Annotated in this window: 49 protein-coding genes, 1 tRNA gene, 2 rRNA genes and 2 pseudogenes (1 of these 54 running past the window's edge); 22 read left to right on the top strand and 32 right to left on the bottom strand. The window is 41.7% G+C overall.

Features of this window, described 5'->3' with window-relative positions:
• From G4P69_RS02405 to G4P69_RS02370, 8 genes are all read right to left on the bottom strand, one after another.
• Nucleotides 1-2,273 carry the beginning of a putative baseplate assembly protein gene (locus tag G4P69_RS02405; RefSeq protein WP_208339741.1) on the bottom strand. The gene continues 2,656 nt to the left of window position 1, outside the view, so only the first 2,273 of its 4,929 coding nucleotides appear in the window; it begins with the start codon at nucleotides 2,271-2,273; its stop codon lies off the left edge, out of view.
• A complete protein-coding gene (locus tag G4P69_RS02400; protein WP_208339740.1) occupies nucleotides 2,270-4,690 on the bottom strand; it encodes a putative baseplate assembly protein in 2,421 nt (806 codons plus the stop codon). The genes G4P69_RS02405 and G4P69_RS02400 overlap by 4 nt, the downstream gene beginning before the upstream one ends.
• 1 nt (nucleotide 4,691) lies before the next feature.
• Nucleotides 4,692-5,048, bottom strand: a complete 357-nt coding sequence (locus G4P69_RS02395) for a GPW/gp25 family protein (protein WP_208339739.1) — start codon at nucleotides 5,046-5,048, stop codon at nucleotides 4,692-4,694.
• 245 nt (nucleotides 5,049-5,293) lie between these two features.
• Complete coding sequence (locus G4P69_RS02390; protein WP_208339738.1) at nucleotides 5,294-5,617, bottom strand: hypothetical protein; 324 nt, start codon at nucleotides 5,615-5,617, stop codon at nucleotides 5,294-5,296.
• On the bottom strand, nucleotides 5,618-6,370 hold the full coding sequence (locus tag G4P69_RS02385; RefSeq protein ID WP_208339737.1) for a phage baseplate assembly protein V: 753 nt from the start codon (nucleotides 6,368-6,370) through the stop codon (nucleotides 5,618-5,620).
• Nucleotides 6,371-6,415: 45 nt separating this feature from the next.
• Nucleotides 6,416-7,552: a hypothetical protein gene (locus G4P69_RS02380; RefSeq protein WP_208339735.1), complete on the bottom strand. Its 1,137-nt coding sequence runs from the start codon at nucleotides 7,550-7,552 to the stop codon at nucleotides 6,416-6,418.
• Nucleotides 7,553-7,582: 30 nt separating this feature from the next.
• Entirely contained in the window at nucleotides 7,583-7,879 is a 297-nt protein-coding gene (locus tag G4P69_RS02375; RefSeq protein ID WP_208339733.1) for a hypothetical protein, read from the bottom strand.
• A gap of 47 nt (nucleotides 7,880-7,926) precedes the next feature.
• Nucleotides 7,927-8,580: a CIS tube protein gene (locus tag G4P69_RS02370; RefSeq protein ID WP_208339731.1), complete on the bottom strand. Its 654-nt coding sequence runs from the start codon at nucleotides 8,578-8,580 to the stop codon at nucleotides 7,927-7,929.
• 718 nt (nucleotides 8,581-9,298) lie between these two features.
• On the opposite strand from G4P69_RS02370, the gene G4P69_RS02365 reads away from it, so the two are divergent.
• Nucleotides 9,299-9,745 carry a hypothetical protein gene (locus G4P69_RS02365; protein ID WP_208339729.1) on the top strand — a complete coding sequence of 149 codons (447 nt, stop codon included), beginning with the start codon at nucleotides 9,299-9,301 and terminating at the stop codon, nucleotides 9,743-9,745.
• A 1,123-nt stretch (nucleotides 9,746-10,868) separates the two neighbouring features.
• Here G4P69_RS02365 and G4P69_RS02360 read toward each other — a convergent pair.
• The 3 genes and pseudogenes from G4P69_RS02360 to G4P69_RS38935 form a co-directional block, all read right to left on the bottom strand.
• Nucleotides 10,869-11,138, bottom strand: coding sequence for a hypothetical protein (locus tag G4P69_RS02360; protein ID WP_208339727.1), 270 nt, complete (start codon nucleotides 11,136-11,138; stop codon nucleotides 10,869-10,871).
• A 12-nt stretch (nucleotides 11,139-11,150) separates the two neighbouring features.
• Nucleotides 11,151-11,571 (bottom strand): annotated as a pseudogene (locus G4P69_RS40380) (AAA family ATPase); the annotation flags it as partial.
• A gap of 158 nt (nucleotides 11,572-11,729) precedes the next feature.
• Nucleotides 11,730-11,840, bottom strand: a pseudogene (locus tag G4P69_RS38935) (HNH endonuclease); the annotation flags it as partial.
• A gap of 205 nt (nucleotides 11,841-12,045) precedes the next feature.
• Here G4P69_RS38935 and G4P69_RS02350 point away from each other — a divergent pair.
• The 5 genes from G4P69_RS02350 to G4P69_RS02330 are packed head-to-tail and all read left to right on the top strand — an operon-like array spanning nucleotide 12,046 to nucleotide 13,256.
• Nucleotides 12,046-12,315: a hypothetical protein gene (locus G4P69_RS02350; RefSeq protein ID WP_208339726.1), complete on the top strand. Its 270-nt coding sequence runs from the start codon at nucleotides 12,046-12,048 to the stop codon at nucleotides 12,313-12,315.
• Nucleotides 12,316-12,333: 18 nt separating this feature from the next.
• Nucleotides 12,334-12,603, top strand: a complete 270-nt coding sequence (locus G4P69_RS02345) for a type II toxin-antitoxin system ParD family antitoxin (protein WP_208339724.1) — start codon at nucleotides 12,334-12,336, stop codon at nucleotides 12,601-12,603.
• Nucleotides 12,600-12,911, top strand: a complete 312-nt coding sequence (locus G4P69_RS02340; protein ID WP_208339722.1) for a type II toxin-antitoxin system RelE/ParE family toxin — start codon at nucleotides 12,600-12,602, stop codon at nucleotides 12,909-12,911. Before G4P69_RS02345 ends, G4P69_RS02340 begins: the two co-directional genes overlap by 4 nt.
• On the top strand, nucleotides 12,898-13,107 hold the full coding sequence (locus G4P69_RS02335; protein ID WP_208339720.1) for a hypothetical protein: 210 nt from the start codon (nucleotides 12,898-12,900) through the stop codon (nucleotides 13,105-13,107). The genes G4P69_RS02340 and G4P69_RS02335 overlap by 14 nt, the downstream gene beginning before the upstream one ends.
• Entirely contained in the window at nucleotides 13,089-13,256 is a 168-nt protein-coding gene (locus tag G4P69_RS02330) for a hypothetical protein (RefSeq protein ID WP_208339718.1), read from the top strand. Before G4P69_RS02335 ends, G4P69_RS02330 begins: the two co-directional genes overlap by 19 nt.
• A gap of 301 nt (nucleotides 13,257-13,557) precedes the next feature.
• Here the strand turns inward: G4P69_RS02330 and G4P69_RS02325 are convergent, their stop codons facing one another.
• Genes G4P69_RS02325 through G4P69_RS02315 form a run of 3 tightly spaced genes read right to left on the bottom strand, consistent with a single transcriptional unit; the run spans nucleotide 13,558 to nucleotide 18,322 of the window.
• Nucleotides 13,558-15,072 carry an eCIS core domain-containing protein gene (locus G4P69_RS02325; RefSeq protein ID WP_208339716.1) on the bottom strand — a complete coding sequence of 505 codons (1,515 nt, stop codon included), beginning with the start codon at nucleotides 15,070-15,072 and terminating at the stop codon, nucleotides 13,558-13,560.
• Complete coding sequence (locus tag G4P69_RS02320) at nucleotides 15,069-17,036, bottom strand: ATP-binding protein (protein WP_208339715.1); 1,968 nt, start codon at nucleotides 17,034-17,036, stop codon at nucleotides 15,069-15,071. Before G4P69_RS02320 ends, G4P69_RS02325 begins: the two co-directional genes overlap by 4 nt.
• Nucleotides 17,033-18,322: a DUF4255 domain-containing protein gene (locus tag G4P69_RS02315; RefSeq protein ID WP_208339713.1), complete on the bottom strand. Its 1,290-nt coding sequence runs from the start codon at nucleotides 18,320-18,322 to the stop codon at nucleotides 17,033-17,035. Before G4P69_RS02315 ends, G4P69_RS02320 begins: the two co-directional genes overlap by 4 nt.
• A 120-nt stretch (nucleotides 18,323-18,442) precedes the next feature.
• Here G4P69_RS02315 and G4P69_RS02310 point away from each other — a divergent pair, with 120 nt between their 5' ends.
• The 5 genes from G4P69_RS02310 (at nucleotide 18,443) to G4P69_RS02290 (ending at nucleotide 24,334) form a co-directional block, all read left to right on the top strand.
• Nucleotides 18,443-18,616, top strand: coding sequence for a hypothetical protein (locus G4P69_RS02310; RefSeq protein WP_208339712.1), 174 nt, complete (start codon nucleotides 18,443-18,445; stop codon nucleotides 18,614-18,616).
• Between the two features lie 1,068 nt (nucleotides 18,617-19,684).
• Nucleotides 19,685-21,232, top strand: coding sequence for a phage tail sheath family protein (locus G4P69_RS02305; protein ID WP_208348206.1), 1,548 nt, complete (start codon nucleotides 19,685-19,687; stop codon nucleotides 21,230-21,232).
• A 69-nt stretch (nucleotides 21,233-21,301) separates the two neighbouring features.
• Nucleotides 21,302-21,826, top strand: coding sequence for a phage tail protein (locus tag G4P69_RS02300; protein WP_208339708.1), 525 nt, complete (start codon nucleotides 21,302-21,304; stop codon nucleotides 21,824-21,826).
• 76 nt (nucleotides 21,827-21,902) lie between these two features.
• Entirely contained in the window at nucleotides 21,903-22,640 is a 738-nt protein-coding gene (locus G4P69_RS02295; protein ID WP_208339706.1) for a T4 family baseplate hub assembly chaperone, read from the top strand.
• Nucleotides 22,637-24,334: a hypothetical protein gene (locus G4P69_RS02290; protein WP_208348204.1), complete on the top strand. Its 1,698-nt coding sequence runs from the start codon at nucleotides 22,637-22,639 to the stop codon at nucleotides 24,332-24,334. The genes G4P69_RS02295 and G4P69_RS02290 overlap by 4 nt, the downstream gene beginning before the upstream one ends.
• Nucleotides 24,335-24,478: 144 nt before the next feature.
• Here the strand turns inward: G4P69_RS02290 and G4P69_RS02285 are convergent, their stop codons facing one another.
• Both G4P69_RS02285 and G4P69_RS02280 read right to left on the bottom strand, forming a co-directional pair.
• Nucleotides 24,479-25,822 (bottom strand): GH39 family glycosyl hydrolase, encoded by a 1,344-nt coding sequence (locus tag G4P69_RS02285; RefSeq protein ID WP_208339771.1) that lies wholly within the window; start codon nucleotides 25,820-25,822, stop codon nucleotides 24,479-24,481.
• Nucleotides 25,823-25,825: 3 nt separating this feature from the next.
• Nucleotides 25,826-27,865: a GumC family protein gene (locus tag G4P69_RS02280; protein WP_208339702.1), complete on the bottom strand. Its 2,040-nt coding sequence runs from the start codon at nucleotides 27,863-27,865 to the stop codon at nucleotides 25,826-25,828.
• Between the two features lie 149 nt (nucleotides 27,866-28,014).
• Between G4P69_RS02280 and G4P69_RS02275 the strand changes: the two genes are divergently transcribed.
• The gene (locus G4P69_RS02275; RefSeq protein WP_208339700.1) at nucleotides 28,015-29,349 is read left to right on the top strand and encodes an O-antigen ligase family protein; all 1,335 of its coding nucleotides are present in this window, start codon (nucleotides 28,015-28,017) and stop codon (nucleotides 29,347-29,349) included.
• Between the two features lie 78 nt (nucleotides 29,350-29,427).
• On the opposite strand, the gene G4P69_RS02270 is transcribed toward G4P69_RS02275, so the two are convergent.
• The 7 genes from G4P69_RS02270 to G4P69_RS02240 form a co-directional block, all read right to left on the bottom strand.
• Complete coding sequence (locus tag G4P69_RS02270) at nucleotides 29,428-30,585, bottom strand: glycosyltransferase (RefSeq protein ID WP_208339698.1); 1,158 nt, start codon at nucleotides 30,583-30,585, stop codon at nucleotides 29,428-29,430.
• A complete protein-coding gene (locus G4P69_RS02265; RefSeq protein ID WP_208339696.1) occupies nucleotides 30,572-31,726 on the bottom strand; it encodes a glycosyltransferase family 4 protein in 1,155 nt (384 codons plus the stop codon). Before G4P69_RS02265 ends, G4P69_RS02270 begins: the two co-directional genes overlap by 14 nt.
• Nucleotides 31,727-31,737: 11 nt before the next feature.
• Complete coding sequence (locus G4P69_RS02260) at nucleotides 31,738-32,733, bottom strand: glycosyltransferase (RefSeq protein ID WP_208339694.1); 996 nt, start codon at nucleotides 32,731-32,733, stop codon at nucleotides 31,738-31,740.
• Nucleotides 32,734-32,876: 143 nt separating this feature from the next.
• Nucleotides 32,877-34,310, bottom strand: coding sequence for a lipopolysaccharide biosynthesis protein (locus tag G4P69_RS02255; RefSeq protein WP_208339693.1), 1,434 nt, complete (start codon nucleotides 34,308-34,310; stop codon nucleotides 32,877-32,879).
• A 29-nt stretch (nucleotides 34,311-34,339) separates the two neighbouring features.
• Nucleotides 34,340-35,293 (bottom strand): glycosyltransferase family 2 protein, encoded by a 954-nt coding sequence (locus tag G4P69_RS02250; RefSeq protein ID WP_208348202.1) that lies wholly within the window; start codon nucleotides 35,291-35,293, stop codon nucleotides 34,340-34,342.
• Between the two features lie 53 nt (nucleotides 35,294-35,346).
• Nucleotides 35,347-36,279, bottom strand: coding sequence for a beta-1,6-N-acetylglucosaminyltransferase (locus G4P69_RS02245; RefSeq protein WP_208348200.1), 933 nt, complete (start codon nucleotides 36,277-36,279; stop codon nucleotides 35,347-35,349).
• Between the two features lie 197 nt (nucleotides 36,280-36,476).
• The gene (locus tag G4P69_RS02240; RefSeq protein WP_310833736.1) at nucleotides 36,477-37,685 is read right to left on the bottom strand and encodes a WecB/TagA/CpsF family glycosyltransferase; all 1,209 of its coding nucleotides are present in this window, start codon (nucleotides 37,683-37,685) and stop codon (nucleotides 36,477-36,479) included.
• A 553-nt stretch (nucleotides 37,686-38,238) separates the two neighbouring features.
• Between G4P69_RS02240 and G4P69_RS02235 the strand changes: the two genes are divergently transcribed.
• Nucleotides 38,239-39,957, top strand: coding sequence for a diflavin flavoprotein (locus G4P69_RS02235; protein ID WP_208348198.1), 1,719 nt, complete (start codon nucleotides 38,239-38,241; stop codon nucleotides 39,955-39,957).
• A 154-nt stretch (nucleotides 39,958-40,111) separates the two neighbouring features.
• Entirely contained in the window at nucleotides 40,112-41,845 is a 1,734-nt protein-coding gene (locus G4P69_RS02230) for a diflavin flavoprotein (protein ID WP_208348196.1), read from the top strand.
• A gap of 427 nt (nucleotides 41,846-42,272) precedes the next feature.
• On the opposite strand, the gene G4P69_RS02225 is transcribed toward G4P69_RS02230, so the two are convergent.
• Nucleotides 42,273-42,836, bottom strand: coding sequence for a response regulator (locus G4P69_RS02225; protein WP_208348194.1), 564 nt, complete (start codon nucleotides 42,834-42,836; stop codon nucleotides 42,273-42,275).
• Between the two features lie 681 nt (nucleotides 42,837-43,517).
• Complete coding sequence (locus G4P69_RS02220; RefSeq protein ID WP_208346092.1) at nucleotides 43,518-45,038, bottom strand: transposase; 1,521 nt, start codon at nucleotides 45,036-45,038, stop codon at nucleotides 43,518-43,520.
• Between the two features lie 749 nt (nucleotides 45,039-45,787).
• Here G4P69_RS02220 and G4P69_RS02215 point away from each other — a divergent pair.
• The 4 genes from G4P69_RS02215 (at nucleotide 45,788) to psaX (ending at nucleotide 47,927) form a co-directional block, all read left to right on the top strand.
• A complete protein-coding gene (locus G4P69_RS02215) occupies nucleotides 45,788-46,117 on the top strand; it encodes a hypothetical protein (protein WP_208348191.1) in 330 nt (109 codons plus the stop codon).
• 167 nt (nucleotides 46,118-46,284) lie between these two features.
• Nucleotides 46,285-46,488, top strand: coding sequence for a hypothetical protein (locus G4P69_RS02210; RefSeq protein WP_208348315.1), 204 nt, complete (start codon nucleotides 46,285-46,287; stop codon nucleotides 46,486-46,488).
• Between the two features lie 99 nt (nucleotides 46,489-46,587).
• A complete protein-coding gene (gene lipA, locus G4P69_RS02205; protein ID WP_208346386.1) occupies nucleotides 46,588-47,502 on the top strand; it encodes a lipoyl synthase in 915 nt (304 codons plus the stop codon).
• Nucleotides 47,503-47,756: 254 nt separating this feature from the next.
• Complete coding sequence (gene psaX / locus G4P69_RS02200; protein ID WP_208346378.1) at nucleotides 47,757-47,927, top strand: photosystem I protein PsaX; 171 nt, start codon at nucleotides 47,757-47,759, stop codon at nucleotides 47,925-47,927.
• A gap of 65 nt (nucleotides 47,928-47,992) precedes the next feature.
• On the opposite strand, the gene G4P69_RS02195 is transcribed toward psaX, so the two are convergent.
• Nucleotides 47,993-48,859, bottom strand: a complete 867-nt coding sequence (locus G4P69_RS02195) for a branched-chain amino acid ABC transporter permease (protein ID WP_208345439.1) — start codon at nucleotides 48,857-48,859, stop codon at nucleotides 47,993-47,995.
• 160 nt (nucleotides 48,860-49,019) lie between these two features.
• Between G4P69_RS02195 and hrmK the strand changes: the two genes are divergently transcribed.
• Together hrmK and larE are read left to right on the top strand one after the other, a co-directional pair.
• On the top strand, nucleotides 49,020-50,828 hold the full coding sequence (hrmK, locus tag G4P69_RS02190) for a hybrid histidine kinase/response regulator HrmK (RefSeq protein ID WP_208345441.1): 1,809 nt from the start codon (nucleotides 49,020-49,022) through the stop codon (nucleotides 50,826-50,828).
• A gap of 104 nt (nucleotides 50,829-50,932) precedes the next feature.
• A complete protein-coding gene (gene larE / locus G4P69_RS02185; protein ID WP_208345443.1) occupies nucleotides 50,933-51,799 on the top strand; it encodes an ATP-dependent sacrificial sulfur transferase LarE in 867 nt (288 codons plus the stop codon).
• A gap of 249 nt (nucleotides 51,800-52,048) precedes the next feature.
• Here the strand turns inward: larE and G4P69_RS02180 are convergent.
• Nucleotides 52,049-52,133: transfer RNA gene (locus G4P69_RS02180), tRNA-Ser, on the bottom strand.
• A gap of 51 nt (nucleotides 52,134-52,184) precedes the next feature.
• The gene (locus G4P69_RS02175) at nucleotides 52,185-53,114 is read right to left on the bottom strand and encodes a TIGR04168 family protein (RefSeq protein WP_243902684.1); all 930 of its coding nucleotides are present in this window, start codon (nucleotides 53,112-53,114) and stop codon (nucleotides 52,185-52,187) included.
• A 150-nt stretch (nucleotides 53,115-53,264) separates the two neighbouring features.
• Between G4P69_RS02175 and nadA the strand changes: the two genes are divergently transcribed.
• Entirely contained in the window at nucleotides 53,265-54,239 is a 975-nt protein-coding gene (gene nadA / locus G4P69_RS02170) for a quinolinate synthase NadA (protein ID WP_208345262.1), read from the top strand.
• Here nadA and G4P69_RS02165 read toward each other — a convergent pair.
• A complete protein-coding gene (locus G4P69_RS02165) occupies nucleotides 54,199-55,077 on the bottom strand; it encodes a hypothetical protein (protein WP_208345263.1) in 879 nt (292 codons plus the stop codon). The two genes, nadA and G4P69_RS02165, sit on opposite strands and share 41 nt — an antisense overlap.
• Before the next feature lie 543 nt (nucleotides 55,078-55,620).
• Here G4P69_RS02165 and G4P69_RS02160 point away from each other — a divergent pair.
• Nucleotides 55,621-56,379, top strand: coding sequence for an iron-containing redox enzyme family protein (locus tag G4P69_RS02160; protein ID WP_243902685.1), 759 nt, complete (start codon nucleotides 55,621-55,623; stop codon nucleotides 56,377-56,379).
• 116 nt (nucleotides 56,380-56,495) lie between these two features.
• On the opposite strand, the gene G4P69_RS02155 is transcribed toward G4P69_RS02160, so the two are convergent.
• From G4P69_RS02155 to G4P69_RS02145, 3 genes are all read right to left on the bottom strand, one after another.
• Nucleotides 56,496-57,071 (bottom strand): TetR/AcrR family transcriptional regulator, encoded by a 576-nt coding sequence (locus G4P69_RS02155; RefSeq protein ID WP_208345264.1) that lies wholly within the window; start codon nucleotides 57,069-57,071, stop codon nucleotides 56,496-56,498.
• Between the two features lie 154 nt (nucleotides 57,072-57,225).
• Nucleotides 57,226-57,343, bottom strand: a 5S ribosomal RNA gene (gene rrf / locus G4P69_RS02150).
• A 138-nt stretch (nucleotides 57,344-57,481) separates the two neighbouring features.
• Nucleotides 57,482-57,671: ribosomal RNA gene (locus G4P69_RS02145) — 23S ribosomal RNA — on the bottom strand; the annotation flags it as partial.

Here is a 57,671-nt window from a genome sequence, read left to right as displayed (position 1 = left end):
TGAAAATTCTTCCATTCACCATCTGCATCTTCCACAAAACCAGCAAATACATTCCCCGCAAATACATTGTTGGCTGTACCAGAAACACTCCCCGTACCAGTTTTAACACCAACAGCCAGGGAAGTTACATCTACATTTTGAGGATTTGTTGTCACATCTTGCCAACTATTCCCATGATCTGTAGAAACAAAAACCCCGCCTTTTGTCCCCGCGAATATATATCGTAAACCATCATGCTCGTAAGTTGTCAAACTCCGAACTATCGGTTTAGTTGTAAAGACTTGATCCCAATTATCCCCTAAATTTGGCGACCGATATACACCACCATTTGTTGCCACAAAAATATATGTACCACCGAGAGAAAATGCCGTGTTAGGAGCAAAGTTGCTGCTAAACTGAGCATCAATTACAAATTGAGTATCACTATTTATTTTAACTACTGTCCGCGCTTCATTGCCAACAGTAATAATATCGCCTGGGTGGAGATTAGCAGTGGAGAAAGGTACATCAAAATTAACAGTTATCTCATTACTAGAAATTGTGCCGATACCAACTCGACGGGGAATTGTATAAGTAATGATAGAGTAAACAGACTTGGTTGTTAAATTTTTGGGGTTCCAAGTTTCCCCTAAATCGTCTGAACGATAAACACCATTATCAGTCCCAGCGAAAATGAAATTACGATCCATGAAAAAGGCAGTACCAGCAGATAAATCTGGACTGAAAGCTTTATCTACTGTTAATTCATTCTTACTCTTAATACTCGTTATCTTTTTCGTTTGATTCGCTGCTGTGATAAAATTACCTACTGCAAACTGTTGCTGAAAATCTGTGTCTGAATTACCTGTGACTGTAGTATCTTTACTCGAAATTGTTCCTTTTGCTGGAGCTAGTTTCGTGTAAACTAATAAAGAACGCACAACTTGATTTTCTAATTTATTTAAATCCCAATTCTTCCCCTGATCTTGGGAACGATATACACCCTTATCTGTGCCAATAAAAATATAGTTATTATAAGTCGCCAACGATCGCACAACTGTATTCGGCAACCCAGTATTACTCGACTCCCAACTATTAGTACCTGTAGATTTGATACCGATAGTTCCCACACTCAAATTAGACCAATTTTCGCCATCATCTTTAGAAGAAAACACCCCACCATTAGGAGTTCCAGCAAAAATATAACCATCTGTATTGATATAAAGTTGCTGAATATTTAAGTTTGTTAAATTAATATTGACAGGCTGCCAGTTTTGACCATTATCTTGAGAGCGAAAAATTCCATTACCCGCCGTACCAGCGAAAATACTACCGCTTTTTTGATTAAAAGCCAGACAGCGAATATCTAAATTAGCTAACCCATCATTACTTGGTGTCCAACTCGCGCCATTGTTAGCAGTACAAAAAACACCACCCTTAATTGTCCCAGCAAAAGCACGCTTAATTTCGTTCGGCATATCCCCCCATTTAGGAGCATTCGCACCAAACAACGCCGCTTTCTGGCGGAAGGCGAAAACTAAAGGTTTACGCAGTGGTTTATCAATTGTTGATAATAATCCTTGATTCCAAGTAACTGCTGTATAACCCGCCTCTGGAATAACTATAACCGTTGCCAAGGTGAGCAAATACCAACACTCATGGGGGCGTTCTTCATCAATGAGCAGCAGGCGATCGCCCGCTTGTAATTGTGTATTTATACCTTGTAAATAAATTATCTCTGTGTTAACACTAATATCCTGCTGCCGAGTCAACCTGGGCTTTAAAGCGTTCCACTCAACACGGGCAATCATTTCCGCGCTAGTTTCAAAAGTCTGGGGTAATTCTCCCTCCCCAGGCAAACTATCAACTGGTGTACCTTTAACTACGGTTGCTACCCCAGGGCTACTTGGAGTGTCCTCCACGGTAAACGCCAACCAAGTGCTAGCAGCCACACCAGGATCAAGCTCATAACCAATACTCCGCACTAATTCGACCACAGATAATTCTTCTGTAGCCGTTTTCAGAAAGCCTTCATTAGCAATCCGTTCTTGATAAAAAGTTAGCACATCAGCCACAACAGCCCAAGCATCCAAAATGGCGATCGCTGGATCATCATCAGCACGGGTATTTAATTTTGCTAGGGGTCGATCTTTTGCATCTTCTGGATTACCCTGAGCCTTAGGTAAATTCGCTAACATCCGTCGGCGAAAACTTGCCCAGTCACCAATGCGATAATTGATAGCAGGTAAACCGGGACGATTATTTAAAGACAAAGGCTGATGGTTACTATTCATAATCCACCCTCCATCTCAAATTCAATTTTGCCATTCTGCGGTGTCCTGAGATCATTATCCACACGGGCAATTTCCAAGCGATTCAAACTAATCTTACCAGCTTTGATATTATCGGCTGTAGACTGCCCCCAGCGTTGAAAACGTTGTATAGTTACCGAAACCACACCCGCTACTTCCATCGCCCTGGTAATCACCTGACTTAAATACACAGGTTGAGCAAAACCCAAGTTATCGGGGTGAAAAAAACCTAATTGTCGGTTGGGTAAAATCCGGTTACTAAAGGTGTTCTGCAATGCTTCCTTGACTTGAGAGTTAAAATAATCAGGAGCAACTTGAATTTTCAACCCAATATCCAAACCCACAAATATCGGACTATCAATTTTCACATCCTGCCCAATTAAACGATAGGCTTCTAAAAAATCAGTTAATTTTTGCTTAAACTTCCCATCTATTGGTTGTCCACCTTCCCGATCTACAGTGATAAACACAGTGTACCAACTACCAGTCCAGCGTCGAGTGGCTACAGCTTCCCGCACAGTCGGAAAACGTTTAGTGATCGCCCCATAATCATCTTCCGTCACCGCCCGCTTGAGCGTACGAAACGCTTGCGGGGCATACAACCGCACTTGTGCGATCGCTTCTGGATCTGTGCCACCCTGAGCAGGTATGGGATTATCTACTTTAGTAATCCATGTCTGAAACTGAGGTTCAATCTGTTGAATAGCCGCAGATCCCACATTACCACTACTACCATTACCAATCCGGTAAGTAACTCTAAACTGCGTCTGTGGTGCTGGTTGCTTACCCGATTCATTGTCCCCAAACCGGAGAAAAGCCGATCCATCGTCTTCTGTCTCAACAACGAACTCACGAGCAAAGCTATCACTGTTAAGCAAGTCTCGTTGGGGAAGCCAGTGGGAGTTAGGGTCTAATTCTTTTAGGTAAATTTGGGGGAGGATGTGGCGCATATCCCAAATTAGTGCTTCCTTGGCGGTTGCTTTGGGGTTGAAGGGTTGTCTGCGGTACTGTACGTAACCCTGTTGGGTCACTGGGCCAAACTGCAACTGTGGTCGATAGCGCCCGGTTTCTGGGACTAGGGGTAATTCTGCGGTGATGGTGCAGCCATGATCGGCTAAAACTACGTTGCCTTGTGCCACACTGATGTTTTTAATAACAGTATCATTTACTACATTGGTAATCCACAGATGGAAAGGTAGGGCATCACCAGCCGCCCAGGAAATTTCTAGCAAATCCTTTTGATATAAAGGATCTTGGTAGGGTTTCACTTTCGTCAACCGCACGACGTGGCGCTGAGTCAAATCGGCTTCAGCGGGTTCTCCGCTATCAAAACCTAAGACTTGGGTAAATATTAACACATCCCCTACTTGGAGATTGAGGTCATTATTTTCGTTATTTAATGTTGCGTGGATTGCCCCTGCCTCTAAGTAAAATATCTCAGCATCCCAAGTATAAAAATAAATTTGATTATGACTTTTATATAAGGTGATATCGTGCATCGTTTCAAATATCTGCACCCCTTTGTTCAACAGACCTGCATATTCTTCGCCCGTCGGTTGCTTGGGTAATTTATCCTCTCGTTTAGTAAATAATTTAGCCCCCGGTCGCAAATCTTTTTTAGATGCACCCAGCAACTTTTGTCCATCCCCGGCTTGGCTAACTTCCAGTCGCACCCACACACGCGCATTACAACCATCGTGCATAGGATAATCCAACAACCGAGCATGACGGCGAATCGAAGTGCGTTGTCTTGCCTTCCCTAGATAAGCTTCCGTAGCTACAGCATCTTGATAATAACTCAGGCGATCGCCTGCATACGCTAATAATTCTACCAACATCACCCCCACATCGGCAGGGTTACGTTCCCGCCAATTGGGCATAGTGATGTTGAGTCTATCCAGCATCAGTTGGCGGAAACTGGCATAATCTTTGGCTAGGTAGTCAATCGGGGGAATTTGCGCCTGTAATCCCGTATCTGTAGCGGTGGTGAGACAGTCAAACTCGCTTAACTCATCAGCCCGGAAAGAAAACTCAACTGTGGAAAGCTGGGGATCAAAACCCTCTGGTGGTGGAGACTCATTTTGCAAACTAATCAACCTCAGCTTATAGTTACCGACCTTATCGCCTGGATGATTAATTCTCAGCGTCAAGATATTAGCAAAACTGCTCGTAGAAGTTATAGAAATATCCGCAGCTTGATCATTTCTCAGGATTACCCAATTCTCCTCAGTCAAAGATGGTGTAGACAAATTATGGATAAAATGCAGTTTCAGGGTTTTTTGATCGGGAGAAACTTCTAAATAATCAATACCATTGAGTAGGGGTTGACCATTTGCCCCTTTGCTAGTGCGAATTAACTCCCGTCGCTGATTATTGCGACAATGGTAATGAGTAACCATTTCAAACCTCCCGAGAGAATGAATCAATCTGACGTTGTTGGGTCCGTCGCACTAAATAGGCGATCGTCACTTGTAAACTAGAGTCAATGGCAGTAACATCCACCGCTTCTGGTTGGATGACATCTCCTAACCACTGCTCCAAAGCTCCTTTAACAATAAATTCCGTAGCCGCAGCTAGTTCCTCACTGTTGGGTGCAAAGATTAACTGCAACAAACCACAACCAAAATCAGGGCGATTAACTCGTTCACCAGGATTAGTAAACAACACCTGCTCAATCATTTGCCGGATGTGTTCGTTTTCCGTCGTCTCAGCTATACGTCCGCGGCCATCAATACGAAAGGGGTAGGCAATTTCCATAAGGTGAGGGATTAGGGGTGAAGAAGATTGTTATGCCTTTGAATGTCTGGTTTAAAAGCACTTGAGCTAAGAATAGTAGACCCTCCTCTAGCTTTAACGCCATCAAGTATGGCATAAGCGAGGCCTAACTCATCATCAAATATTTGCCCACATAGTTGGTCTTTTTTAAGGTGCTGCCACTCCAATTCAATTCGGTTCTCGTAACATAATTGGGTTTTTTCCCGCCCACCTACTTAGCCCCTTCTTCACATAGCTTTAACTCGCATTTGAGTCAGGACAACTGTCAGGGGTGTACCAGTGGGTACACAGATGGCTTGACTATCCATCAACAAAACAGGCATACCCATTGATTTGACTCTGACAGCAGCTACAATCCAGTTACCCAGGATGCAGGGTCCAACGTTGACTGGTGGCGGTGGATTGACGCACCCAGCAATGACATAAGGGAAAGGTTGGGTAGCTGTAGGTAAACCCATCGCCCGTAACCGTACATTTGGAACGGTTGGTTTAGCCTGTCCTCCATGAGCGCAAATCACCATACTACTAAGATTGAGTAGAAATCCTGGCATTTAAATCACCTCCAAAGCTCCATTGTTGACATTGACACTGATTGGTGAAACTTTGACGTTAGCTGCACCCAAGCTTAAATCAATGCTAGTAGGTGTCAGCTTGGTTGAGGCAGGAGTAGTAGTTAACTCTATACCTGTTGATGCTGTTAATTTGATATTTCCAGTTGGACTTTTTAATTCAATACTGCTAGCTGTTAAATCAATTTCTACGGAACTTTCTTTAATTTGAATACTATCCGCAGTCATAGTTACAGTAGATGTAGTCCGATTTTTCAGTTCAATAATATCTGTTGTTAATTTAATAGTTAATTCGTTATTATTATTAATTTCAATTCCCTCAGAATTAAACACCATTTTTAGTGGTCTATTAACTACAGGATCTTTAACTTCAATAAATAAACCTTTATTATCTAAATTATTCCAAGTAAAAGTAATTCCATTAGTTTTGAATACCTGAACCTTATCTGGTTCCCCTACCCTAGCTGCCTGTGGTAGTTGATTGTCACCCCAAAAACAACCAGCCCATATAGGATAATCTGTGTCGCCACCTTCAAATTCCACCCACACATTTGTCCCCACAGGGGGAACAGTAAAAAAACCAATATCAACCCCAGCATAAGGTGTACAAGGCATAGCCCAACTTTGACGACCATCACCATAAATAGCTGGCACTTCTACTTGAATGCGCCCTAAATTTAAAGGGTCTTGATTACTGGTAACTTTGCCTCGATACTTTCCAAAAAATTTAGTCATTAATCAACCTCTGTCCTCTTCCTCATCTCCCCTACTCCCCTCTATTCAAATTTGCAAAAACATCTCCTTGCTCCCTAACCCTTCACGGGTGATAGTAAAGCTCTGTTTGTATTCGCCTTCTCGTAATTTATGAGTGACTGATTTAACGTAATAAACTCCGTCGTGACTTAAGCCCACACCGCGCAAGCCTACTAATCCTCGTAGTTCTAAAATTGTGCCGTAGCGGGTGACATCTAATTCACCGCTTGCTGTAACTACTTGCTCTGTAGAATTATCAATTATCGCTTGAGCGCGACTCAAGGATTGTGCTGTTAATCTGCCGGTTTCTCGGAATATGGTTGTCCGTCGATGACTTTGAGTAGTCAGTGCTGGATGTGCCGATAAATTGGGGCGATCGCTCGTAAACATTTGCAATACTCTAGTTTGTTGGTTACTATTCCGGTCTTGAACGTAACCATCTACAGTAGCGGGAGCTAAAGCACTGTACTGAAAATTAATAGATTCTACATTGCTGTAAGAACCCATATTGACGGTAAGCGCTTTTTGAATTTTAGTTTTCCGCTTCGGTGGACCCCAGTAGGCTTTATTTCTCCCCTGTGTTGGTCCTGCTGTAATATGGAAAACATGGTCAAAGCGACTTGCCATCTCTTGGATATATTTCAAGTCAGTACCCTGCTGTACTGGTGTACGTCTCGTCTTTTCCGGCGTATCTTGAAATTCTGGTGGCACTACTTCTAAATCAAAACCATATTTAGAGTATTTCGAGACAATATGCCTAACTATCTTGGTTTCATCTTGTTGTGGATGTTCAATAGACTTTTCTTCCAAATCCATCATCACGCTGACATCTTCACCTGTGATATTTAAGGTAGAGCGTCCCAATTCTCCAGGAGAAAATTGTTTCAGAGTAATTATCCCATCCATCAATATTTTGGCTGTAGCATTGATGTTCACAATAATCATTACTCTGTTAAAAGGTGCAAGTAACGGACTTTTCAATAAATTGAAGTCCTGCTGATCTTTAACACCAGAACGCCCCACACGAAAACTAATCTGAAACCCTGATCGCCCCTGCTCATTATGGGTAACTTCCACACTATCTAGTGCTTCCATCAATTCTCTAGGAGCTTTCGTCGGTTTCACCTTACCAATCAATAAACTTAAGCTAATACCAACAGACATAATAAATTCAAAATTCAAAATTCAAAGTCTCTACCCCCCCGGCTGTGGAATAGGAATACGCAACCTCTTACCCGGTTCAGATGTCAATTCGGCGGGGTTCATGGCGTTGTTCGCATCGCAGATCTGCCAGAATTGCTCGGATACACCCAAGGTACTATCGGCAATTAAATCGAGGCGATCGCTATCTTTAACAATCACCTCCATTAACAGTGGCATTTCCCGACCCTGGGGTAAAAAACGGCGACGTTTATAACCGATCCTGCGACCGTCAGTCGTCGTTAAATAGGTTGTTTCTAAGTTGTAGTAGCGACTAGTAGGTTCAAACATAAACTAGTGGGGGAGAAATAAATTGCTGTTTGTCTCCGTTGTCCTCTCTAATTAATTCTGATTCCTGTCACTGCGGCTAGGTTGATTGCGTTACCCACTCTTGCTAGTTGTTCTTTGACTCTGTGGTGAGCAAAAAACGTTTGTGAACCAAGATGATCCCAAGGCAAATCTTCGTAGCTGAGGACACGCAAACCTAAAGAAATTTTGGCGCGAATTGGATTGAGATTTACGTCATAAGCTTCTTCTGTGATACTGAACTCGGTCAAGCGCACTGGTAGTATCCGCGTTTTCCCCCAATACAAAAGTGTGAGCAGTGATTCTAGAGGTAATATTTCTATTGTTCCTTGACCAGCCAGCCTCATATTCTCTTTGACCCGATCAGTGGTGGGGTAAATCAGTGTTTCCAGTGCCGCCAGTTGGGGGTAAATTCCTATTTTGACAGCAATTTTTTCTGCCTTTTCTAACTGATCAGTAGCATCTAGTTCTACATCTAGCTTCAGCGTTTCCACTGGAGGTCCTTTCAGACGTAGAGCCTCACTGCGAGCGTTCCCTTCACCTCCTACAGACTGTACTTGCAAAGAGCGTGTCACTGTCTCCGGGTTGTACTGAAAGGAAATGGTACTGATGACTCTTTTTTTTTGAGCATCCATCGCTACAATCGCGCCTTTGGTTAGGCGAGGGGGTCCAAGAAAGTTAGTCATAGTGTTTGAGGATATGGGATATTAGGCATGAGAAGGAATTGGTCAGGCGCTCACTATATCCATTGTTGTAAATTTTACAAAATCGTTACTAAATTTATGGTGTCATAATTTACGTTGGTACTCGGTTGATCAATTAAACATACTTTACCAATTACTACATTGATTTTTCGGAAACAAAATAGAGCTTAATGACATTTAATATACATCTTCCCAGCAAATAAGCATATATCTTTAAAGATTTTGTTCAGATACGTAATGATAGTTAATAAATGACAAAGTGATACTTAGTCTTTGAAAAAATGATAGAATAGGGTCTGTATTTAGGTATACTGGTCACAAGTTAAGGTTATTAATCAATCATTTGTCAATAAGCAATTGTGCTTAAAAACATGTTAAAAAATGGGGTTAGGAAACCCAATTTTTGAGTCAGTGATGCGGACGCCGCCGCTACGCGTACGCCTAATTTTGATACGCATGATTCATTCTTGCCCTATAATGTCCGTACAAAAGCTAACTTAATACCTTATTCTGTCCTAATATTTCAGCATAATTTCTAATTGACAAAATTAATGTCATTTTAACTTGTGACCAATGATTTAGGTATGTTTTGTAACTAGATAAGTCGGCACGATTAAACCAAATTGTCTAAAGAAAAGTAAACAACTCTCAAACCCTTTTTCCCCCCTACCTGACCCCACTCAACTACTGAAATTTAGCCATGAATCCCATTCAATATCAAACCGTTGCCTTGTGGCAAAATCTCACTAATCAAGAAACAACTTGGACTTATAAAGAAGCAATACACAAGACTTGGGAACTTTTACAGCAAATAGTTCAACTTATGTTGTCATTAGTTTTATTATTTGTCGCTATGATTATTTGGTGGTGGAGTGTCGGTTTCCACAGTGGTAGAAATTTTCGAGACTGGTTTGAAAATGATGTCAAAACACCCGATGAGTTTTTGCGAAGACTAGGAGGTTTTGTGGTGAACTTCTACAATTGGTTGGTAGATTGGTCACAAAGCGAACGCAAGAAATTGTTAACAAATCAAAGCCAGCCAGCCCTTGCATCTCGACAAGAACCCAAGCTACTAACAGCAGGGGGACAGAAGACTATAGATGCCAACAGTGAAGCTATCAGCGTCCCTAATTCTTCATCCAAATAATGAAATCAAATTACCGACTTCTTGAGAAGGCAGATGGCAGAAGGCATTTATGACAAAACAATTCAAAATTCAAAATTCAAAATTCAAAATTCAAACAGGTTAAATACTGAAAAAAACGTGACTTTGTGGGATACAAGCCCATTTAAAAGAAACATGCATTGCGCTCCGGCGTAAGGCACGAGAAATGCTGCGTCTTTGTCTCAAGCCTACGGCTTAAGCCGTAGGTAATAATTTTGAATTTTGAATTATTAATTTTGAATTGGAGCGAAGCGACTGACCCCTGCCTGAAGACAGAGGATTCAAATAAGGACGAGAAGAGTTTCTCTCGCCCTACGGGTGACGCTCCTGCGTCGCTAGCGCTGCGCTAACACCAGTCGCCTACGGAGGGAGACCCAATACTGCTCGGATAAGCAGGGGAGGCAGGGGAAGCTTCGGGAGCAGGGGAAGCCAAAATTCCCCCCCTGCCTCAATTTCTCCCCCTGCACCCCCTGCCTGTCTCGACCTAGAAATTCCTTAACCGAGCAGTATTGGAGGGAGACCCTCCTGCAGCGCTGGTTCACTGCGCGTCTCGCAACAGATTTTTTTGTTGTTCCGGATAAATCCGGGGGCTTGTACCCGTTTTGGGGAAGGCAGGGCAGAAGGCATCGCATTCTCGTATAAACTATCACATTAACATAAATGCCCTCTGCCTCCAGCATAGCTGCCTTGCCCGAAGGGCTGGTCATAAATTAAGCCTTTCCATCGGACTGAAATCGTCGGTAAATAATGTATCAAAAATTACGTATTCATTCAATCATGATGTAGTCTTAGAAATTGCTTTACTTGTATCTGTCGTTGAACCCGCGTTTGTTTGGGGAGATGATTTCTGCACAAAATCGTAGGTGAGAAACCCTAAAATAAAAGCCACGATAAATAGAAACACAAAGGTTTGTAGAGTAGATGACAAAATAGACAACATAAAAATTAATACCTGCTGTTAGTTTTTGGAAGAATTAGCGGGGTGGAGGTGATTCAAAGTCAAGCTTTAGAAGCTATTAAAACTTGTCCCAATGCTCAAGGGATAGAAGTCTTGGAGTCTTACATAACGGGTATGTTTGGTGATATTGATTTACTGTTAAAATAATCAACTTATTGTTGACACATTCATTCCTTGATAGACAGCTTGGGCGATTTGTTTTCCCATTTGCACGGATGTACTATTAGGAGGAAATTCCATTGCTGCTAACTTTACAGAAGGTACAGTACCACTTGATCGCCAATGAGGAGGTAAGCCTTGACTAGTCAATAACTGTGATAATTCTGCCTCTACTATCGCTTGCAATAATCGGCGCTCTTTGGGGTAAAGATTGACTCCCTCTACAATTAACTGTTCAATCTGGAGATTGATGTTCATCTGCTTAACTCCTCAGCGAAAATCGCTTTCATTTATTGGTCTGTCTAGTTTACGATACTCACTTCTTGCTGCTGTTAAGGGCATGGTGAGAGGAGTACCAGGCTTTGCTGCCATAAATGCTGCATTGAGAGCAATGTTGTGAATTTTTCCACCAGCCAAATTAAGTTGACTGAGGCGATCGCAATCCAAGCTTTCCGTTGGGTTTTCTGGGGAAAACGCCTTTAGCTAAACCTCGGTAGGCTTCAATACATTGTAATAAATAGTTAATTTCAATATTAGCATAGCGGTCATGACTGTTTTTAACTTCACCGCGTTTGCCAAATAAAGCATCCGCTTCATCAAGAAAGAGAATTGATCCACCGTCTTCGGCTGCGTCAAATAATCGTCGCAAATTCTTTTCTGTTTCCCCGATATACTTGCTGACAACTATACTTTTGCAAAAATTGATCCAGAAATTAAATTCCTGGACTAACTATCAAAAAGTTGCAACTGTTTAAACCTGACTAGATGGGTCGAGGGAAAGTATTATCTTCCGCCCCTCCCAGTTAGAACCGGACGTGCGCCTTTGGGTGCATCCGGCTCCCGACAATCTTAGGTTTTCCCTTGCGTCATGTGGATATAGTGATGACAGGATTCATGTATGGCTAGTAAATTTTTTACTTTCCAATTGTTGTGATTCCCGTCAATATGGTGGAGATGAACCATTGGTCGCATTGAAGTCAGAGCAACCAAGCCAGTAACCACACCACCACCAACCAAAACAACACAGAAAAATCAGTCTCTTTCCTTGCAAGACTACCTCAAACAACGTCAAGGGGGTAACTTATGAGCAACTCATACCATTTCACTTTAAGACTGATACAGATGGCAAGCAGGTGAAGAAGGGGAGGTAGGGGAAGTAAGAATAGTGATTTGTATCAAAAGTTTCGTAAAATGGTATAACGCTCTCTCATCAGTCTTGAAAAAATCAACGAATTTTCGAGGTTTCAGCGAACCAAAAATTAAGGTTTCACCTCAGAGTGACGGAAGAGGGATAACCACACCCTACAAGATCAGCGATCGCACTTGTTGGGGATGGTGCGTTCCCAGGATGGGGATTGAGTGGGTGATGGGGGTTTTGGCAAGAAACGTATCCTACAAGATCGGCGATCGCACTGCTAAAATAGAAGCACGTTAATCCGAAGGTGATTGTAGGATGCCAATTACATTGCCACCAGAACTAGAGCAGTTTATTGAAAGTCAGGTTGCTAAGGGCAATTATGCCTCTGTTGACGAGGTATTCTTGGCGGGTATTAAGCTATTAGAGGAACGAGAGCGCCTTTATCAAGGGCGATTTGAAGAATTACGCCGCGAAGTTATGGTTGGGGTCTCAGAAGCTGAGCAAGGCGAATTATTAGATGCGGAAGCGGTAATAACTGGGCTGCAAGAGAAATTACGACAGCGCCGTGTTCAGAACGATCAATGAGCAATTTTCGCAGAATTACACCAACAGCAAGCCGAGATATAGAGAATATCATGGACTATCTTGCTGAGAAGGTAAGCGTTGAGATGGCAGAGCGCTTTCTTGAGAAAATCAACTCGAAATTCCAACTCTTGGTTAAGTTCCCTCAAATAGGGAGCAGGCGAGATGAATTGTATCCCAACTTGCGTAGTGTAACATTAGAGGATTACCTGATCTTTTATCGTTTAGTTCCAGGGGGAATCGAGGTAATGCGAGTAGTGGGTGGCTATCGGGATCTTGAGGCGCTATTTGCAGAAAATGATGAAGATTGAGCGATCGCTTGACAATCAAGACAGTCGCTACAAGAGCGGCGATCGCACTATCGACGATCTCCGTTTTCTGCTCTGCGGCAAAGGCAAAAATAGCTTGAAGGGCGATCGCGTTATCCACCAAATGGGCAAGCCTACAAGAACAGCGATCGCACTTGTTGGGGATGGTGCGTTCCCAGGATGGGAATTGAGTGGGTGATGGGGGTTTTGGCAAGAAACGTATCCTACAAGATCGGCGATCGCCCGTTTCCACCTCCCCTTGCGATCGCCCAGCCAGACCATTTGCCCTATCACGTAAAAGTTAGCGATCGCAGTAATTTACAATTCCGAACGCACCCTACAACTTGAGGTTAATGCTACAAGAGCGATCGCACTTCGATGGGTAGCGGGGGTTATGGCGGTGCGTTCCCAGGATGGGGTCAGGTGGGGTACATAAGTGGCGGTAAGGAACGCTCCCTACAAGCGCGATCGCACTACACCATTTCCCCCACATCGGCTGCCGAAATAGCGGCTTTCAGTAGTGGGGTTAGGTGAGCAAAATTCCAATATTTGACAATATATTATGAAATTATCTGCATTTGCCCATCCTCAAGATCGGGATCACACTTCGGAAATAATTCTAGATAGTTCATAACGTCCCATTATGGGGTCAGAAAGGCAAATTCGCTATTATGTCCTCTAATCTTTTCCAGCCCTGCTTCAGCAGATCCCGATCTAACATCCCCCCACGCAGACTATTGTTTACATTTTGGACAGTTTGCTGAACCTGTTGCACCGTACTTAAATACGCTGGAGCATTCACGTCAATTGTCTCTGGGTTCTGCGCCTCGTTCCATATTTCCTGTGTCCAGATATTAACCCACTGATTGAGGGGCGGCAAGTCGGCCTGATCAGCCATTCCTCTTACATACACACCCCCTCCCAGATCATTTGCTATACCTAATCTGCCACCCTGCGGCTGCTTCAAATAACGGATAAAACCAGGTCTGGCGTCCTTTACCGCATAGATTTCCATGTTTGCCTCATATCGGGAAAAGTCAATAATGCGTTCATTTGGATAGTAGCTGCCCGCTTTCCAGCCTTGACCACAGGAATTGTTAGCCATTGCTATGTATCTATTCAGTTGAGCGTCCGGATATGCTTCTGTAGCTCTCTTGATCTCATAAAGTTCTTTTGCGCTCCTATCTGCTATGTCCGCATAACCAGTCTTGTGCGTTCCGTTCTCATTTGTATCCAGACTACCTTTTGGAATCTCAAACTCACGGCTTGCATTACGATTAATATAGTTTGTATAATCTGTTTCAATCACCAAGTGTTCGTTTGACGTATCATGTGTGGTACCTTGGCAAGGACTTCGTTGTATAGGGGCTTCAAAAGAAATGCTTCTTTGCACTGGTTCAGCTTTTTCTAGAAACGTTTCACAACGACGTTGAATAAAACCATGACTTAACTCATCAAATTGAGATGAATATTCCACCCCATGTTGTTGACTTGATTGACCGTTTTTTCCTCGATTAGACAATTTAGTTGCCATTTGTGCATCTGCTTTCAAATTAATAGCTTTTGCTCCCATCACCTCCGCTTCTCTCTCTAAACCCTTATCATCATTAATCTGTACCCCCTTCATCTGCATTGTCGGTTTTACCCTTCCCTGCATCTGCTGGACAACGTGCCATGCTTCATGGGGTAAATGTTCCTCTTGTCCTGGTGTGACATGAATCTCTGTCCCTTGGGTGTATGCTAATGCCTGTAATTGAGCAGGTTTTGGCGAATTATAATGAACCCTGACATCATTTAGGGAATATCCCGATAAACTTTCGACCCCTGCTTTAAGAGCATCCGGTAATCCAGTTTTATTAGGGGTATTAATCCTTTGTAAGACGTTAGCCTGCACCGACATCCGCCCAAAGCTATGCCCAGGATACTGCTCCATCCCTGTCAAAGCAGCCATCTGAGAAACCTCATCCCCAACCGACGGATTGCTCACCCGTCCCTGCCCACTCAATCGCTTACTGTTACATTCCTCACATTGTCCTGTTAACTCTGCTACACCCCCACAGTCACACTTGCGCTGTAAAATCCCTGGCTGAGATAGGGAAAATGCTGGCGGCGGAGTTGTCGATTTTGCCTGAGAACCCGATTTACCGTTCATCGCTCCACTCATACCCAACCTCCTATCTCCGCTTCAATTAAAGATTTTTCTAACTTGCTATATTCGCTCTGTGCTGCTGCTAAAAGATGTTTCATCTGCACAGCCTCCCCTGCATCCGCAGCCAAAAAAGCAGCATTCAGGGCAATGTTGCGAATATTACCCCCAGCAACATTTAATCGTCCCAATTTCATCATATCTAAACCCTCAGTGGGTGTATCACTTGGAAAGATCCGCCGCCAAATTTCTGTGCGTTGGGCTGCATCGGGGAAGGGAAACTGGACGATGAAACGCAGACGGCGTAAAAAGGCGGTATCTAAAGCGCCTTTTAAATTGGTGGTCAAAATTGCAAGTCCCCGGTAAGCTTCCATGCGCTGCAATAAATAGCTGACTTCAATATTGGCGTAGCGATCGTGGCTATCTTTAACTTCACTCCGCTTACCAAATAAAGCATCGGCTTCGTCAAATAACAGAATCGCGCCTCCTGCTTCCGCCGCATCAAATACCCGCCGCAAATTTTTCTCGGTTTCCCCGATATATTTACTGACTACGGAACTTAAATCAATGCGGTAAAGGTCAAGCTGTAGTTGATGTGCCAGCACTTCAGCTGCCATTGTTTTCCCTGTACCGCTCATCCCCGCAAATAAGGCGCTAATCCCTAAACCGCTTGCGCTTTTGCTGGCAAAACCCCAGGTTTCATAAACTTTGGCACGCTGTTTGACATGGGCGGCTATTTGCTTTAATATCTGGTGTTGTAGTTCGGGTAAAACTAAATCATCCCAGGTGGCGACTGGTTCAATGCGCTGTGCTAGGTCGTCTAGGCGAGTCCGGGCTTGGGCGCGACATGCTTTCCACAGGGTATTGATTGGTGCTTTCTCACTCTCTTGTGTTTGTAATTCTAAACAAGCTGCTTGAATTCCCTGGGTACTGAGGTTAAACTGCATTACCAGTGGTTCTATCTGACCGTTGATATCTGCTGCCCAGTTACCTAAAGCATTTTGCCAGAGTAACTTTTGTTCGCTAGGACTGGGTTTGTTGACATTGAAGCGTAGTAAGGAACGTCTGTGAGTCCGCAGGGGTTCGCGGGTGACTACAATTAGCAGTCCCCGCATACGCTCGATAAAGCGGATGGCGCGGGTAGTTTCGGCACTGTCCAAATGCTGGCAATCTAACAGTAGGGCTGTGTTGCTCAGAATTGCTTCCCGTTCCCACAGGCGAATTAATGCTTCCCGTTCCGCGACTGTGACTGGAATATCAGCCCCGCGCAGCATCCATAACCTGATACCCAATTGATTACAAACCGCAGATGCGATCGCCTCTTTCCCCCCATCCTCATCGCCACACAGTTGAATCGCCGATCCGGTGCCAATTCTTTGCTGCCAAAGCTGGATCATACGGTCAGCTAAAATTTGATGTGATGGTGGTAATTCTCCCCCTGCTGCTACTGGTTCTACTAACCCCTGCAAGCGATCGTCCAGGTAGGACATACCTGTGAGATAATGCAGTATCCGCTCATCAATCCGCAAGGGACTGTAAGCCATGACATTTCCCGCGCTTACCTCCAGCAACCGCCAGTAACGCAAGGGTGATTCCGGCAGCAAAGCGCTCCAGTGAGCCTCTGGTAAAGCTGCCATTGCTAAACTAAAGGTGGCGTGGGTGCTAGAGGTATCAAAAGAGACGATGCGACACAACCGCGCAAATTCTCCATCTAGCTCTATGCCCGCACATAACAGCAGTACATCCCGCTCAAAGCTGCTTAAGCCAAAGGCAGCACACAAATTTTCTAAGGCTGAAGGTGCGATTAATTGCTGGGCGGCTGTTTGCAAATTATGTTGTAGAGCTTGACTTTTTTCTCTTTCTGTGATTTCACCATGTAAGCGATCGCAGTAAGCTTGCAATTCCGCACACACAATTGCCAAGGCTGCCATTAGGTAATTTTGGTTTGCTCTCTGCCAATGTTGCACATCTGTGGTGTTCATCCGATACTTACCTGGGGTGCAATGTATCCTGGGTTATTGGGGTCGGGATTCACGGACAGCAAGCTTTCTGCGCCATCTACCTGTACCCGCACTAGATAGGTACTGGCTACTACCCGTTCTATGGGGAAGGTAATGGTATTAGTTGCATCTACTTGGGGGTCAGTAATACTATTTTGCGATGGCGCTGGAAAATTATAAGCTCGTGCTTTACCAGTGGGTTGGAGTTCGTTCAGCAGTAAAACTACTCGCTGGTTTTTACCGATGCTGGGTGTAAAATTAATCGTAATTGACCCAGAGCAACGAGTCACATTATTAGTAGTTGTACAAGTAACAGAGCCAATATCTACGCTAATTGTGGGACGCAACACAAAGGCGGCTACGTTCGATTCGCTACCACGATGAGGTTCAGGTGGCGTCCCGATTAATAAGGGATGGATTACCTGGATACCTTGAATACCCGCCCGGAGTAGGTCAGTGTTGAGGGGGGGAGAAGTCAAAGGTAAGCTAATTTGGGTATCACTGACTGATGCGGGTGTGATGTCAGTGTCACCAATTCGTACCTGGGTAATATCATTTTGGAGTTGTTTGCCAGTAATAATTAAGGTACTACCAATAGTAATTGGCTGTTCTGCACCTGTGGCTGTACCCACACGTTCAATTACAGGGTGACGGAAGGGTATAACATAAATATTGCGATCGCGCACAGGTAGGGCTGTTTGCGGAGATTCTTCGGCTTCAATCAAGACAACGGAGGCTTGATAAGCGACCGAGAGAGCATGAGGAGTCTGGAAAAATACAGACCAAATTTTCGATAATTCTTCTAAATTCAGACCTAATGGGCTAAATTTAACTAATTCCACCTCATCAGCTAGGTTAGAGCCAGTGAGATAATTAAATGTGGCACTACTGATAGTATCGCGAATCATCGAGCGTGTCAGCAAAGGTCGCGCATGGAGGATACTGGCGGCGCTACCTAACAGGCGTTGCGGTTCCAACTGCGTCTCGTCACCATAAAAGCTGAGTAAATAGTGGAGATCCAATGCTACTTTTGGGCGCTGGACTAGCGTACCATCAGCACGGCGAGTTGGAGTATCCACATTCCGTAACGCCGCATTTGGGGTGACTTGATAAAGATAAAGATTGACTTTCGGGGCTAGTGTAGCACTTGCTACATTGTCCGGTCGCAGAGTCGTGACTGTTGTGCCAGGTACATCCACACCTACAGCTGACTGTAACAGTTGACTGAGTGTAGCAGTTACGGTGGCGATCGCTAGAAAATTGCTCATCGCTGACCCCCGTTTCGGTGTTGCAAATAATTATCGAGAGATAAGGCGGGACTGCGGGATACAGGTTTTTTGCTTGGGGTGGGAGTAGGTGGACTAACACCCCGTACCTCAATCCACTCAATGATGATATTAATTGTTGGTGTGGGTGCAGGTGATGCGACTACATTATTTTGCCGACGTTCTGCGAATAAAGGTTGTTCTTTATACCCAGACCTCCATGCTGGAGGTTGTGCAGTAGCAGCAGAAATTACGGTTTTACCCAGTATAGTTTTTTCCTGTCCGCCTCCTGTGTAACTGATGGGTGAGATTGCTGCCTAGCTTTTGTGGAATGAATCTTATCTAAAGCGCTCATGTTTGGAATGCTTGTGAAATAAGAGTTTTGTAAAAGTCGCATACAGCGTAATGTAGTAATAATTACTCAAACTTTTTAGTAAAAGCTGAGATTTAACCGAAGTCACTCACGAAAATGACCCACTAAATAATCAAAGCAGATTTTAACAGAGAATAGACAATTTTGTAAAGAAACAACAAAATTCGATTGCACATCATGTAGCCATATTCACTATCAATACTGCTCGGTTAAGCCGAAAACTTAAATTAATGTAGGTTGGGTTGAGGAACGAAACCCAACATTTTCAAGGGTTCGTTGGGTAACGCTTATGCGCTCTACCCAACCTACGGTTTTCCTTAACCGAGCAGTATTGTATTCACTATGCCTCATATATCAATACTCCGGACAGCTTTCAGTTGAGCGCTAAAATTTAGTACATATGTATTAAATTATGGGGATAACTGGCACAGCTTATATCTTGCACCTGTATGGAAAAACCACTAATACCAGAATGAGTGTGTAATAAATTAACAATACGAGCGCGGCCGCCTGCGCCACTTGCGTAAGTCCTGTTTGGGCTTATCGCTCTGTCTCCACGCCAGATCTCTGACCTTTTATTCACATCTTTTATTTACTGTCAATAAGTAAATATTCTTGATGTGACACTTTACAACTTTTTTATTTCAGTTTTTAGGTTGGAGTTTGCGGACTCTCAAATTTTACGATTTTTTTTAATTGCACAACCATTCCTACGACATAATCCGGAGACTGGTTTATAAAAATGTTACAAACCATTCCCAAAGCTAAGAGGTACATGATTGTATTATTGATACGGTTGTTAAAACCTCTTTCAATATTTCAGTACACCCCATTTTATGGAAGTGTGAGATGAGCTTGCTATTGATCCTGAAAAGTTAGTCAAAAATATCAAAAACTGGCTTGAGCAAAAGCTTCTATTGAAATTGTTGTTTATAAACAACTTTCCATAACTGATTCCGCTGAAATTAACCAAACAAAGGAGAGGAAATATTATGCCTACCCTGCCTACCTATCCTGGTGTTTACATTGAGGAAATACCTAGTGGTATACGCACCATTACGGGGGTTGCAACTTCAATTACTGCGTTTATTGGTCGAGCAAACAGAGGACCTGTAAACAAACCATTGCGGATTCAAAATTATGGCGATTTTGAGAGACAGTTTGGCGGTTTAGCGGTCAACAGTACCATGAGCTATGCTGTGCAGCAATACTTCCTCAACGGCGGTAGCGATGCCATTATTGTTCGTGTGGTTGGTAGTGGTGCGAAAAAAGCAGAAATTACAGTCAACGGTTTGACAGTACAGGCCACCAGTGAAGGCGTATGGATGAACGGACTCAAAGTAAAAGTCTCACATCCTAAATTTGGTACTGATGTTAACAACGATAAGATATTCAACCTCTCAATTGAGCAAGTAATTCCTGGCGAAACTCAAGACCAAGTTTTAGAAATTTTTAATAATCTCTCCACAGATCCTAATTCTGCTCGCTATGTAGATAGTGTGATTGCGGAAGATTCATCCTTAATTGATATCGTCGGGACTGTTCCAAGTACCAGACCTGCAGAGGGTGAAGGAACATTGGCTAGTGGGGAAGATGGTGGCGATCCTACATATACTGATTTTTTAGGTAGTGAGGCAGAAAAACGAGGTCTGTACGCTCTAGAACAGACGGATCTGTTTAACTTGCTGATTATTACACCAACAACACGCAGTGCTAATGATAACGTTTTAGATACCAACGATGGTCAAGTGTTGCTAGCGGCTGCTTTGAAGTATTGTAAGAAGCGGCGGGCTGTCCTAATTATTGATCCGCCGTCCAATTGGGATAAGATATCTGATGTCACAGATAGCAGTCGTGGAGTTGGGAGTGATCGCTACGGACAATTTCGAGAAAAAAATGCGGTAATTTACTCCCCACGAGAAAAAATCCCCGATCCACTCAAACAGAACCGCCTCGACGAATTTCCTCCTTCTGGGGTGATCGCTGGTATTATGGCTCGTACCGATGCTACACGGGGCGTATGGAAAGCACCCGCCGGTATAGATGCCACCCTTTCGGGCGTGCGACAGTTGGCTGTCAAAATGACTGATGGCGAAAATGGGCAGTTGAACCCTCTAGGTGTGAATTGTTTGCGGTCTTTCCCTGTCTACGGAAACGTAGTTTGGGGTGCAAGAACCCTAGAAGGTGCTGATCAACTAGCATCTGAGTGGAAATATCTACCTGTGCGACGTTTTGCCTTGTTCTTAGAAGAAAGCTTATACCGTGGTACACAGTGGGTAGTATTTGAACCCAATGATGAACCATTGTGGTCACAGATTCGATTAAATATTGGGGCATTTATGAATAACTTGTTCCGTCAAGGAGCATTTCAAGGAAAAACGCCAAGAGAAGCTTACTTTGTCAAATGCGATCGCGAAACAACCACCCAAAACGATATTAATTTGGGTATCGTCAACATCATCGTTGGTTTTGCCCCCCTAAAACCAGCAGAGTTTGTAATTATTAAATTCCAACAGATTGCAGGTCAAATAGATACTTAGGGAGTAGGGAAATCGATGGAAAATTCCCAAAAAGAGTTGGTATAACTACTGAATCAATAGGAAGAAAATATGGCACAATTTAGTGTTAATGCTCAACGTTTTGACCCGTATAAAAACTTCAAGTTCCGTGTGAAATGGGATGGAAGATATGTGGCCGGGATTAGCAAAGTCAGCGCCTTAAAACGTACAACTGAAGTCGTAACCCACCGCGAAGGCGGTGATCCTAGTAGTCCTCGCCATTCACCAGGGCAGACCAAATATGACCCCATTACCTTAGAACGTGGTGTCACTCACGACAAAGATTTTGAACAATGGGCGAATAAAGTTTGGAATTATGGCTCTGGATTGGGTGCAGAAGTGTCGCTCAAAGACTTTCGTAAAGACTTGATTATCGAAGTTTATAACGAAGCAGGACAATTAGCGATCGCCTACAAAGTCTTTCGTTGTTGGGTCTCTCAATTTCAGGCCATCCCTGACTTAGACGCTAACGCCAACGCCGTAGCAATTCAAAACATCCAACTGCAAAACGAAGGTTGGGAACGTGATTATGCAGTCACCGAACCGACCGAACCTAGTTTTGTTGAACCAACTTAGGTAGGAGTGGGAAGGGGACATGATTGCTCCTCCCCCCATCTCCCTCTTGTTCCATTTTGAATTTTGAATTGTGATCATGCGTTCCTTGACTGCCCAGCAAATTCTACAAATATGGGAAATTGGTCAGAGTCAGCATCCTATAGATAGGGCGTTGACTTTGTTGTGCGTTGCTTGCCCAAATCAATCACTAGAGGAACTGGCAGCGTTGAGTATTGGACAGAGAGATGCATATTTATTGACACTCAGGGAAATGACTCTGGGAAGCAAAATCGAGAGTTACGCCGAGTGTTCGCAATGTGGTGAACGCTTGGAGTTTACGATGAATGTAGGGGATATACGTGTTTGTGAACCCATTTCGGTAGTGCAGCAGGAATATTTTTTGAATTGGGAAGATTATCAATTACGATTCCGTCTACCAAACAGTCAGGATTTAGCAGCTGTGGTTGGTTATCAAGATGTCAACATGGTGCGCCATATTATTGGACAGCGTTGTGTATTACAAACTAAATATCATGGTGATGATTTAACCGATCACAATTTACCCCCAGCATTGATGAGTCAATTGGCAGCACATATTGCAGAACATGATCCCCAAGCAGAAATTTTGTTAAATCTTACCTGTCTGGCGTGCAGCCATTCTTGGCAGGTTTTATTTGATATCGTGACATTTTTCTGGAGCGAACTGAGTCACCAAGCAAAACGCCTGCTGCATGAAGTCCACACATTAGCGCGCTATTACGGGTGGGGAGAAGTTGATATTTTGTCTATGAGTCAATTCCGACGGCAGTTCTATTTAGATTTGGTAAACTCATGACCGATTTTTTGACCACACTAGCTGCACGTACTTTAGGTTTAACATCAGTGTTACAACCTGTGATCGCTTCTATGTTTGCTCCAGGACAAATGATAGCCAGCGATGACGCAACTACTCCAGCAGCAATGGCAAACTCACAGAGTGAACAACTTGCTCAACAAGGTGACACAGAAGGAATTAGACAGACACAATTACCAGACTTGTCTCACTCTCCATTGGTAGCACAGGGCAATCATGCAGCAGCAATATCAAGATTACCTTACAGTTACATGAATGCTTTCACTCGAGAATTATCTCAACCAGTAGATAATACTTCTCAAGAAATTGTCAGCCAGGAAAGACAAGCACTTGTAAAAACTATAATCATCGAAAATTCTGCATCAACCAACCAATCATCAGCATCAGTCATAAATTCCCAGTCACCAGTTCAATTGACTACCACCAGCGTTACAAATCCAGTAGCAACGCTACCAAATCAGATAAATCCCCCCCTGCAAACAGATAGTCAAACTGGACAAACACAAGCTGCAATACTATCTACATCAGAAATCATCCAAACAAAAATAAATACAGCCACACCTGGACTTCCTGCTCATGAAATCACACCCACTCCAGTAAAACCATCATTAAATCAGGTAGTTTACACCTCTGAGAATGAACCATCATCACAGGTGAATAGTGTAACAACAGCCACACCTGGACTTCCTGCTCATGAAATCACACCCATTCCAGTAAAACCATCATTAAATCAGGTAGTTTACACCTCTGAGAATGAACCATCATCACAGGTGAATAGTGTAACAACAGCCACACCTGGACTTCCTGCTCATGAAATCACACCCATTCCAGTAAAACCATCATTAAATCAGGTAGTTTACACCTCTGAGAATGAACCATCATCACAGGTGAATAGTGTAACAACAGCCACACTTGGACTTCCTGCTCATGAAATCACACCCACTCCAGTAAAACCATCATTAAATCAGGTAGTTTACACCTCTGAGAATGAACCATCATCACAGGTGAATAGTGTAACAACAGCCACACTTGGACTTCCTGCTCATGAAATCACACCCATTCCAGTAAAACCATCATTAAATCAGGTAGTTTACACCTCTGAGAATGAACCATCATCACAGGTGAATAATATAACAACAGCCACACTTGGACTTCCTGCTCATGAAATCACACCCACTCCAGTAAAACCATCATTAAATCAGGTAGTTTACACCTCTGAGAATGAACTGTCATCACAGGTGAATAATGTAACAACAGCCACACTTGGACTTCCTGCTCATGAAATCACACCCACTCCAGTAGAACCAAAAATTCAACCAATGAACACCTCAATTACGAAATTGGTAATTACAGGAAATATTCAACCACATATAGATTCTGCAATATCGCGACCGCTCAATCCCCAATTCCCAATCCCCACAGTCAAACCTGTTGCCGCAGTTACACAATCATCAATGTATTCTTATGTTGATAATCCAGGCAAAAGATTCAAAGATTCAGCTAATAATGAATCGACAACAGTGGTGACAACACCTACCATTAACGTAACCATTGGTCGCATTGAAGTCAGAGCAACTAAGCCGCCAACCACACCACCGCCAACCAAAACAACACAGAAAAATCAGTCTCTTTCCTTGCAAGACTACCTTAAACAACGTCAAGGGGGTAACTCATGAGGTATCGCGTTTTGCCGAAGTTTGCGCGTTTTGAGTAGATAAAGGCGACGTCTTTAGACCGGAGATGGACTCAACTCTACCAAAAATATGCTGAGAGCCTCCGGCTTCAGCCAAGGGAGAGGTCAAGTTCAGTTATTGACAATTTTACACTCGCAGCAAAGCGAGAGAGTAGGGAGGCAAAATTAGAGGTTTTTTTAAAAGTGCTTCCTTTGGAAGGCTAGCACTTTTGACACCATTACTATTGAGATAAAACACCGGTATGCTTTTAACAGAAGTTAGATTTTGTTTTGCCGAAATACTGAGTTTGGCAACAACATCTGATTTGTTGATCAGCAGTAGCGATCGCCGATCATCTGACTGACGAACTGCCATTGCTTCTATCAATGGGTTCTCACTTTCTGTATACATTATCCTTCCCGTTAAGTATTTAATACCCCACGAAAAGAAAACTGCTACAGGTCGCAAATCGTTTTCTGGGTCAATCATCCCATAAATTCCATCCTTAAGCAGCCAGGAAGTCGCCATATCAATCCCAGCATCACCCAAATGTTTCAGTACTGAAGCAAACCAAACAGCCCCTAGATAGGTATTCTGACGCTTTTCCCCAGAATCCCATGAGTAATTTATGTTATACTCGCCTAATAGCAGAGGAACTTTCCTATCTGGAATGTATTGCTTTGTCAGCGCGCGAAACCCCTCTACTTGAGATCTGTATCCTGATGTATGGGACATTAACTCAGCAGTAGACTCGCTAGCATTGCCAGTACCGTAACCATGCCAAGAAATAAAATCTATATTTGCTCTACAGGTTTTGAGAAAAGGAACCAGTTTGCTTGTATCATTCCAGTTTAGAGCTGGGCCACCGACCTTGATACGTGGGTTGACAGCCTTCATTGCGATCGCAGCTTTGTTGTAGATTTTCCAAAGTTCATCTAACTTACCTGCTTTTTGGTAAGTAATCTCTTTTTCATTAAAGGGTTCCCAGTAAATAACTTGTCGCTGAGCAAGATTGTGAGTGATAATTTTTACTAGTTGTCCACAGAAGGTCGCATAATTGTCGTACTCTGAAGGATCAAGCAAACCCTCTTGGTTCTGAGCCATCCACTTAGGCCATCCTGGAATATTCTGGATAATGGTAGGTTTTTTAGTATAGGAAACACTGTATCCAGCTTTGATTTTTGCTTCATTCCAGGTTTTGGTTGCTGGATCGCTCCAAGTATCAGATAAACCATTATGGTGAATTCTAATTAAACCAATACCTAATTTTGCCAACCGCTGTTGATACGCACTGCTAGCAGCACGTTCAGGAATAGTTATTTCATAATCATTTGAGCCAAAAACGAAAGGACTAATTTCAGCTTGCGATCTTCCCCAATCTACCTTAATTCTCGTACTATCCGACTTTCCAGCACTAGACAGGCTCTTTTCTATCAGTGGTAGTGTAGCAATGCTAGATATTGCCAGCTTGATTGTATCTCTACGACGCATCACCTAAGACTCTAATAAAGAACCGGAACGTTTAAAGCTGTAAGAATATGGTATGGTTTGTGCTTCCTCTGCATTGACTACCAAACCGAACATCCGAGCGTTGTGCTGAATCAGTTGTTGAATACTTTCATTTACCGAGTGAGTGTAGCTCACTCCCGGACGAACGACGAACAACACATTCCGAATAGCCGCAGCCATCAAAGCTGTTTCACTTGTTAAACTAACAGGGGCGCTGTCAACCAGGACATAATCATAATTATTCGTAGACTCAGCCTGTGCTAACATCTGCTGCAATTGTCGTCTTGTGACCTTTTGCGCAGTTTTTTTGCTTTGTTGTGGTAAAGCTGGTAATAAATCAAGATCTGGTCGGATTGAGACTGGTTGTAAGTTGGTTTGTAGCTCCTGAGAAACACCCAAGCGTCTGCTTAGTTCTCCTTTACGTAAATCTCCATCGACTAACAACACCCGAAAACCCAAATTCACTAAAGCTATAGCCAGTTTTAGAGTGATCGTGGTTTTTCCTTCTCCCATAATTGCACTAGTAATTAACAAACGCCGATCTTCGAGAGGTTGTAAGGTAATTCCTGAGGCTAATCGTTGAAACTCGATTTCTGTTTCGTTATCCAGTTGTTTTCCCATACTCAAATGTTTAAGTCGGGGAATTCGTACCACCATCTGGAATTCAACTGCTTCTAAATCTCTGGAACTCAACAGTGGGTTGCGTCTTTCTAGCAATAACACTAGGGCAATACTACCAATAACTGATGCAACACCTGCATTGATTAAAGCCAAAGACATTCTTGGACTGGTTGGTTTTGGATCAACTCTGGGTGGATCGAATACCTGTACATTCGGGTAAGCATTAAAGGAGTCAATATTATTCTGCTGTGTTTGAGCTACTAAGCCTTTATAAACACCTTCAGCAACATCAACTTGTCGCTGTAAATCCATGAGTTTCTGCTGACTTCCAGGTAGAGCTTTTAAGACGGCTTGGAGTTTTTGAATTTGAGCTTGTAGTTTTACTGATTGTTGCTGCTGAGCGCTAGCATCAGCGTCTGCTAAAATCATTTGTTGGATGAGAGTGGCACGACCTTGTGCATCGGTAGTTACCGTGGAGTCTATTCGACGACGATTAGCTGCTTTATTAATGTATTGTGCAAGTGCGATTTGTAGCTGCGTGCGCTGTTGAAGGAGTTCCTGTACCTGTGGATGATCATCCGTCAATGTAGCTTGCTTTTGTATCAAAGTTGCTTGCACTTCAGCAAGCTTGCGTCGCACAAACTGGTAGTCTTGATTTTCGCCTAAACTTAAAGACTGTATTGCTGATGTTGGAGCAAGATTTAGGCGCTGTGATATCATACGAGCACGATTTTTGCTAGCTGCTGCTTGCGCGATCGCTTGTGCATTAGCAGTACTCAAATTATTGATTGTGTTGACAATACCTTTAGTTTGTTCTTCAACGTTTGCTAACCCAGTAAATTGCCTGAAAGCAGCTAATTTACCTTGAGCCTCAGATAATCTTTCTTTAGCTTGAGCTAGTTCTTTTCTACTAAATTGTAGCCGTGCTTGACTGTTGTCTTGTCGGAGTTGGTTCAAGCGTCTTTGATAGGCTTCTATGAGAGCGAGTGCGCGCGATCGCGCTATTTCTGGTGAAGAACCACTCACCGTCGCTGAAATAATTGTAGACTGCTCCTGAGGAGCTATCTTAAATAATCCCTTGTAGCTAGAAAACCTGTTAAATTTACTTTTCTCTGGGTCAGAAGCTAACACGTGCTCTAACAAAGCATCGCTAGTAAGTATCGATGCTTGTACCTTCAAAGGATTGACCTGAGGGGAAAAACCAGGATCCCTATTCTGAAGCGAACCGAGAGTTCCCAAATTAGCATCCAGATGACTAGTTGAATCAGGCAAAATAAACTGCGTGGTAGCAGTCCATACTTGTGGCGAATATTTGACAGATGCAAATGCGGCTGTAAGTAACAGTATATTTAAGCCAAGTAGAGATTTCCAGTGTCTAGCTGTAATTGCAATCACTCTATTCATTCAATTGACCTCTTATAACGGCTTTATATTAAACATATCTTTAGTAATACAATACCAGCGTAAAATTGAATTTATAAATTATACTAGTAATCAAAAAAATAAGGTTAAAAGATTAACATTAATACAATTTATACATTAGATTTCCCTAAATGTTTAAGCTCTTCTTTCGCAACATTATTAGCAACCAGAAAGCATTCAAAATCAATAATTTTTCATCTGCCGAAAGAGTGATTTACTGGACGATTATTCTTACACCTATTTGGTGGCTCTTAGGCATACAGCCTTTATTTTATCCAGCTGTTATATTTGTTTTACTTGCACTCGCTTTCAATATTGACCAAGTTGTAAAAGGGTCACTACCAGCTTGTGTATGGGCTTGGTTAGCAATGGCACTAGTGATGCTTTGGACTGAAATTCTTGGTCTTTATGGGATGGGTTTCCCTGGGCAAGAAACTGCTGCTGGTATGGTCACTTTCTTAAAAAGTTACTTCTTCATTTTTGCCTGCTTAGCTTTACCATTTTGGACTAAGTTGCGGGTGGAAGTCATTACCCGTGCAGTTGCTTGGATGGCAAGTGGCTATTTAATCAATACCTGTATTCAGATGCTCTTGCTTGTAGTCGGTGTTCGTAATACAGTTTATGCACCTCTACTAGCACGCTTAATTCCTGGAGACAAATCTAGTTTGCTCATTGTTCTTGCTAGTATACAATCGTTTTTTGGTATCCCTTTACCAAGAACAGTACTTTACACTCCTGATCCCCCAATTTTAGGCATTTGTTCTGTATTTTGTTTTATCATTTGTCTTTCTGAAAAAGATCATCGCTTACGAAATTTCGCTTTAGCCGGTTCATTGTGTGGCTTATTAGTTAGTTTTAGTCGTCTAGCTTGGATTTGCTTACCATTATCGTTTTTAATTATTGCTGGTTTTCGCAGTCAACTAATGCGACAAGCTTATCTGTGGTTAGCAAGTTTCACATTTTTAATCTGTTCATTTTTAGGGCTATCAGTTAGACAATTATTCGATAAACCAACGGAAATTTTTAACAGTGCTCGTTCTAGTTCATCACAAGAACGGGCATTAGTTGTCAGCAAAACTCTGGAAGCTTGGCAAGAAAAACCTTGGTTGGGCTGGGGAGTAATACAAGGTAGAGCAAATTTATATGAAGATGTTTATATTGGTCTTGGTTCTTTTTCAACATACGCTGCAGTACTTTATTTGCATGGTGTAGTTGGATTCGGTTGCTTTGTCTTAGCATTGATGCTGACTCTGTTTTTTTTCTATACACCAGCCGTGCAAGGTAATACTTTAAGTAAACGAGCGTTCGCCTGCTTAGCTGTGCTATATCTACAACTAAATGCCACTCCTTTAAGTTGGATGGCAGTCTTTATTTGGTTCTTTTTTGTTTGGCTAGGTGCAGTTATGCAAGAAATATATCAAGATAATTTGACTGCATTTAACTGGGAACGGTTATCTTGCAAATAGGGAGCAGGGAGAAAATCGTAGGTTGGGTTTCGCTGACGCTCTACCCAACGAACCTTTGTAAATGTTGGGTTTCGTTCCTCAACCCAACCTACGTTCTACTACTGACTCCTGACTTCTGACTTCTGACTTCTGACTCCTGTTTAATATGTTTAAATATTTTTCTGAACAAGCTTCTAAAGTAAATTGGTGAAGCCAAGTTGAGTCAACTTTTTTTGTGTTGCCTGCTAATATACTTAAAATTGCCTGTGCCATAGCTTTAGGATCACCAACCGGTGTTAATGAACCGTACTTACCATCAGCGAGAATCTCAGCAGGACCACTTGGGCAATTTGTAGATATAACAGGAGTTCCTACAGCCATTGCTTCTATAAGTACATTTCCCAAGCCTTCCCAAGCTGAAGACAAAACAAAGACTGCTGCTTTTGCCATATAAGCATAAGGATTTTCTACAAAACCCAGTAGCACAACGTCTTGCTCTAAATTCAACTCATGTATTAAGTTCTCTAAATATGGTTGTTGTGGTCCAGTTCCTAAAATTACCAACCGTGCTCGTGACAGTTGGCGTACAAGGGCGAATGCACGGATCAGAGTTGCGAAATCTTTTTGTGGATATAATCTTCCTACTCCCAAGATGACGGGCGGTTCTCCTGGTTTAAACCAAGGGTGATTCACAGACTCTTTAGCCTTTGTGAATATTTCAGGTACTATAACTGGGTTGTAAATAACTTGGATGCGTTTGTTAGGTAGCTTAGTTATGTTAGCTAAATCTTGAGCTACCCCTTGGGAAACAGCTACAATCCCATCTGCCCAAGGATAGAAGAGTTTTGCAGCTAAGGGGGATAGACGTACAGAGGTTTGTGGTATTCGTTGTGCCTCAACAGACAAGGTATTGTGTTCAGTAACTACTATGCGTGTAGATACTCTAGTAAGACGTTTTGCCCATAAAGCTATTTCGCAAGGGTAGTGTAATGCAGCCAAGAGAGTTTTAGGGCGATCGCGCGACAGGTATCTTGCTAATTTTGGAAAACTACTTGGCATCCATCTAGCTTTTAAATCTACAATTCGAATTCCAGTTGGTACTTGCGGTAAATAAGAACCTTCTGCTCTAGCAAGCACTAAATCAACATTCAAATCTCGTTGAGCAAAAGCGCTAGCTAAATTGAGCATTATACGTTCAGCACCCCCTTCATAAAGCCCACGCAGAAAAATTGCAATATCCGTTTTAGATTCTGGCATAAGATCTTTGTTCACGATTTTTACTTTTGACTTCCTTCGACATACTTTTCATCAAGCTAAGAATCGCGCCGTAGTTGCGGCGTGCGTCAAAGCGTTGTTCAGCTAAGCGGCGACTCTTAACAGCCATTGCAACTCGTTTTGTTTCGTCGTTTTTCAAGGCGGAAACAGCAGCAATCAGAGCGTTTGCGTCAGAGGGTGGTATAATCAGGGCATTCTCTCCATCTTCTACTTGCTCAGATAATCCACCCACATTAGTAGTGATGATTGGTAAGCCTGCTGCCATTGCTTCTATAACAACGTTTGGAAAGCAGTCAGCAAGTGTTGGGAAGACAAAAATATCAGCTTTAGCAAAGAGATCCTTAAGTTCTGGGCTGTTAGCCGTTAAACCATAATGTAGACGCACACCTTCCATTCCTGCCAATTCCTGCTCAAGGTTTGTGTCTTTGGTAACAATGTCCAAGCTGCAATATTGGTGTAATGTTTGACGAAATGCTTCTAACAGAGTGCAGCCACCTTTACGTGCGAATTCACCACCTACAAACAACAAGCGTAGGCGATCGCTTTGTGTTTTTGGACGTAGTGCGCGATCGCGTCCAAAATCCCACTGTTCCATGTCCACACCTGGCGGAATAACGATCACTTTTTCTTCTGGAACCCCATAGTCAGTAATTAGGGAATCTTTAACCCACTGACAATACGCTACTACAGTAGTAGCAGCGTGATAGGTGCTTCGATTCCAAAGGAATTTACTACGTTCGAATAAAGGGTTACCATCGACTTTATGGTTATAACCTGCGGCGATACTATCCAAGTTAAGTGGCGTCGCATCGGTGGAAATTATCGTTGGTATTTGCTGCATCACCGGGATAGCAAACAGAGCCAAAGTTTGGCTATGCAAAAATAGTACGTCTAGAGGATTGGAACGCAGAGCATTTTGAATTGCTTCGCGAGCACGTAAACTAGCTTGCAGTGACCAGTTACTACGAACAATTGGTAAATTCTCCCAAATGTCATTTACACCACTTTTTATAGGTCTCCAAGTTGCAGAAACTTCATCATCTTCACCTACCCACCGAATTAAGTTTTGGTAGTGTGTGATATGACCTAACATCTGTTCTACGATAAATCCAAAGTTATACATAAATTCATGCATTAATTTGTGAAATTGAGAGGATATTTTTGTCTTAAAAACATTTTTTTAAATGTATTTTTTAACCACAAATATTGTGTACAAGGTAAGATAATTACTCCAAAAATTTTACATAACACTTTCGACATTGTTGTCCATTCCAAAAGCACCGACGGATTGTTTTTAATGACTTGCCAAAAATATCGAATGGCGATTATACCGTTTTTTCTTGCCAAAGGAGCTTCTAGTGCTTTCAACCCTAAGTACTTATAAAGACAAGCAAAACTATTTCTTTTCATTTGTTGTAGGGATTCAGGAGCATCATTAAAAGCTTCCTCTAGAAGTCGTAAGCAGGCTGCTTCCATCTTTAAAATATTGGAAGACGTTGAATGAGGAGACATTCGATATAAAATTTGAGGACGTGATACAGCTACATAGTGATAGCGAACCGCCAAACGTAGCCACATATCCCAATCATCGGCTGGCGATAATGCTTGATTAAAATCACCTACTTCAGTTAAAGCCTGCTTTCGAATTAAAGGATTAGAGCCATTTTCTAAAATGTTCTCTACTAAAAGCTTTTCATATATACTTCCATTGATACTTGTGTGACTACCTAAGCGAAAAAATTCGCCGTTTTCAGTGATGTAGTTTACCCAGCTATAAGCAACCGCAGCTTCGGGATTTGTTTGCAAAGCCTTAAATTGTGCTTCTAGCTTATCTGGTGTCCAAAGATCATCAGCATCTAAAAAAGCAATAAACTCTCCAGATGCATGAGCAAGTCCTCGATTGCGACTGACGGCTACACCAGAATTCTTATATTTAAATAGCTTGATACGAGGATCTTTTATACTAGAAACAATATTCCAACTAGAGTCTTTGGATCCATCATCAATAACTATAATTTCTAAATCATAAAAGGTTTGATTTAGGGCGGATTCAATTGTTTCTCGAATAGTTTTTTCACCATTATAGACAGGAATAATAACAGAGATTAGTGGCATATTAGATCTCAACATTTAATTCATTTGACATTACGTTTACTATTTCGTTAGCTATATTTTTCCAATTTAATTTATTGTTTAATTTATCTCGTATTGCTTGAAGAATTGATAATAGTTGCTCAGTATTTTCTAGGATTTTTCGTGAGGCTAACAAATAATTAATATCCCAATTTTTCTTTCAAGAATCTGGCTGATTGACTAGCTACAATTTGATATTTTATAAACTGTCGTGGCAGTATGAATTTAATACTTAAAATATAAATTAAAACAAATACAATCTGTTTTAAAATCAAAGGTAGATTTATAGAAATCACCAGAGGTAAGATAATTAAAAGAACTGGAATAAAACAAGACAATAAAAACCTACGCATTGACCAATTAAATTGTTTGCAGCCCGCTAACCACCAGGAAAATGTCCAAACAAATCCTAGAATGGAAGCAACAGCAACACTGACTCCCAGAATTCCTGCATATTTCGCACCAAAAACAAAACCAAACACAGCAATCGGCGCAATATACAGATTAACTTTAGCATTAATGTCTGGTCGACCTTTCGCCGAAAGCATAGAATCTAGAGGGCTATTAATAACGCGAAAATATGCAAAAACTAGCAGCCCAGGAATAACTATGGTCATTGGTGTCCATTTAGCTCCAAATGCCAAAGTTATCAATGATTTATCAAGGGTTAAAAGGATTAGTGCGTATATAGGAGCAGTTATAAAAGCAACTTGCTCAACAACGTTAAAAAGAGCATTTTCTTGCTCTTTCTCATCTGTTAATTGTGCAAAAATTGGCGTTCCCAATTGACCAATAACTGAATTAAATATAGTCGATAAAGCCATGGTTAATTGATAGGCAAGATTATAGTAACCAAGACTAGCATTGCCCAATACCTTACCAACAACTAGATTGTCAACGTTTGCATTTACATAGAACCCAAAGCTAGAACCTGTTGCGCCTAGACAAAAAGATAAAACTTCAGATTTAACCTCTGGATTAATTTCTAAACGTAAGCGATGACCAGATTTATAGCGACATAAAATACAACCAACTATCCAAGAAGCAGTATCTCCAATCACAAACGACCAATAACTCAACCCCGCCAAAGCAGAGCCGGTGGTACATAATAATCGAGTTATAGAGCTTATTAAAGTTATGTTTGCCTGCTCTTGATACTGCATCTGTCTGGTCATGATGCCAGAATAAACGTAGAGTATAGAGGATAGGACTAGATTAAAAGCAAATACTATTAATATCCAAGTTAAATTTGGCTGATGGAAAAAATTAGCTACCAATGGTGCGGTAGCTATCATAGCTACCGCAAAAGAGACTCCAATGTAAAGACTTATTGTGTAGGTGGTGTTTAAGTAACGTTTATCTTCAGTACCTTTGTAAACAATAAATGACCCTGTTGTGCTTTGGGTAAAGAGTGTGAAAAAAGACCAAAAAACGTAAGCAACTCCAATAACTCCAAAGTCTGATGGTAAGAGTAACCTTGCGAGAACTAAATTACTTAATAAAGCGAAAAAACGTAAAAGAAATGTACTATAGGTTATCCAAAGGCCACTCTTAATCAAAGAAATTTGTTTCATGGTCTATGTTGGTAGAGATATAATAGCGCCTATTTGGCGACTGCTTTTCCTAGCGATCGCCCAATCACGATTTGAGCAAGTGGTGCTAAACGCGCAGCTGTTAAGGTAAGTAGTGAGCGTGGATCTTTGTAGAATATGGAACTATCTGCGGCGATCGCTTGATTCAAAAAATCACGAGCTTTCTTTGCATCCCCACCTTGAAGACATAAGCGAGCAAGGTAACGATACATATAAGCATAAGCTGTTGGTAGTATCGGCTCTACTAACTCCGGATAACTGTGGTGAGCATTCTGAATCACCTGTTCACAAGAGTACTGCATTTGTCCTACATTGAACGAAAGCCCAGAAGGACGGACGCGATAATAACTCAATACACGCGCTTCCCTGTAAAAAGTCCAGCGTCGCGTCAAAGCTACCCGCATCCAGAAATCTAAATCCTCACAGCTACGTAGACTTTCGTCAAATTCACCCACTTCATCGTATACACACCGGCGAAATACTCCATTAGAGCCATGACCTACAAAGTTCTTGCACAGTAAAGCTAAAACTGGGTCAGACTTGATTGGTTTACCGCTTAGGAATACGAATGTTGAACTTCCATCATCACGAATTGCTCTCGAAGCACTGTACACAACTCCGGCTTCTGGAGTGCGATCCAGTCGATCTACATGATTAGCTAACTTGTCTGGATGATAGATGTCATCGCCATCTAATAGTGCAATATATTCGCCACAAGCATGATGAATGCCATAATTGCGTGCTGATGAAAGACCACCATTTTGTTTTTGCAATAATTTAAAGCGTGAATCTCGCTCTATAAAAGTTTGAACTACAACAGCAGTATCATCACTAGAGCCGTCGTCTACAATAATCACCTCAAAATCACGGAACGATTGGCGTTCTAGACCAATCAGTGTATCCTGAATGTAGGAGCCCACATTATAAGCTGGGACTACAACACTAACTTTAGGAATAACAATCATATCAGTTACCAGTTATCAGTTATCAGTTATCAAGCGGTGTTAATTGATAACTATTAAGCAAGTTCCAGGATCCTAGTGTCTAGGAGATCTAATATCTTGCTATCTCTAGATAAATCAAATTTTCTAGCAAAATGCGTATTACTTTGAACTATTAATGGATAGTCATTCGTTGTGAGTATTCGCGGATGACCGTTACGAGTTTTATAAAAATCAAAGTAGCGTTTTGGGTTGTTACATAAATTAAATAATTGACTGTTCACCAGCACTGTTTGTATATAAGATTCGACTGATACACATACACCTTTGTAATAATTTACGACATCAGTATTTGATATAGAAAATTCGTACAGGTATTCAACACACTTCCTAGACAAAGTGCAGAAAAAAGAGCCTCCATAGCAAATAAACTTCTCATTAAAAGGCGTTGAGCTTCTCAATCCAACTGTCACACCATAAGAGAAGTTGAGGCGAAAAAAGGGCTGTATATAATTAATTACTTTTAAGTAATTTAATATTTCCTTTTGACCTTCAGGTAAGTGTGACAGAAGTTGGTTATATTTATAATAATACCGAGTGTAACCTTCTCTAATACTCCAATGGCTTTCTTTAGAGAAGACTTCAAAGTATTCTAAAAAGCCATCATAAGTCGTTTCTGCCAGGAATTTTTGAGTTTCTGAAAGTGGTTGAGTAGGATAATCTTGACCTGTGATGTTGATCAACCAATCAAAATGAATATTGTTATCCTTAAGGAATTTTACAGCATCCAGATAGTTTTGAATTATAGAAAAATCTACTCCTCGTGATCCTTTAGCTGGAATCACTTCGATGTTTGATAAATCTTTGAGCGTTTCTACATCTAAATTGCAACCAGAAAAATCGTGACTTACGATCACTTGAGAATCAGGACTTGATTTTTTGATCGTACGAATCAGGCGATAAATCTGGTTTAGATTTTTATGAGTTTGGATAAGATAGCCAACTTTCATATGATAAGATTTACACAATAAATTCAGGAATTTACTCAAATTAAATCTCTATAATCTATAACCCCAATTCAGTAAGATAAATCTTGATTTTAAAAAGTAGTTTTTATTGCGACGAAATCAACCTAGTCTTTAAATATTAGTGAATTGGTGTTATAGAAGAGAATTGTGAAAATTTTCACGGTGATCGCAAAAAAAAATCAATCACTAGATACTATTGTGGAAGCTATAACTTTCTTGACTACTTTCTCAATGTTTTGTTCCTTAATTGTTGGGTTGCGTTCCAACACTTCACCTAAAATCATTCCCAAAAGCCTTTGCTCAGAAAAAATAGCTTCAACTTGAGTTTTAGTCAAAAGATTGGCTTCAACCAAATAATCTAGAACCCGTTTAACCTTACTTTGAACATTAGGTAATGGTTCCTGACTTTGTGGAATTGAATTTGAGTAAAGGCTACTGTTTGCAGAATTATCTTTTGATGTCTTGCTATCAATTGGTTCCATCATCTGTACACGTAAAGGAGGTGCATAAAACTTCGCCAAGACCATGTGTAGCACAAAAGCTGGATTTCCTAGCAAGTAACGAGCTGCTAAGCGTTTGGGTTCACGGCACAAACGATATAACCACTCTAAACCTAAATTAGAAATAAAATTTGGACAATCAGGCACAACACCAGCTAGTCGATCAACAATCGCTCCTCCAAGCATAATTGCGTTGACGTGCAATCGAGAACGATGTTTTTGAATCCAACTCTCTTGTATTGGCATCCCCATACCTACTACTAAAATATGAGGTTTTACCTGATTAATTTTCTGGATTATGGATTCATTTTGTTCGATATTTTCTTTGTCAAAGTATCCGTGATGTCCAAAAAAGATGATACTTGGATATTGTTTTCTTAAATGACTAAGAGCTGCTTCTAAACGGTCTGCCTTTGACCCTAATAAAAATACGGAAAGCCCATGCTCATTAGATTTTTCTAGTACTTTTGGCATCAGCTTGCTATAGGAAGACCGATAATCTAAAGGTAACTTTAGACCCATCCAACCAATTGCTTTTAATATGCCGATGCTATCGCAATGAGTTATTTCCGCACTTTCCAGGAATTGATAATACCAGGGTATTTGCATTGAAAGATTAAAACTGTGTACATTGTAGTTTGCAACAATTATTTTGTTACCCTCAATACAAGCTTTGTTTATTGCTTCTACAATTGCTGGCACAGTCATGCAGGTAATGCGACGTCCTAGGAGGTATATTTCTAAACCTGGTAGATTTTGCACTTTATTGTGCTTAAATATCCTAGTAAATTGATTGCCCTGGTTACTGTCAGACAAATCCCTACTAGAAAATCGCAACTGCATACGGAGATTGTTAGAAACAGCAGTGGAGTTTTCTAAGTGAGCCACACAGTTTTCCTTATTACATATCTAACGTATCTCAAACAGATGTTACATGGTTACTCATGAACTAATACTCTGCTTATAGGAGTATTTTTGATGGTCAGAGATTAACATTTACTCTACTTTTAGACGGATTTTTATTGATAAAAACTCAAATTACTTAGCCGCTAGTATTAATTAAAACTTGTTTTATTTTTTACCATTAAAATCATATATATGTGTGTAGCATTTACATTGATAGATAACTGTCAAAGCGGCGAAAAATTAAAATCAATTACAGAAGCTTGCAAATTTTATGCTTTTAGCTACAAAATATCTTCATAGAAGATAACATTTCAGAAATAAATCTTTCTATAAAAAAACATTTTTTTGCTATAATTTGCATTCCCCGATAAAAGAGCGTGATTAACAGTTTTTTAGTAAAAATTGACGCTTAAAAATGGCTATTTCTAATACAAATGCTATTTAACAAAAAATAAAAAAAACGACAACTTTATAAAAATATTTGTGAGCAAAATAAAGACAAGAAAATAAAACTCAATAATATGGGGGAGGATTCATGGTAGCTCTCACAGAGAATGACCAAAAACGGCTAACTATACAAACTGTCGAAATTGCTCATAACACAACAGCGATTCGTTCTCTTGACTGGGATCGAGATCGTTTTGATATCGAGTTTGGACTACAAAACGGTACAACCTATAACTCTTATTTAATTAAGGGCGATCGCATAGCTTTGGTTGATACCGCTCACGTAAAGTTCCGTGATTTGTATTTAGACACCCTAAAAAGCCTTGTAAACCCGAAGGCGATTGACTATATAATTGTTAGTCATACAGAGCCAGACCATAGCGGTCTAGTGGAAGATGTTCTCCAGCTAGCTCCTAGAGCGACGGTTTTAGCCTCAAAAGTTGCACTCCAGTTTCTGGATAACCTAGTACACGATCCTTTCTCGAAGAGAATTGTTAAAAGTGGCGATCGCGTAGATTTAGGTCAGGGACACGAAATAGAATTTGTAAGTGCACCTAATTTACATTGGCCAGACACAATTTTTAGCTTTGACCATAAAACCCAAACTCTTTTTACCTGTGATGCGTTCGGAATGCACTATTGTAGCGATAGTACATTCGACGACAACCTAGAAGCAATCGAAGCCGACTTTAGATTTTACTACGATTGCTTAATGGGTCCCAATGCCCGTTCGCTCCTAAACGCGATGAAAAAAATGAACGAATTGGGCAACATTAAAATGATCGCCAATGGTCATGGACCGATATTATATCACAATCTTGATATTTTGCGCGAATCTTACGATAAGTGGAGTCACAAACAAGCAAAAGCAGAAACAGTTGTTGCCTTATTTTGCGCCTTTGACTACGGGTATAGCGATCGCCTAGCAGCTGCCATTTCTCAGGGAGTTCAAAAAACTGGGGTAGGCGTCGAAATAATGGATTTGACGACAGCTGAGAGCCAAGAAATCCAAGAACTAGCCCACAGAGCAGCTGGTATTATTATCGGTATGCCTCCGAGTGCTAATGTTGCTGCTCAAGCCTCTGTAAGTTCATTACTCGCCGTCGTTAACAACAAGCAAGTTGTAGGGTTATTTGAGTGTTACGGCATCGATGATGAACCTATCGATACATTGCACAGAAAATTTATAGACCTTGGCGTCAAAGAAGCCTTCCCACCTGTTAGGCTTAAAGAAATTCCCAATACAGCCACATACCAACTTCTTCAAGAAGCTGGCACAGACATGGGACAATTGCTTGTCCGTGAGCGTAACATCAAGCAGATCAAGTCCCTAGACGTCAACATGGAAAAAGCGCTGGGTAGGATCAGCAGTGGACTCTACATTATCACAACCAGAAAAGGTGATATCAACGGTGCAATGCTTGCTTCCTGGGTGGCTCAAGCTAGTTTACAGCCTTTAGGATTTACTGTTGCGGTTGCAAAAGATCGTGCAATTGACTCCTTGATGCAAGAAGGCGATCGCTTTGTCCTCAACGTGTTGGAAGAAGGAAACTATCAGGAACTCAAAAAACACTTCCTCAAACGCTTGCTTCCTGGTGCTGACAGATTTGCTGGTGTAAAAACTCAACCCGCGCAAAATGGCTGCCCAATTTTAACAGATGCCCTCGCTTATATCGAATGCGAAGTTGTCAGCAGCATAGAGTGCAGTGACCACTGGATTTTATACTGTACCGCCGAAGATGGTCGCGTTTCCAAACCAAATGGGCTCACAGCAGTTCGTCATCGCAAAGTAGGGAATTACTATTAATGGGCATGGGGCATAGGGCATTGGGCATAGGGCATTGGGCATTGGGTATTGGGTATCTACTCGCTCCTGTGCTCCCCCTGCTCCCCCTGCTCCCCCTGCTCCCCCTGCTCCCCCTGCTTCCTGCTCATCTCCCCTCACACTTCACTGAACAAAGATGAATAATTCTAATCCTCGCGACATTCAAGTTTTGCCAATTGCCACAAACACTACTGTGCTGAGAGCACGTAGTTGGACACGGCTACGATTTGAAATCGAATATGCGCTTGCTAGGGGCACCACCATCAATTCATATTTAATTGAAGGCGATAAAACTGCAATTATTGACCCACCTCCAGAAACTTTCACCGCTATTTATCCAAAGGTATTGCAACAATACTTGCATAAGCATGGTGATGCCCAACCTCTACAACGCTTGGATTATGTAGTTCTTGGTCATTTCAGCCCTAGTCGAGTTGCAACACTGAGAGCGCTTTTAGAACTATCCCCGCAGATAACTTTTGTTTGTTCTCTTCCTGGTGCCGCAAATTTACGTGCAACATTTCCAGACAAAGATCTGAAAATCTTGACGATGCGAGGGAAAGAAACTCTGGATTTAGGTAAGGGTCATGTATTGAGATTTGTTCCTATTCCCAGTCCGCGTTGGCCATCAGGACTATGTACCTACGATGAGCAAACCCAAATTCTTTACACAGATAAGCTATTTGGCGCTAACGTTTGTGGTGATGAAATCTTTGATGAAGATTGGGACATTCTAAAGGATGACCAACGGTATTACTACGACTGCTTAATGGCCCCCCAAGCTACTCACGTACAAGCAGCTTTGGAGAAACTATCAGAACTGTCGGTGAGGATGTATGCTACTGGTCATGGTCCACTAGTTCGCTACGGCTTAATAGAACTTAACAAAGCTTATAAAGCATGGAGCCATGCTCAAACTGCTCGCGAGATTAAAGTTGCTTTGCTTTACGCTTCAGCATACGGAAATACAGCGACTTTAGCCCAAGCGATCGCTCTCGGTATAACCAAAGGTGGGGTTGCAGTAGAATCAATCAACTGCGAATTTGCTCAACCTGATGAAATCCGCGCCGCAGTTGAAAAATCAGATGCCTTTCTCATCGGAACTCCTACCATAGGTGGTAATGCACCCACTCCTATTCACACTGCTTTGGGTATTGTGTTAGCGATTGATAACAACACCAAAATTGCTGGAGTGTTTGGTTCCTATGGCTGGAGTGGAGAAGCCATTGATTTAGTAGAAAGTAAACTCAGGGATGCTGGTTATCGGTTCGGATTTGACACTTTGCGCGTCAAGTTTAAACCCGACGATGTTACGCTCAAATTCTGTGAAGAAACTGGTACAGACTTTGCTCAATCTCTGAAAAAGGCTAAAAAAGTGCGTGTACCACAAACAGCTGCAACCCCCGTTGAACAGGCTGTAGGTCGTATCGTTGGTTCAGTTTGTGTTGTCACAGCTAAACAAGGAGAAGTTTCCACTGGAATGCTTGGTGCATGGGTTTCGCAAGCAACTTTCAATCCACCTGGTATAACAGTTGCGATCGCTAAAGATCGAGCAATTGAATCTCTCATGCATCCAGGAGGTAAGTTTGCTCTAAATATCATGCCGGAAGACAATCATGTAGACTACATGAAGCACTTTCGTAAATCTTTTCTACCAGGTGAAGACCGCTTTTCTGGTTTTGCTACAGGCGTTGCAGATAACGGTTGTATAGTTCTCAATGAGGCTTTAGCTTATATAGAATGTTCAGTGAACAAACGCATGGAATGTGGCGATCACTGGGTTGTATATGCGACCGTTGACAATGGTAAGTTGCTCAAACCTGATAGCGTGACTGCCATTCATCATCGCAAATCTGGCAATCATTACTAATCAAGTCCCTTATCAAAATTACTGGGTCTAAAACAAGAGTGCTTGTAGCACGGCTTTGTGTTAAAATTTGACCATGTCAGTACAAGACATTTAAATAAAACCTACTCCCGGACTGGGAGGAAGTCTACGCCCAAAACACTGCAAGGAGATACGCCAGGTGCTACCCTACGGGAAGCCTCCCTTCGGTCGTCTACAAGCCGGGAAACCCTAGTCGAGCACTGGCTCATCAGTACGCCCTAAGTGGCAAGCCGTAGTTCGCCTGGGAACCTGTGAAAACAGGATATCAAAGCCTTAGTGTCTTGAGAATATCCGTCTATGCGCGAGCGGAGAGTGTCAATGAGCGGCTCCCCTAGCTACAAGCTAGGGGATTTTTACTGAAAACGTATACCAATTGTATTTCAAATTCCACCATAATTACTTATTGACATTACTTGATTTTTTGTTTAATGAAGGTCACAACTTGAGCTAGCTGTCTTTTTAGGGAATCGATTTCCGTCTGCATCTTGAGTACTTTGTCATTCAATGCTTCAATTTCACTAGAAGAAGCTGCTTTTGTTACAGAGGGTAGTCCCGTCGAATTTTGACCAGCAACAGCAGCTTGTTCTTGGCGCGGTTGTTTAGCTTTGCTCATAGCTAGTTTGATTGCACCAATGAGCTGCTTTTGATCAAAAGGCTTTCCTAAAAATTCAAAGTGTTCAAAGGGTTCTGAAATTTTCTCTGTAACCTCCTCTTTCCGACCTGACATGACTACTAAAGGAATCTTTCTAAGATCTGGTTGGGATTGAATCTGTTGGAAAACTTCCCATCCACTCATTTTAGGTAAAAGGAAATCCAACATAATCAGGCTAAGTTTTTCTTGACGTATTAAATTTAGCCCTTCTAGACCGTCTTTTGCTTCCAGTACTTCAAAGTTACCAGGAGGCAACATTTCTCGTACTTTTACCCTAACGACGGTGGTGTCATCAATAACTAAAATTTTATTACTTGCCACAACTAATTGCTCTTACAGAAACTTAAGTTTTAGATAGGCGCTTTGCCACTTAAGGCCTTTAAGCTATCCCACTATATCTAACATTGATGTGTATTAGGGGAGAGTAATTTCCGGTATAAATGACGATATTTAATGTGATTTAATTCACTGTTGACAAATAAGTGCTAATTCAGTAAGTAGTGTTATTTAAGGTAAAATGCGTTAGCTGAAGTTCAAATCACTACCCATTCGGGGTAAGTAACTCTGATTGTTTACATGGCAAAGTCACTGATTATTTTTGATAAGTATTAATACTTGTGTATCCCAAAAGAGCTTTGGAAAACGCCATTTTTGGGTTAGCAAAATTTGACTATCGACTTTAGTCTTGGCTTTTGGGCGATCGTCTCAATACGCCTGTTATTTTTTATACCTTGTATACGCCCAGCAATTTGCACTCTTACTAGAGGAGGAACGTAAATTGGAGGCCTCAAGTTTAAAGTAAGTGTAAGTTATTTCGCAAGAAAGAAGCAGCTTTCAGGGTGTGCAAAAACGACAGTTATTAATCTATTTGTACAAAAGAATGCAAGTATCTTACGATCTCACATTTGTTGCACTCTCAATCTTGGTCGCAGTAATTGGTTCTTATGGAGTATTGGTTGAACCCCTCTCCGGTCTAAAGACACGGAGAATAAGAGTGAAACATTACCCCTCAACTTTTAGCTCTATTAGCTTATCTGGTTGAGTAGTTTCGACCTGGTTAGAGATCCGCTCCAAGGGAGAATGAGTCTTCCCACGTTCAGACGCGCCTACTTGATTCGCGGATTGTTTGAAACGCTCCCAAGCCTCTAACAGGATCGGTTCCATTCCCGGATACTGGCAAGCAGCATCCTGCAATGAGAGCGTATTTTCCTCATTTACAAATCTACTCAGATAAGCGCTAAAAAGATCCCGATGCATTGCAATACCCGTTGCATCATGGTGAACCCGTTCAGATAGAGATTTCTTAACACGACTACCATCTAAATGGGTTTGGGACAGGGCTGTTTTCTGGGTAGAAAATCTAATGAATTGCCCGCCAGCGTTTTCAGCTTTGCGAGCCAATTCAGATTGTACAAAACCTGGAGACTTAGCAGAAATAGCTTTACCGTAACGTTTCTGCCAGCCTTTAACCGATACATTCTCGGTTTTTATGTTTTTACCATGTCGTAAAATCTCGTTAACCACTTTGCGATTTTGAGATTTAGCATAGGCTGTTTTCTTGCGTTCTAGCTCACGTTTTTTGTTGGTAAGTTTGCGATAATTAGCAGATTTTTTCCATTGACGTTTACCCTTTTTAACTTTGCCTTTTTTGGTGATAGTTTTACGTCCACGCTTGCCCTCGAAGTCAGGATGATAATTGTCGGGATTGTTAACCCGTTGGGAACGTTGCATTTTGCGCTGGATAACACTAATTTCGCGCTCCATTGTGGGTACACCTTCAGCAAAAGGTAATAACCCTGCATGTTTATCTCCCACATAGGCAATGTTAGAAATGTTCAAATCAAGCCCTATGACCCCATCTGAAACAAAGTTCTTTTCTTTTTGGTAGGGTTGACCTTCATTAATTAATTGAGCGTACCAGCGACGTTTCCCGTTTATTTCTCTCCAAAGCAAGCGAACATATTTAATAGGGGAGTTTAAGCCATGTTTAATAACTGGGTTGTTTTGGTCAATAATTGGATCTATTTTTATACCTGTCCAAACTACCTGATTATTTTTCCAGCGTAAACCCTGCTTGTTAGTCTTGCCTTCAACAGATTTAAAGCGTGTTGGTACTTTAAATCTAACTTTCTTGGCTTGTCCAAACAATACTTTTTCACTTGCATTGAATGCGCGAGTAGCAATCTTTTGCACAACTTGAGCATCTATCTTTTCAGCAATCCACTTGGAATTATTAGCAACAATAGAAGCGTAAGCCTGCAAATCAAAATCAGAGTACCTGTAAAGCTTTCTCGCTTCAGTAAACGCATCACTTCGCTTTTTCTTCTCGTTCCTAGATATCTTTTTCGCTGCCTTGTAAGCCTCGGAAGTCTTAACCAATTCCATTCTGATCATTGCTTCGTTCAAACAAGCATTGTAAAGCTGTCTACCTGCTTGAAATCTTGACAACAACTCAGATTCTTGAAAACTGTCAACTTTTAACGGTATCTCTGTTATGAATGTTGGCGTAGTCTTCCGAGCCACTTAATATCACCTACGATTGTTTGCTAGACTATATTTAGTCTATGCGCTATTTCTGGAGTTGTCAACATGAAAAGAATGAAAAATATACCAGTTTTTTACAATGAACTTAAGAAAAATCATAATATTGTTTTAACTGATACTACTTGGAACGCTTTAAGAGAATCAGCAAAACAACTTCGTATTAGTCCCAGTGAGTTGATCGAGAGATTAGTTCGTGAATATTGCAATATCAAAAACGACAAGATTTCTTGACGGCGAATAAATTCGCTCGTGGAGCCACACCACCCCGATATAAATACCGGGAGAGTGTTAATTCCCTTAATTCCTTAACACTCTCCCTTCTCCTGGCGGAGACGCTACGCGAACGGGGCTATCAGGCTTCCCGAACTATTTAGGTATATCAGTCAAGTTGATGATGCTTAAATCGTGGTTTACTTGTATTGTCAGTAATTCTACGATAAATGGGTTTGAAAGGAGACTGTAGTGGCACAAATAGACTACATTTGCTATAAGTTGCTGGGAATGATTATAAGCGGAGCTTATATATTCACTGCTTATTGTGCAAGTGCGCAGATTACACCAGACAGAACTTTAACAAATAATTCCAACGTTACAATCAATGGCAGCGGGCAGATATCTCCCTGACCAACCAAGCTGCAATTAGTGTTTTTGGCAATGATGGTGGAGATATCGCTATTAATGCCCAAAATTTTGAGTTCTCTAATTCATTCCTATTCGCTGGAATTGGAATGAGGTTGGGAAATGCTAGTACTGTAGCAGGAGATATTCAGCGCAATGCTACACAAGTAATTACCTTAGCACAAGGGAGCCAAGTAGATAATCAAGTATATCCAAATGCTCACGGTAATGGCGGCAACATCAAGATTGATACTGGTTCCCTTACCGTACAGAGTGGTTCTCAACTTTCAACCCCACTATTCGGGCAAGGAAACGGGGGAAACATTATCATCAATGCACCCGATCGCATTACCTTTGATGGGAAAAATAATGATAACTATGGTGTTGAGAAGGCAGAAGTACGAAGGCAGAAGGCAGAAGGCAGAAGGACCCCTGCCTAAAGACAGAGGATTCAAATAATGACGCCCTGTTTCTCGCGCTACGCGTCTCGCAACAGATTTTATTTTCTGTTCCGGATAAATCCGGGGGCTTGGACCCGTTTTGGGCAAGGCAGGGCATAAGGCTGTTCTGCCAGGTGACCGATCGCGTGAACTTTCAGTGACGAATCATGTTAGCGTATTATCCGAATAACGTCTACACCGCTATGAAAGAAAAATCATTACGTTTTCGGATGCATGAACGCCGTTACAACAAGCTGAAGTTATATGCTCAAAGCAAGCAAAAAACGATGACTCAACTCATCGAAGATTGGGTTGATAGGTTACCCAACCCAGAAAATCTGGGCTCCTCAAAAACCCCACCCTCGGAGTAATTTTAACCAGATCTTGCACCTTCGTCCAATATTCTTTCCCTTATCCCGCTAAACTTTATACGGGTGAAAACGTTGCTACCTATTTCCTTCTGATTACTTATGACCCCTTCTCAAAAAGCCCAACTTAAATCCGAAATTATAGCCATGCCGAAGTGGTTGCGCCCTTCAATTGGCAAAGCAAGCGAGATACAAACTGTACAACAAATTATTAAGCAACGCCAAATTCATACAATTTGCGAGGAAGGGCGGTGTCCGAATCGAGCAGAATGTTATTCCCAAAAAACTGCGACTTTCTTGCTCATGGGGCCAACATGTACTCGATCTTGTGCGTTTTGTCAAGTAGATAAAGGTCATGCACCAATGCCTATTGATTTAGACGAACCGCAAAAGGTAGCAGAAGCTGTACAGTTATTAGGATTAAGTTATGTAGTTCTGACTTCTGTAGCTCGTGATGACCTAGCGGATCAAGGTTCTGGTCATTTTGTCAAGACAATGGAAACTATCCGCCAGTGGAACCCAGGAACTCAAATCGAGGTGCTAACACCCGATTTTTGGGGTGGTGTTGGTGCGGGAGAGGAAGGTCAACGTCAGCGTATTTCTATGATTGTGAATGCTAAGCCTGCTTGTTACAACCACAATATCGAAACAGTGCGACGGTTACAAGGACCTGTAAGGCGGGGTGCAAAATACGATCGCTCTCTGCGCGTTCTGCAAATCGTTAAAGAACTTGACCCTACTATTCCCACAAAATCAGGCTTGATGCTAGGACATGGCGAAACAGTTGAGGAAATCGTTGAAACAATGGCAGATCTTCGCGAAGTGGGATGCGATCGCCTAACCATTGGCCAGTATATGCGTCCTTCCTTAGATCATCTACCAGTACAAAAATACTGGACACCAGAAGAATTTGATATTTTAGGCAGCAAAGCGCAGGAAATGGGATTTAGCCACGTCCGTTCTGGGCCTCTAGTTCGTAGTTCTTACCACGCAGGAGCAGAAGAAACAACAAATTAACTTATTATGATACATTTTGTTTATTTTTGCTGCTTGAAAACGCGAAATACAGAAAAATAGATGTCAAAGTGCTTCGCACTGTACAAAGTGAGCCGGGTTTAGCCTCGTGCATTGCTTGATACACCCTAGTTAGGAGAAAATCTTAGCTGGAGTGTTTGTTGACATGCGTTGGAATTGTTAACAAAAAAGTATCAGCATAAGTGCACTGGTCATAAATACCATAGAACAGAGTCTTTAAAATAGGAGAGAACATTATGACTTCTGAAACTCAAGCAAAAACATCAACACCTGCTAGCCAAAAAGTTGGTAAAGATGTTGCAAAATCTGGAGGTAAACCTCCTTACGCATTTCGTACAGGCTGGGCGCTGTTTCTGTTAGCTATCAACTTCCTCGTTGCTGCCTATTATTTCCATATCATTCAATAACTAGGCAAATCGAGACGGAGAAGAGTTCTCATCTTTGTCTCGAAGATTCATGATTCTAGTGTTGCTCAAATCGTGCCTTTAAATAAACCTTTAGGGCGAACGAGCAGTACTAGAATCATGATTAGGAGTGCTACGCCTTGTTTGTACTGAGAACCTAACCAAGGAGTGCTAACTTCTTGGGTAATGCCAATAATAAAAGCTCCTGCGATCGCCCCGTAGGGATTGCCAATTCCTCCCAAAATAACAGAGGCAAACAAAGGTAAAATTAAGAACCAACCCATATTCGGACGAACAGCCGTAACTAGTCCGTACATGCTTCCCGCTAAAGACGTGAGGCTTCCGGTTATAACCCAAGTCCAGATTATTACTCTGTCAACATTAATACCAGAAACTCTGGCTAAGTCCTGATTATCAGCAACCGCTCGCATTGCCTTACCAATTTTGGTGTTTTGTAGAAGGTAGCGTAAGGCAAAAATAGCTAAAACAGCTAAGAATAGGACTAGCAACTGATCTCGCGGTATCCTCAAGCCGAATATTTCCAACGCCTGGCTAACAGGTACACTATAATTTTGGTTACTACCTCCCCAAATTAGGAGAATACCATTACGAAGGAACAAGGCAAGACCGATGGAAATAATAATTAATGTAGTCGAAGTAGCTCGGAGCAACCGCATTCTTGACCAAAGTAATTTTTCTGATAAGAGCATAGCTGCTATTGTTCCCACCGCAGCTACCACCATCGACAGCCAAATATTGACACCGAATGAATTGACGAGTAGCGTAAGATAAGCTCCCAACGTGAGGAAGTCGCCGTGAGCAAAGTTTGATAAACGTAAAATTCCAAAGGTTAGGGTTAGTCCAACCGCAGCTAGAGCAATAATGCTCCCGACTGCAACTCCATTAACGATTAATTGAGCTAAATGCGCATCCATAATTTTCAGCAATTGCGGCTTAGTAATTTTATAAATAAACCGTTATATTTGACACTATGACTTTTACTCTATAAATATAGAAAGAATAGTACGCTAGTATACATAGAATCCTGTTGGTACTCTTGTGCCAAGCAAAACTTGTTAAGCGGTCTAGTTGACCATGCAGCAGTATTCAAGCTTATCAGACCAAAATGCAAAAATTAACGCAACGCCAACACTTTTGGCGACAATTCAGCAACTTCAGGCTGAGTTGTGGTTAGAACGTCGCTTGAACCAGTTGCAAAATCGCCTGAATAATTGCCTTGCTTCTGTTTTCACTACCGAACAACAGCAAGTTCCTCCAGAGGCAGAAATTTTTCAAACCTTAGTCAACGAACTTCACAGTACTTTAAACACAACTAGAGTAGTGATCGCGCTAGTTCAGCCGCAAGAAAACGTTGCAAAAGTTTGCTATGTATCTCGTTCCTCCTCTCAGCGATTGGAACCCCAACAACCAGGGATCAAGCAGAATGAAGAGAAAAAACTGGCTTTGAAACTCAATCAAGTGATAAGCATTGAAGATTTAAAGAGTTTAGAGAATCAACAACCACCCAATGCTTGGCAATTATCTGATCATTTAGGTGTCGTAATAGGCTGGTTGATTGTAGCAACAAAACCTTTACCGTCTGGGTATGAATCATTAGAAGACATCTGTGCTACACTCACATCACAATTTATGGCTATTGCTGCTAGCCAGTGTTCTACAGCCATAGCACAGCTGACAAAGGTACAATCTTTACAACAGCAATGTCAAGCATTAGCAAACCATAACCAGGATTTGCTGCGTACGAATCAACTCAAAAACCAGTTTCTAGCAAATACTAGTCACGAAATTCGTACACCCCTTAGCTCTATTATTGGTTTTACTCACCTGCTTTTAGCTAAAGGTTACGATCCAACCCAAGAGCGCCATCAAGAGTATTTACATATTATTCAGTCTAGTGGTAAACACCTTTTGGCTTTAATTAATGATATTTTGGATCTTTCAAAAATTGAAGCTAACCAGCTAGACTTACAGTATGAAACAGTAGAGGTGCAACCGCTGTGCGACACTCTTATAGCTCTTGTCAAAGAGAAAGCTGCTAACAAGGGTTTAAAATTAAAAGTTGACATAGATCCTGGTGTAACCAGTTTTGTGGCAGATCCTTTGCGCATTAAGCAAATGTTGCTGAATCTGCTGTTTAATGCATTAAAGTTTACAAATAAAGGCACCGTTGGGTTACAAGTGAAGCTTAACGGTTCATTTATACATTTTAGAGTTTGGGATACTGGCACTGGCATATCGCCAGAAGATCAAGCTGAATTATTTCAGCCGTATTTCCAAATCGCTAATCCAGCAGCTAGTCGTGAAGAAGGTACAGGTTTAGGGTTAGCTGTGACTAAGAAGCTAGCCGAACTTCACGGCGGTTATGTAGAACTGACTTCTGAAGTTGATCTTGGATCGAGTTTTACAATTGTACTTCCTCTTAGACAGGGAGGTGCAGAACAAGAAACTGACATAGAGGCGGAGTTGGGCTCCGAGGAAATGAACAATTCTTCTGTTTCTCCATCTCCCAACTGGGACGTTTTGCTGGTGGAAGACGACTTACCCAATGGTCAGATGATACAAACTTATTTAGAAAGATTGCACTATCAGGTCACATGGGTAAAAAGTGCCGCCGAAATGTGGGAAGCTTTACATAACATTTATCCAGCAGCGATTTTAATGGATATTAAGCTACCAGATAGCAATGGTCTTGACTTGGTGCAACAGCTACGAGATCATGACCAGTATAAGATGATTCCAATTATTGCACAAACAGCAATGGCGATGAAAGGCGATCGCGACATTTGTCTGGCAGCTGGGATTAATGACTACATCTCTAAACCCATTGATTTGGAATTGCTAGGAACCATAGTGTCAAAGTATTGCAAGTCACCAGAAAAATAAGTCCGAAGGAATAACTTCTTAGTGTTAAAGGCGAACTCATAACGCTTTCTCTAAAATAGAATATGTCAGGTGGTATAGCAATCGGGGTGGATTGGGGTTTAAATATGCTGACAAAAAAACTTGCACAACTAAAAGCTATTTTTGGAGAAATGGAGCAGGCTTTGATTGCCTACTCTGGTGGTGTTGATAGCACGCTAGTCGCTAAGGTGGCTTATGATGTCTTAGGCGATCGCGCTTTGGCTGTGACGGCTGTTTCTCCCTCGCTGTTACCAGAAGAATTGGAAGACGCGAAAATTCAAGCAGCAACTATTGGGATTCGTCATCAGCTCGTACAGACTCATGAAATGGAAAATCCCAATTATACTTCTAACCCCGTCAATCGCTGTTATTTCTGTAAAAGCGAATTGCACGACACTCTTAAACCCTTAGCAAGAAAGTTGGGTTATCCCTATGTGGTGGATGGGGTGAACGCTGATGATTTACATGATTATCGCCCAGGAATTCAAGCGGCAAAAGAAAGAGGTGCGCGATCGCCCCTAGCCGAAGTTGGAATGGTGAAAGCTGAAGTTCGCCAGCTTTCACTACAACTTGGTTTACCTTGGTGGGATAAACCCGCACAACCTTGCCTTAGTTCTCGCTTTCCATACGGTGAAGAAATTACCGTAGCTAAGTTACAAAGAGTTGGTAGAGCAGAAATCTACCTGAGAAGATTGGGTTTTAAGAATTTGCGCGTGCGTTCTGAAGGAGATACAGCACGCATAGAATTACCGCCAGAACATATTAAAGAATTTATTCTGACGACAGATCTACAATCTATAGTTTCTGCTTTTCAAGAATTTGGTTTCATTTACGTAACCTTGGATTTAGAAGGCTATCGCAGTGGAAAACTCAACCAAGTTTTAACAAGGAATGAGGAGGAGCCACTGCGTTGGACGGTGAATCCAGTGCTGCAGGAGGGTTTCCCTCTGTAGGCAACTGGTGAACCCGAAGGGGTTCCCCGGCTTGAAGCATGTGGCGTCCAGGAGTCAGAATTCAGGAGTCAGAGTTCAGGAGTCAGAACTCAGTACTATTCGGTTAAGGAGAATTGTTGCTTGGGAAGCCATCCCAGTAGGCGACTCCCTGTAGGGTGGCGAGTAGTGCTACCCTACAGGGAGTCGCTCAACACTAGACGATTTATGCTGACTCCTGACTCCTGGCTCCTGTATTCTTCTTACTACAGACGGAGAGGGTGAGATTCGAACTCACGGATGCTTTCACATCACTCGATTTCAAGTCGAGCGCATTCGACCACTCTGCCACCTCTCCAGTTAAGCTGTTAGCAAAAATGCTAACCGATTATATAGTATATCACACCTTTTACACAATTTGCACTACTTCAGTGGATTTTTGATACAAAATTTCCTCAGATGCAATTGCGAAATCGTCACCAACCCAAATAAGTGAGGCTTGAGAAACAGCGCCTCCTTCCATGAGGACAATTGAGAAGTTACGCAGCTTTTCGCTACCATTTTTTACAATTCTTGGTACACTTGCTGCATTTAAGTAAATTGTTCCCCCTGGAGTCTTAAAAAGACGCTTTCGTTTTACTTTCTTGGTATATCGCAAGCTGTGGTGCATATGACCAAATGTGACTAGCGGCACAATTTTACCAGCAGTGAGAGTGCGAGAAATTGCTTCCGCAAGATCTGGATCGCCAAAGTCTCCGCCAAGTGGGTTCCAATCTTTTCCACAAGGATCGTCAGGCTCATTACCTAACCCTGTAGGACCATTATGACCCACAAAGATAATTGTTTGGTACGCTGCGCTATTTACTGCTTTCACAATCCGAGATGTTGATTCCTCAAAATTTGCAACTCCGTACCATTGTTCGTAAAAGTCAGCATATTTCCATTCTGAACCACCCCAGCTAAAGGGGCGACTGCCAACGACTGTTAAATTGAAATCAGGGAAATCTAGGTGAGCGTACCCAACATGGGTTTTCCCTAACAAATCTAGTTGTTCCTGTACCCAATCTTCTTTGGTGCGATCATAAGGGCATTTACTACGTCCCCACTCTGTAGCTGTATACCAAGCGTCATGGTTTCCCATTACACTCGCTGAAGGAATTTCAAGGGACGCGATCGCTCTTACCACTTCGACTGACTCGTTCCCAAAATCTCCCACGAACAGCACTAAGTCAACACCCAAATACTTGAGTGCTATAGCGTCTTCTTCTTCCCACTGGTCGTGAACATCTCCTACTATTGCTATTTTCAATGTTTTTGGATTAATTTTCTGACTGGTCATGCCACTTTCCTTGCCTTCTTTTTCCAGCATAGGCAACTTACAGGGGTTTTGGCACCAACAGAAGGAGGATTACCCCCCTTCTATTTTTGGTAAAAAGTACTATAATTGAACCCACAGAGTAACAAAATATAATCTTACGTAACTCCTACTGTGTTTACAACTGTACTTGCTCAACAAGACAAAACCCAACTGGGTGAACTACCACTGAATTTATTTGCAGCTATTGAGAATCTTAAAAAAGAACTCAATGCCGTTATCCTGGCGCATTACTATCAAGATCCGGATATTCAGGACATAGCAGATTTTATTGGCGATTCACTACAACTAGCAAAAACAGCCGCAAAAACTAATGCAGACGTGATAGTGTTTGCTGGTGTCCATTTCATGGCAGAAACGGCAAAGATTCTTAATCCTGATAAATTAGTACTTTTACCAGATTTAGATGCTGGTTGTTCTTTAGCTGATAGTTGTCAACCAGAGGAATTTGCTGCTTTCAAGTCAGCACACCCAAATCATTTGGTTGTTTCTTACATTAACTGCTCTGCCGAAATAAAGGCAATGAGCGATATTATTTGTACAAGTTCCAACGCTGTGAAAATCGTCCAGCAAATACCAGAGGAACAGCCGATTATTTTTGCTCCAGATCGAAATTTGGGGCGGTATGTGATGGAAAAGACTGGACGAGATTTGGTGCTATGGCAAGGTAGCTGTATCGTCCATGAAACTTTTTCGGAAAAGAAAATTGTGCAGTTAAAAATAGCACATCCAGAAGCAGAGGCGATCGCTCATCCAGAATGTGAAACTTCGGTACTCCACCACGCAAGTTTTGTCGGATCTACAGCAGCTTTACTCAAGTATTGTCAAGAAAGCCCAACACAGGAGTTTATTGTTGCTACAGAACCGGGAATTATTCATCAAATGCAAAAACAAGCGCCGCACAAGTGCTTTATTCCTGCACCACCGATGAATAATTGCGCCTGCAACGAGTGTCCCTTTATGAGGTTAAATACGCTAGAAAAGCTCTACTGGGCGATGAAAAACCGCGCTCCAGAAATCACTATGTCAGAGGAAATTCGCCTAGCGGCTAAGTTACCCATTCAACGGATGCTAGAGATGAGCGTGTAGATGGACTTTTTTTGGCTTCTTGTTCAGCGGCTTCGCTATATTTCTTGTATAGTTTAGTACGAATCTGAGCTTCTTCATAACGGCTGTGACTAGGTGGTACAGCATTCATCAACTCTGATGCTCGTTGCCACCTAGCAGCTATATCTAGCCACTGTGCTGAGGTTTTGGCTACTTTCCCAGCTTCAGAAGCAGAATTAGCGATCCGTACTGCTTCTGCAAATGTGTCTTGTGATGGTGTTGCAGCTTTGTGGTTAGGAGTCACAAGTTGTTGCATTGGGTTTTTTAATTTACCTCCTAACATAGTATAAAGAATTATACAAAATAATAGTAAAAAACCGCATATTTTAGCGGTTTCCCAGAGGCGTTGCGATTGGAAATTGTTAGGTTTAGTGATCGAAAAAGTAGAAGCTCGAGGTTTTGGAAAAGGTGACATTTCCAAAGCCATTTTCCGTTCGCTGAGATCTTTAAATAATCGCTTAACTATATTCGGCTGGATTAGTGTAATTTCCTGTGTCCAGAGCAATTGTTGTTCTGAGTCTCGGTGGATTTCCTCTAGCCATAGCAATTGCTGTTCCCGAACAATTCGACTGTTTATATTTACTCGCCGAATGTTCCGTGGTTGAATTGACTCGAGAATCTGCTGGATTTGCTTTACTAGAATTGATTGTTCGAGGTTATCTTGACTGTGAGCCTCACAAAGAAGCTGTAAGACTCCGTTATCAAAAATAGCTCTGGTTCTAACACCAGAATTAGCGAGCCTGTCATTCAATACTTGAATAATTGCTGCAACGCTACCCTGGTGGGCTTGCCAAGCAATATCATTAATGCGATCTACCATCTGTGGACTAGTAATAGCTTTTTAACCCTGAACTGTTAATTTACTACTAAATTTAGGATACTAAGCCTTGGGCTCTATAAAATCCTTGTTTTTGATTGTATTGGTAAAAATACAACCTTGCCAGTTAAAAGCCTCGAAATTATGGAGTGCGATCGTACACAAGCTCAAGGTGTGCCAATTTAATCTGGTCAAGATTTTTACGACTACTTAAAGAACCAGCTGAAATAAAAGCCCTAAAAGCTTATAATTTCGTAAAATAGCCAGTATCGACCTACCTATTATTGAATCAAGTACAGGATATTACCCTGTTATTAGCTGTAAATTTCGCTTCTAGGAGTAAACAAATGAAACCAATACATCCCCCCTACCCTGTTTTCTTTGCATCTTAGGAGATTCACTGAAATTATCTATCAAAATAGAATTTAATTTTTAAATACTAAGTTTTTTTAATATCTCGATCCAAAGAGATAAGCAGTAAAATTGCTGATTGACTTTAGCTGAACTATCTTAAGTTGTCGTGAATGTAAGGATACAAAAACAAAGATGTCAACAGTTAGCTATGAGACTTCTCCTACTTACGTAGGTGTAGATCCAGTTAAAATAGAAGAGTTACGTATCAAGCACGCATGGATAACTGATCCAATTTATCGAGCAAGCGCTATAGTCAAGCAAATGCCGTTTTTTGATTGGGTTAGTCAGCTACAGTCTCCACTACAATTTAAACCTGCTGCGGTGCAACTCTACTACCACTCTGCTACATTTCCTAAAGTCATCGGATTGATGCTTGGAAATACTCCATTATCTGAAAATCATATGATGCCATTCTACGCCAAGCACGCTTATGGGGAAGCGGATCATTATCAGATGCTAATGAGATGGATACTAAAACACAAACTTCTCAACAATGCCAAAGAAATTGAAGAAGTCATTCCTACACTTGAAACAAATGCGTGTATTAATTTAGCCTACCAACTTGCTATTGAGCAAGATCGGGACAAGTGGTTAATTACTATAAATAGCGGAATAGAACTTTGTTCTAATCATTTATTCAAAGCCCTAGCCCCAAAAATGTATGAAATTAATGCAGGAGATGCTTATTTTGATATTCATGTGGAAGCTGACGATCATCACAGCATTATGGGAATGGAATACATTGACTTACAAGACAAAGAATCACTAAGAGGACGTGTGTTAATTGCCAAGGCATTAGAGGGTATTGGTTTATGGGCAGCTATGATCCATTCTTGGATTGGCATAGATATCTGCCCAAAATTTAATTTAGATGGCACATTGAAAAAATAGCCGAAGTTTTAAGAACATCAGCTCGTACTATAGCCTTATCAGCAGCAGTCAAAAACTGCTAGTTAAACCTTTTTTATATTAGGTTGTAATATTTTGAGTATCAAATAAACTACAGTTCAACTAATTAGCTGCCTAACAGCTTCTCGTGCAGCATGAATAGATTGCACTGAACAATACAATTGACTGCTAGTAATTGCTCCTTCAAATAGAACATAGATCGCATCGACTAGAAAAACGGTGTTATGTTTTTTATCTTCAATGTCTAATTTGGAAACCAGATCCCTGATGTAATCCCGTAAGGCATTTTTGTGTTCTATAACTGCAAGCCTAATTTTACTCTCTGGTAAGGGAAATTCAGAAGCAATGTTTATAAAAGCACAGCCTCTATAATTACTGTTAGACAACCACCGTTCTAAAAAAGTAAATAGGCTCAGCAACCGTTCTTGATGATCTTGATTTTTTTCGACCTCTTCTTGCAACCAAGAAAACCAATCCAGATGGCGCTTGTTCAAGTAAGCTACACACAACTCTTCCTTTGAGGAAAAATGGTGATAAAAACTTGCTTTCGCTACTCCTGCTTCTGCAATCAATTGATTAATCCCAGTAACATGGTATCCTTGCTCATAAAAGAGCCTACATGCTGTTTCTAGGATTTTAGTACTCGATTCACCGCGCAAATTTTGTGTTGTCATAGTGAAATAATAACCCAGATAGAAGATTCTAATCTAGGGATACTCATCAAATGGGATAAATCCGCATAAAATGGTGCAGTTTATGATTATACGACAAATCAACACAAAAGCCTTCCCAGAAGAATAACGGGGAAGGCTTTTGGTTTAAATATATACCTGGCATCGAGCTATTTTAGCGGGAGGCTACCCTCCGACTATCGTCGCCGCAACAGCGTTTCACCTCTGAGTTCGGGATGGGATCAGTGTGGTTCCACCGCACCATTGACACCAGGAAAGTCGCTTCGCTCCAAGTCAAAAGTCAAAAGTCAAAAGTCAAAAGTATAAATAATTTTTGATTTTGGCTACTAAACATTAACTTCTGTAATGAAGCTCAAAACATTGAAGACTGCATAGAAGCGAAAGAAAAATTAGAGGTCAAGCCCTCGGTCTATTAGTACGGCTCGGCTGCGGACATCGCTGCACTTCCACCTACCGCCTATAAACAGGTAATCTACCTGTGACCTTACTGGATTAATCCATGAGAGTACTCATCTTGAGGTGGGCTTCCCACTTAGATGCTTTCAGCGGTTATCCGCTCCGCACTTGGCTACCCAGCGTCTA

The organism is Aetokthonos hydrillicola CCALA 1050, assembly GCF_017591665.1.
Lineage (GTDB): Bacteria > Cyanobacteriota > Cyanobacteriia > Cyanobacteriales > Nostocaceae > Aetokthonos > Aetokthonos hydrillicola.
This window is presented reverse-complemented; position numbering and strand designations above follow the sequence as displayed.

Excerpts from the sequence above, each read along its gene's own strand:
- G4P69_RS02400 (WP_208339740.1), bottom strand. The coding sequence starts at position 4,690 with ATGGTTACTCATTACCATTGTCGCAATAATCAGCGACGGGAGTTAATT.
- G4P69_RS02395 (WP_208339739.1), bottom strand. The coding sequence starts at position 5,048 with ATGGAAATTGCCTACCCCTTTCGTATTGATGGCCGCGGACGTATAGCT.
- G4P69_RS02390 (WP_208339738.1), bottom strand. The coding sequence starts at position 5,617 with ATGCCAGGATTTCTACTCAATCTTAGTAGTATGGTGATTTGCGCTCAT.
- G4P69_RS02385 (WP_208339737.1), bottom strand. The coding sequence starts at position 6,370 with ATGACTAAATTTTTTGGAAAGTATCGAGGCAAAGTTACCAGTAATCAA.
- G4P69_RS02380 (WP_208339735.1), bottom strand. The coding sequence starts at position 7,552 with ATGTCTGTTGGTATTAGCTTAAGTTTATTGATTGGTAAGGTGAAACCG.
- G4P69_RS02375 (WP_208339733.1), bottom strand. The coding sequence starts at position 7,879 with ATGTTTGAACCTACTAGTCGCTACTACAACTTAGAAACAACCTATTTA.
- G4P69_RS02370 (WP_208339731.1), bottom strand. The coding sequence starts at position 8,580 with ATGACTAACTTTCTTGGACCCCCTCGCCTAACCAAAGGCGCGATTGTA.
- G4P69_RS02365 (WP_208339729.1), top strand. The coding sequence starts at position 9,299 with ATGAATCCCATTCAATATCAAACCGTTGCCTTGTGGCAAAATCTCACT.
- G4P69_RS02360 (WP_208339727.1), bottom strand. The coding sequence starts at position 11,138 with ATGAACATCAATCTCCAGATTGAACAGTTAATTGTAGAGGGAGTCAAT.
- G4P69_RS02345 (WP_208339724.1), top strand. The coding sequence starts at position 12,334 with ATGCCAATTACATTGCCACCAGAACTAGAGCAGTTTATTGAAAGTCAG.
- G4P69_RS02340 (WP_208339722.1), top strand. The coding sequence starts at position 12,600 with ATGAGCAATTTTCGCAGAATTACACCAACAGCAAGCCGAGATATAGAG.
- G4P69_RS02335 (WP_208339720.1), top strand. The coding sequence starts at position 12,898 with ATGATGAAGATTGAGCGATCGCTTGACAATCAAGACAGTCGCTACAAG.
- G4P69_RS02330 (WP_208339718.1), top strand. The coding sequence starts at position 13,089 with ATGGGAATTGAGTGGGTGATGGGGGTTTTGGCAAGAAACGTATCCTAC.
- G4P69_RS02325 (WP_208339716.1), bottom strand. The coding sequence starts at position 15,072 with ATGAGTGGAGCGATGAACGGTAAATCGGGTTCTCAGGCAAAATCGACA.
- G4P69_RS02320 (WP_208339715.1), bottom strand. The coding sequence starts at position 17,036 with ATGAACACCACAGATGTGCAACATTGGCAGAGAGCAAACCAAAATTAC.
- G4P69_RS02315 (WP_208339713.1), bottom strand. The coding sequence starts at position 18,322 with ATGAGCAATTTTCTAGCGATCGCCACCGTAACTGCTACACTCAGTCAA.
- G4P69_RS02310 (WP_208339712.1), top strand. The coding sequence starts at position 18,443 with ATGATGATATTAATTGTTGGTGTGGGTGCAGGTGATGCGACTACATTA.
- G4P69_RS02305 (WP_208348206.1), top strand. The coding sequence starts at position 19,685 with ATGCCTACCCTGCCTACCTATCCTGGTGTTTACATTGAGGAAATACCT.
- G4P69_RS02300 (WP_208339708.1), top strand. The coding sequence starts at position 21,302 with ATGGCACAATTTAGTGTTAATGCTCAACGTTTTGACCCGTATAAAAAC.
- G4P69_RS02295 (WP_208339706.1), top strand. The coding sequence starts at position 21,903 with ATGCGTTCCTTGACTGCCCAGCAAATTCTACAAATATGGGAAATTGGT.
- G4P69_RS02290 (WP_208348204.1), top strand. The coding sequence starts at position 22,637 with ATGACCGATTTTTTGACCACACTAGCTGCACGTACTTTAGGTTTAACA.
- G4P69_RS02285 (WP_208339771.1), bottom strand. The coding sequence starts at position 25,822 with ATGCGTCGTAGAGATACAATCAAGCTGGCAATATCTAGCATTGCTACA.
- G4P69_RS02280 (WP_208339702.1), bottom strand. The coding sequence starts at position 27,865 with ATGAATAGAGTGATTGCAATTACAGCTAGACACTGGAAATCTCTACTT.
- G4P69_RS02275 (WP_208339700.1), top strand. The coding sequence starts at position 28,015 with ATGTTTAAGCTCTTCTTTCGCAACATTATTAGCAACCAGAAAGCATTC.
- G4P69_RS02270 (WP_208339698.1), bottom strand. The coding sequence starts at position 30,585 with ATGCCAGAATCTAAAACGGATATTGCAATTTTTCTGCGTGGGCTTTAT.
- G4P69_RS02265 (WP_208339696.1), bottom strand. The coding sequence starts at position 31,726 with ATGTATAACTTTGGATTTATCGTAGAACAGATGTTAGGTCATATCACA.
- G4P69_RS02260 (WP_208339694.1), bottom strand. The coding sequence starts at position 32,733 with ATGTTGAGATCTAATATGCCACTAATCTCTGTTATTATTCCTGTCTAT.
- G4P69_RS02255 (WP_208339693.1), bottom strand. The coding sequence starts at position 34,310 with ATGAAACAAATTTCTTTGATTAAGAGTGGCCTTTGGATAACCTATAGT.
- G4P69_RS02250 (WP_208348202.1), bottom strand. The coding sequence starts at position 35,293 with ATGATTGTTATTCCTAAAGTTAGTGTTGTAGTCCCAGCTTATAATGTG.
- G4P69_RS02245 (WP_208348200.1), bottom strand. The coding sequence starts at position 36,279 with ATGAAAGTTGGCTATCTTATCCAAACTCATAAAAATCTAAACCAGATT.
- G4P69_RS02235 (WP_208348198.1), top strand. The coding sequence starts at position 38,239 with ATGGTAGCTCTCACAGAGAATGACCAAAAACGGCTAACTATACAAACT.
- G4P69_RS02230 (WP_208348196.1), top strand. The coding sequence starts at position 40,112 with ATGAATAATTCTAATCCTCGCGACATTCAAGTTTTGCCAATTGCCACA.
- G4P69_RS02215 (WP_208348191.1), top strand. The coding sequence starts at position 45,788 with ATGAGGTTGGGAAATGCTAGTACTGTAGCAGGAGATATTCAGCGCAAT.
- G4P69_RS02210 (WP_208348315.1), top strand. The coding sequence starts at position 46,285 with ATGTTAGCGTATTATCCGAATAACGTCTACACCGCTATGAAAGAAAAA.
- lipA (WP_208346386.1), top strand. The coding sequence starts at position 46,588 with ATGACCCCTTCTCAAAAAGCCCAACTTAAATCCGAAATTATAGCCATG.
- psaX (WP_208346378.1), top strand. The coding sequence starts at position 47,757 with ATGACTTCTGAAACTCAAGCAAAAACATCAACACCTGCTAGCCAAAAA.
- G4P69_RS02195 (WP_208345439.1), bottom strand. The coding sequence starts at position 48,859 with ATGGATGCGCATTTAGCTCAATTAATCGTTAATGGAGTTGCAGTCGGG.
- hrmK (WP_208345441.1), top strand. The coding sequence starts at position 49,020 with ATGCAGCAGTATTCAAGCTTATCAGACCAAAATGCAAAAATTAACGCA.
- larE (WP_208345443.1), top strand. The coding sequence starts at position 50,933 with ATGCTGACAAAAAAACTTGCACAACTAAAAGCTATTTTTGGAGAAATG.
- G4P69_RS02175 (WP_243902684.1), bottom strand. The coding sequence starts at position 53,114 with ATGACCAGTCAGAAAATTAATCCAAAAACATTGAAAATAGCAATAGTA.
- G4P69_RS02165 (WP_208345263.1), bottom strand. The coding sequence starts at position 55,077 with ATGGTAGATCGCATTAATGATATTGCTTGGCAAGCCCACCAGGGTAGC.
- G4P69_RS02160 (WP_243902685.1), top strand. The coding sequence starts at position 55,621 with ATGTCAACAGTTAGCTATGAGACTTCTCCTACTTACGTAGGTGTAGAT.
- G4P69_RS02155 (WP_208345264.1), bottom strand. The coding sequence starts at position 57,071 with ATGACAACACAAAATTTGCGCGGTGAATCGAGTACTAAAATCCTAGAA.